This is a genomic window from Microbulbifer litoralis (genome assembly GCF_023634065.1).
In the GTDB taxonomy this organism is placed as follows: Bacteria; Pseudomonadota; Gammaproteobacteria; order Pseudomonadales; family Cellvibrionaceae; genus Microbulbifer; species Microbulbifer litoralis.
The window spans coordinates 173015-230685 of sequence record NZ_JALKCV010000002.1; the positions used below are offsets into that span (position 1 = coordinate 173015).

The window sequence follows — 57671 nt, forward strand, 5'->3', positions numbered from 1 at the left end:
CCGCCTGCCTGCTGGCGGGACTCTGGCAGGCGGGCGCCGCCGCCTGGCTGCTGGCCAAGGCCGAGCTGGCCCAGTACCTGATCGCCGATGCCTGGGAGGAGCAGTTGTCGGTGGGGAAAGCGGTCAAGCCCTGGCCCTGGGCGGATACCTGGCCGGTGGCGAAACTGCAGCTCGCCGACCGCGCGCCGCTGATGGTGTTGGCGGGCGGCAGCGGCCAGGCGCTGGCCTTTGGGCCCGGCATGCTTGCGGTGTCCGGCCAGCCGGGCGATGCGCGCACCACGGTGATCGCCGCCCACCGGGACACCCATTTCACCGGTCTCGACCAGCTGCGGCGCGGTGCGCCGGTCATGCTGCAGGATCACCGTGGTCGCTGGCACCGTTTTCGCGTTACCGAGACGCGGGTGGTGGATAGCGATCGGGAGCAACTGCCGGTGTTCGCCGAGCCGGGTCTGCTGCTGGTCACCTGTTATCCCTTCGGGGTCATCGATCCCGGTGGCCCGCTGCGCTACCTGGTCTATGCCGAATACCTGGGCGCCGGCGAGACGGTGCAGCTCTGAATATCCCGCTGGGCATGGGGTTCACCGGGTACTAAGACCGAGTACTACAGATGCCAGGCTATTCGCGCTCCCCAGAGGTCCAGCTCCTGTTCGTCCAGGAACAGGCGCCGGTACTGCAGGCCCAGCTCGATGTTTTCAGACAGCGGTCGGGCGGCTTCCAGGCCGATCAGCGGGTCGGTGCCGCTGCTGCTGTCCGGGTCGATCGAGCGGTTGCCGGTAGTGGGATCGTCGCGCCAGGAATAGAGCCCGGCACTGACGGACGCGCGCCACTGGCCGAGGGGAAGATCGAAGCGGTTGGCGAGCGTCCAGCCGCTGCCGCTGAAAGGCAGGCTGTTTTCCAGGGCGCTGGTCAGGGCGGCGTCGCCGGCTTCGGTATCGAAATCGAAACGCACTTCGCCCAAATCCAGGTAGCCGAATTCAACAGCCATTCGCGGGTGGTAGCGGTAGCCCAGCGCCAATTGCCAGGCCGGGCGCCGCACATCGTAGTCCGATATGTCGACGTCCACGCCGTTGCGTTCCATGGCACTGGTGAAATCCCGCGCGGTCCGGCTGCCAATGGCCTGCTGTACATCCAGGGCGAGATACAGCGCCGGCCGCGCTGTTTGCACCGTGGTGGCCCGTTCGTCTTGTGCGACCGGCTGCTGTACGGGCGGCTCTTCCTTGACCTCCGGTGCTGCCGCTGCCACCGGTTTTTTGTGGGGTGCGGGATCTGCGGGCACCAGCTCCGGCGGCAGCGTGACACGGATTGTTGCCCGCCGCGCCGGGGCCAGGCAGGTAACCCTGTCCTCGCGGGGCAGTGTCGCCGGGCACGGTTGGCCGTCGGCTTTCGATGCGACTTCCGCAGTGTGGGAAATGGCTGCCTTCGCGACGCCCCGTCGGCTCAACCAGTCGCGCAGTGACTGCGCCCGGCGCGCGGCGAGTTCGCGGTTGCTCTCGAGACTGCCCATCGGGTCTGCGCGACCCTCCACCTGAAACCGCAATTGCCCGAGCTGTTCCGCTGGCAGTTGCGACCAGAATTCCTCCAGTATCTGTCTCTCTTCCGGGCCCAGGCGGTAGCGGGCGGAGTCGAACTGCAGGGTAATGCTCGTCGCGGCACTGGCGGCGCTTGCCAGCAGCGGGGCGAGGGCGGCGAAGATGGTTAAACACTTTGACATGAGTTGTTCCTTGTTCACTCGGGAGATACAAGGCGGACCGCTCGCCGACGGTTGCGCCACAGTACCAGCAGCAACAGGGCCAGCAGTGTCGGCAGCTCCAGGGCACCGCCCCCTTTGTTCCTGCCGTTGACCGACCCGGAGCCGGCATGTTGGCCGCCACTGCTGCTGGAGCTGCTGCTTCCGGAACTACTGGAGCTGGAACTGCTGCCGCCGGAGCTGCTCGCGCTGGAGCTGGAACCGCCACTACTCGAGCTGCTGCCAGCGGCTACGGCCAGGCCTCCCGGGTCCAGGAGGCTGCCGTTTGCGAGGCTGTCGCTGTCGTTGGGGCCGCCGTCCTCCAGCGTGAGCTGCAGGCAGTGGTAGCCTTCCACCAGCCCCGGCTGCCAGGCGGCATCGCCCGGCGGTGGGCAGAAGCCGACGTCGCCGGCGCTGGAGTGCAGGGCATTGTTGTTGTCCTCGACAAACGGGAACCACAGTTGGCCGTCGAACTTGCGGTAGACGGCGCCGGCCGGAATCGCCTCGGCCAGGGGGATGGCCACGCGCACCGTCCGGCCCGGGATGGGCAGGCCGTGCACTTCAAAGTCGAACAGGCCTCCGGCGTGGTTGAAGCCCGGGTCCGCCGGCAGTGCGTCTTCCCGGATCGCAGCGCCGCCGTCGGCCCCGGCGAGGGCGTAGCGGCCGCGCCGGCAGAGCAGGCCGGGCTCGCACTCGATCAGGAAGGCATCGGTCACGCCGGCGGCCAGGGGAAGGACATTGCCGGCGGCGATATTGTCCAGATAATCCGGAATGCCATCGCCGTCCGAATCGCCGAAGCCTTCGCTCAGGTCGTCCAGGTCGTCGCCGTCGCTGTCGGTGAGGCCGTCGAGCAGCGGTGCCGCCGTCGCCAATCGGAAACTCAGTTCGGCGGTGTCGGAGGCGCCGTTGCTGTCGATGACGAACGCCCGCAGGGTGTAAACCCCGGGGGCGAGGGTGGCCGGATCGAAGACAAAGCCATCGTCGGCCGGATCGCCGTCGGTGTCGGTCAAGTTCGGCGAGGTGCCCGCCCAGTTGTAGTTGTGGGTGTCGGCGGTATTGGGATCGGACACATTGGCGGTGACCGTCACATTGCCACCACCGCCGGTCACCAGTGCGGTATCGATGGCGTTTTGCTGCAGTTCCAGCGATACCACCGGCGGTACATTGCCCTCGGTGATGGTGACGGTATGCCGCGTGTTGGCGCCGCTATTGAGCGCGCCACCATCTAGGTCGACCACCAGCGTTTCATTCCCCTCGATGGCATCGCCACCGGTGAGATTGACGGGCAGGCTCAACTGGAGCTGGCCGCTGCCGAACGTCGCATTCCCGTCCACCAGGTCGTGATCCGCAGTGTCCGCCGTGCCGGACGTGGCGATGCTGTAGGGCGCGTCCAGCGGATAGCTGGGGGCCGGGCCGTTGAGATAGACGCGCAGACTTACCGGGCCGCCCTCAACGCCGATCTGGTCCCTGCCCAGCGATACCAGGGGCCGGATCTCAAGCGTCTGGACATCGGTACCGGTATTGCCCTTGCGGTCTTCTCCCTGCCAGTCGACGGTATGGGTTCCGGGCGCCAGCCACAGGGTGTTGTCGCTGTCGATGGACCGCGGGTTGCCGCTGTTGCTGGCGATGCTGGCAGCGCGGGTGTCGCAGCAGTCGGCGCCGTCGATGGCGTCGCTCGCCAGTGCATCCCGGGCCTGCTGGACCTGCTCCTCGGTGGCATTCGCCGGCAGTTGCAGCAATTGTCGCAAGGTCACCGGGGTGAACAGGCCGGTGGCGTCGAACAACAGGTCCGCGGGCGCGGTGACCACCGGTGGCGTGTTATCGAGATAGTCGTCCGCATCATTGGGATCGGTGCCATCGATGCCTTCCTGCACGTCGCTGACGCCGTCGCCGTCGCTGTCGAGGCCGTCGTCGACCAGGACACCGGTCAGGCTGCCGACGGCATTGAGGCCGATGTTGGCGTCGTTGCCGGTGGTGTCCCGCAGGGTGCCGCCATTGGTATCCAGGGTCGCGCTGAGTTCCACGCCGTCGCCGTCGCGATCGCCGCTTAGTACGGTGTAGTGGAACTGCAGGGCATTACTGCCGGAACCTGCAACATAGGTTGCGTAGCGTGTGCTTGAGCCGACGGTCAGTTGGAGACGCGGTGTACCGCTGACAGCGATGACCTCGTCGTAGTTGACGGTGAAATCCAGGGTTTCGCCGGGCTGGTAGATGTTGTCGGCCGGCGGGGTCACCGAGGTGACCGACGCCGCCTGGGTATCGACCAGCACCGCCGCCAGGCTGTCGATGGGGGCCAGGTTGTTGTCTGCGCCGTTGCCGACGGAGTCCCGCAGGGTACCGCCGTTGGCATCCAGCAGGGTATTGAGCGCAATGCCGTCGCTGTCGTTATCGCCGTTCTGCACGTTGTAGCGGAACAGCAGCGTTTGGGTCCCGGAACCGCTGATATAGTCTGCGTAGCGCGCGCTGGCGCCAATGGTCAGCGCCAGTCGCGGTATCCCGCCGCCGACGGTCACGGCTTCGTCGAAGTTGACGCTGAAGTCCAGGCTCTGGCCGGTGCCGTAGGTGGCGTCTGCCGGCAGGGTGACGGAAGCCGCCGCGGGCCCCACCGTATCCATAATCGCCGTGTCGGTAACGGCGCCGGCGCTGTTGCCGGCGCTGTCGGTCAGGGTTGTGGACAGGGTCAGGGTGCCGTCGGGCAGGCCGCTGACGTCGATGCCGGCGATCTGTTCGCCGGCACTGGCCACGGTGCCCGAACCGGTTACCGGCATGCCGCCGCCGCTGCTGCTGATACTGTAATTGAAGTTTGCACCCGCTTCGGCGGCGGCGAAGGTGAAGCTGACCGATACCGCCTCCGTGCCGTTGAGCGCGTCGTCGTCGAAGTTGACACTGTGACCGGCGGGCGCAACCGCATCCACAAGGACTCCGGCAGTGGAACCGATATTGTTCAGGCTCGCGCCGAGATCGTTGCTGGCCGCATCGTCGATGGTGCCGCCGTTGAAATCGATGGCGCCACCCGCGGCTATGCCATCGCTATCGGAGTCCTCCGCCTGTATTGCATAGCGGAAGGTCAGGACCGAGGTGCCCGAGCCGCTGACATAGTCCGCGTACACGGCTGCACTGCCGATGGTGACCGGAATCCGCGGTGTGCCGGTGACGGCCACGTTTTCACTGGTATTGACGGTGAAATCCAGGTTCTGGCCAACAGTGTAGGTGCCGGCCGTGGGTACACTGACACTCTCTACAAGGGGAGCGATATCGTCGACAACGGTGATGGTAAAGGCTTCCGCATAGGTACCACCGGCGCTGTCCTGTGTCTGGACGCGCACGCTGTAAGTTCCGGCCGCCAGTGCGCTGGCGTCGTTGGCCCGCAACTGGTTGCCACTGATATTGAAGCTGCCGTTATCCGTATCGCCGGTACCCGCTACCAGGCTGTAACTGTGGGAGTCCGCCGCGTCGGCATCGGTGCTGCTCAATGTGCCCACCTGGGTATTGGTGCCACCGCTCTGGTTGACGTCGAGTGAATTCAACGCGATATCGGTGGGAGGCTGGTTGGCGATGGCCGTGAGCAGGTTGCTGTCGGCATTGGCCAGGGCGCCGGACGTCGCCCTCAAGGTAAAAGTTTCGTTGGTACTGCCAGAAGTCGTGTAGTTGATAGCCAGGCCCGCAAAGCTGGAGACTCCGCCGCCGGGTGTGAAGGTTACCGTATTCGCTGCGCCGTCGGTATCGCCGGTGGCGGTGATAACCGCACTGCCGGGGCCGTTGGCCTGCAGGGTAATGTCGGATGCGTAACCGGTATCGAGCGTGTCGTCGGCGTCGACCGCGCGCACCACCGGGTCGCTGGTAAAGTCGGTCAACATACCGCTGGCGACGCTGGTCGGTGCCGGTTGTGTGGTGAATAACAGTTTTGTGGCGACCACATCCGCGGTGAGCGCGCCGGCGCTGACGGAGGCCAGGTTACTGCCGACCCCGTCCTCGTCGTTAGCGGTGAGTGTAAAGGTCTCCTGGTCCGCGGTGGCGGTATATTCCAGTGCGGTAAAGCTCGCCACGCCGCCGACCGCGACCAGCGCATTGCCGGTGAGGCTGCCGGCACCGTCCTGGGTCAGGGTAATCGTCTCGCTGAAATCAGTGTCGGTGTTGCCGAAGGCGTCCCGGGCCGCGATCACGGGCTGGGTGGCCAGCGCGTTGCCTGAAACCGAATCGGCGGGCTGGGTGGCGAAGGCCAGCTGTGTGGCCTCGACGTCGATGGTGGTGCCGGTGCCGTTATTGACGGCGGCATTGCTGCCCGACATGCCGGTGCCGCTGCCGTCGATGGCCAGGTCGGTGTCGCCGTCGACGCTGAGCACGATGGTATGGCCGTCGGTGAGACCGGTATTGTCGTTATAAAAGGCATTGATGGTGTAGGTTTCGCTGCCGCCGTCAGCGATGGACAGGCTCAGGGCAGAGAAGGTGATGGTGTCCGTGGCCGCATTGTAAGTGCCCACGACATCGGCCGAATCCGGTCCGCTCAGGCGCCAGGTAATCTTGCCGCGTTCGCTATCGGTCGAGGTGCCGGAGGCATGCACGGTGATGGCGGAAGCCAGCAAGGGATTGCCGTCGCCACCGCCGCCGTCTTTGAGGGTAAAATCGAATACGCCCTCCGCTTCGGCGGCTGTATCGACAGTGGTGCCGAGCGCAACGGGCTCGGTAACATCGCCTGCCGGCGTTAGCTCGCCGTCACTGTCCAGAGAGGTAAAATCGACCGATACCAGGCAGAAATCACGCTCGTCATTGGGCGCAACGCTGCTGGTGGCAGCTATCCTGAAACGAACGATACCGGCAAAGGAGCCGGTAATGCCTGCAGTCAGGTCGATGGCCGTTCCCGTGGGAGTGTCCGCACCGAGAGTAACGGGGCCTTTTGTTCCCACTATTGTGTCACTGGCGTTGTACCCGGTTATGGTGATTGTGTCAGCCCCATACTCTGCGGAGCCCGTACGGATATTTAATCCGCTAATGCCGAACAACTCACCGGAGGGATCCGAGCGGAGGGAGAAGCGGGAACCGGCATGAAACATGCTCACATACAGGCCATCACCGGGGCCGTCGTCACAGGTTGTATTTACCCCACTGCTGAGAATTTCGCTATTGGTGGCTTCCGAATTGATATAGGTAGTGAACTCGTCCCAGTCTATTGAAGGATCATCTTGATAATATTGTGCACCCACCCCTTCAAATATTTGGGTACCGGATGGCCGCAACACAGCGGAAAAGTCTGTCAGCGCCCTGTCGCTGAAGGGGCGTCCGGTTTCGATGGTTCCCGCCGTGATTTCCAGGGTCCAGTCGCCCCCCAGTTCGGCCGCGCCGGTGAGGTTGTCGGAGGCGGCCACATCCAGGTGCGAGTTGTTGTGGATCACTTCCAATAGCCCGCTATCCTCGCCGGCCAGGTCGCAGCCGTACAGCAGCAGGTCGGCGCCGGCGCGGGTGGCATGGTCGAGTGCGGACAGGAATTGCGGCTGTCTCTCCAGAGTGTCTTTATCAATACGCTGACCGCCGAGCAGCAGTGTGCCCGCCTGGCCGTGGGAAACCAGGTGTACGGCCTCCAGGTTGTGGTAATTTTTCAGCAGCGCCGTGGTCTGCGCCAGCGCATCCGTGCCCGATTGCAGTACCAGGGTTTCGACTCCCGGTCGGGTGGCGCTCTGCAGCAGAATCTTGTCCGGCACCGCGGCATCGATGATCACCAGCTCCCTGACCGGGGAACCGGCGGTGATAGCCAGGTCGGCATCGCTGCCAGTGAATTGTTTGCTATCCGGCGGAGTCTCTTTGAGCCGCGGTGGGGGCAACTGGCGATCCACAGTAGCGGCGTTGCGTCTGGCCTGATAGGCCCCATAACTACTCGGCGCCGCATAGGCTGCAAACGGTATCAACAGGCTGGTCAGCCCGCCGAGAATTTCCCTACGCATTGTCTTTTTCCCTGATTTTATTCTGTTGCTTGGCGATTATGTTGGCGGCGGTACCGGTATTGTCCCGCCAGAAATCCATGTCCTGATATTTGGCGAACAAGTCCGGCGGAAGTATGGTGCGACGGGGCCTGAACTCCACCTTTTTGCGCACGCTGTGCAGCCCTTTGACGCCGAGCTTGTAATCGAACTCACCGTCTTCATAGTCGATGTCATCGAAATTGTGGGTAAACGCCGCTTCGCCGAGAAAGCGGTAAATCAATTCCAGGGTTTTTCCTGGATGTTGTGTCAGCAGGTCGTAGTCCACCAATAACAGTTTGTCGGAGTACTCGCCGTAGTAGGCTTCCTTCAATGCCATCCAGGCGCTGCCGACGGTGCTGCCACCCATCAGCGCTTCGCAGCGGCTGTAGACCGTCTGGCGGCTGCCGGCATTGAACATGCGGCTGTAGTCGAACGGGTTCTTGCGGTAGATGACCTCGAAGCTGTCCATGATCCAGGCCGGATTGCGCACGCAGCAGATCACCTTGAAGTCGTCGAACAGTTCCACCAGTTGGTGCAGGCGCGCGGTCCACAGGCGGTTGGTGTCGAAAATGACGTTTGGAACGGCTTCTTCTGTAGCAGCGGTATCCGAGTAGTAGGCATCGAAGAGCGCGCGGCAGATTCGCTTGCGCCGCTCGTCATCGAAAAAAGTATAAAACTCGCTGCCGGCTCCCATCTGCTCCAGCGCGCCATTGATCAGGCCCGCCACCGGGCTGCTCATGGCCGCGTGAAAGCGGGGGTTCTGGCGCAGGATGCCGGCCAGCAGGGTCGATCCGGAGCGGGGCAGGCCGGAGATAAAATGTAGCTTTCTTGACATGCTTTATCGTGGTTTTTCAGAACGGAAAAAGCCGCCGACGCCGATCGCCGGCGGCCTGCTGATAAGCGCCTAACCTCTGGGCGGGAAGATGCCGGTCAGTGCGATACAGTATTTTACGGCCAGAAACGGTTGCCGGTTTTCGTGTGGCCGGCTTTCGCCACTGAGCGTCAGTGCCTCGGGCGTCAAGGTGGCATCGGGAGGGGTTTCCGTCCGGGCCAGGAAATTGACGTTTCCCTGGCCGCCTCGAGCACTGTCCTGGCCCAGGTAGGCGTTTTCTGAGGGTTGGTCAGTATCTCCACTGATATCCAGCCCGCGGAGGCTGTGGTGGTGCTGTGGCATTTCCGCCGCGGTGAGCGTGACCGAATCTGTACCGTCTTCCGCACCGAGATCCCAGCTCTGCAGCCCCGGTCCGCGGCCGGCACCGGGGGCGACGCGCCCCTTCAGGTTGGGGAGTGCGAAGGTCGTTGTGCCATTGCCACCATAGGTTGTACCGATGAGTGAAAAAAGTGCAGTGTTCTGGCTGATGGGCAGCAGCTGGCCGTCACACAATGCCCAGCCTCTCGGTACCAAAGTGTAGGGCAGCAGCCGAATCTCGCCGATAAAAGGCTCCATGATGTCTCTCCTTTAGTTGCGCGAGGGATAGATTCCCCACAGGCTGATGATGTAGTGCACCGCCAGGCTGGGCATGATGTTGTCATGCGGCTGGCTGCCGCCGGTAACGGTGACGCTGGTCGGGTTCATGGTTCTGGGTTGTGGATTGTCAGGCGCCGACACATAGATGGTATCCCCCGGAGGGCTCGCCAGCATGGCGCCCGATGGGCTGTTACTGTCAGCCGCCGCGCTGGTGGCGACAAATTCGTGGCGGTGTGCGGGTAGCTGTTGTTGCATCAGGGTGACGTTGTCCTGGCCGAACTTCTGGCCCAGAATGCGCAGTGTCAGCCCGGTCCCCTGGCCTTCACCCACCGGCAGGCGCCCGCGCAGGTCGGGCAGCGCAAAGGTGGTGCGACCGTCGCCACCGTAAGTTGTACCGAGCAAGCTGAACAGCACATCGTGATCGCTGATTGCCAGCAATTGGCCGTTGCAGAAAGACCAGCCCTGCGGCGCGTAGGTGCCGGCGAAAATGCGGATCTCTCCCACAAAAGGTTCGCTCATTTTTATGCTCCTTGTGATATTCCCGCTTGGGTATCAATCGGGACTCGGGAAAATGCCCTGGACAGCGATGCAGTAATTGCCGACCAGTGACGGTTGGCAATTGGGGTGGGGCTGTGAGCCGCCGGCAGTCGACACAGTGGCTGCACTCAGTGGCTGCATGGAGCCCGATGCGGCATACAGTTTGGCATCGGATCCGGAGGCGGCCGCGAAAAGGCTATTGTCATATTCCTTGAGCGTGCCGGTGGTCGTGTGAGCCGTGACACTGTGGTTGTGTTGGGGAATCTGGTTCTCGGTCAGGGTGACGTCCTCCTCGCCCGCCTTTGTACCCTGTGGCGTGCTTTCATCTGGGTGCATGGCTGCGCGGCCGCGCAGATCGGGCAACGCAAAGGTTGAAACGCCGTCGCCGCCAAACTGGGTTCCGAGCAGGGAATACAACGCCTGGTACTGCATGATCGACAACAGTCTGCCGTCGCATGGCATCCAGTTCTTGGGGGTGAACTTGTAGGGGTAAAAGTTGATTTCCCCGAGGAAGGGTTCGGCCATTTGTCTGCTCCCTGGTTGTTGTTTTATAAAAGCGGCCGCCTGGGGCGGCTATTGGCTAAATGCTGGCAAATGAAAGTTGCCAGTGATCGCTGCAGTGGTCGGCTGCCATTGCATGGATTCATGGGTTCCGGAATTCCCGTTCACGCGAAAACCAAGGGCGAGGTAGAGTTTCCTGGCTCTCGGGTTTTGCCGGTCCACCGACAGGCTGATCGGCAAGCCGTGTTTTTCGGCTTGCGCCTGCAGTGCACGCAGTATCGATGTCCCCAGTCCCCTTCCACGCACGCTGGTCTCGAAGGCGATATCGATGAGATGCAGGCCCGTTTCCCCTTCATCGAGCGTGACGCTGCCGATGGCTTTGCCTGCGTGTTCAATGATCCGGGTGTCCGCATCCGGCCATTGCAGGGTGTAATGGGAATGCTGGAGCCGGTATTGTTGTTCCAGTAACTGGTCGACTTGCTGCTGTGGCAGCGGCAGGCTCAGCAGGTGCTTTCGCGTAGAGGCGAATAATTCCTGCATAAACCCCCGATCCGCATCCGTCACCGGGCGCAGTGTGAGTTCATTGGGCAGTGGGAGAGCATTCAACATGCGCGATTTCTGCGAGCGGGGCGGGTACCGGGCTTCGGTTCCTGCGCTTTCAGGTTTGGGGCGTCGGAGGGGAGATTGCCGTCGTTGATCGCGTACCAGGTAATCGATGCATTGGTCGGGCGACATTCCAGTGTCCGCATGGCGATAATCCGTATTCGGTCGGTGTCGATGTGAAACGCGTCACATGCAAGGTTGCCACAGGTGGACCGGCTGGCGTTATTCCCTAATCAGGGAATGGCCCGCCCCGGATCACGTCGGCCGACCGAGCCAGGTCGCCATCAGGGCGGCACGGCTGTTGATATTGAATTTGCGGTAGATGTTGCAGATATGTTTATGGGTCGTGTCGGCTTTCTGCTCCAGCTTTTCGGCGATCTGCTTCTCGGCGAGTTCCGTCAACAGGTAGTGCATCACTTTCCGTTCCGTAGCAGTCAGCGGTTTGCAGGCAATCAACAGGCCGTGCCCCAGCAGTACCTTCCTGTGAAACCAGCCCAGGCTGCGAATGGTGTCAGCGGCGATATCCAGATCGGCTTTCCCGAAGGGTTCGCTGCTGCCGATGCGGTTGAAACAGAAGTAGACTTCCGTATCCGCGTTGACGGGCGCTACCACAAAGAGCGTGTCGGTGATGCCGCGGGCCAGATAGTGTTCCCGGTAGTGTGCGCTCTGGAAAAATTCGGGGGGGACGTGGTCCCGCATCAGGGTGGCGCGAAATCTTCCCGCCTGGCGTAGATGGTTGCTGGTGCTTTCATCCAGAGCGTACTTGCCTGTCTCCGTTTCCCTCACCTTGCTTCTGTATAGCGCTTTATCGCCAGGCAGCTCTCCGTAATGAAACACTGGTCCCAGCCTCCAGCCGCGCATGGGATCTGTCTCTGCATTCAGGTGGCGCATCCGGAGTCCACTGAGCCAGTAACCGTGTTGGGCATCAATCAGCCCGCTGATGGAGTGAAGCAGGAACTGCATGCCCCGGGTGCTCAGTTGTGGTTCCGGGAATTCGGCCAGTCGATCCCATATGGCGTGAATTTCGTCAGGAATTGATCGGGGCATAGTGGAATTTTTTTATCTTTATGTGTGGTCAGGCTAGTGGCTATTGTACCTTGTCTTGTGATTCTGTCAGGGGCGGCCTGTTTTTCTTCTCCATTTACTGTAGTGATACGGTAAACAGTGATTGCCGGCGTGGTTTTACCGGTCGATACTGGCGCAGTATTCTTTGTCGCCCGACTGGCTCCAGTCGGGCACAATGGCAGAAATGTCGAACCTCAATTTTCCCCCGCGCGGTGCCGGAGGCCCCCTGCTACTGATCTTGGCCTGTGCCCTGTTGCAGTTGTGCCACCTCGCCTGGCTCGAATTCGATCGCGAGGCCCTGGCGACGGGGCAGCTCTGGCGACTGCTATCCGGCCACCTGGTTCATACCAACGGCACCCACCTGGTGATGAATGTGGGTGCCGTGGCGATGCTATGGCTGTTGCATGGCCAACACTACCGGGCGCCGGTTTATCTCGGTCTGGTGGTGGCGTTGTCGCTGCTGATAAGCCCGGGTCTCTGGTATTGGTTTCCGGGTCTGGAGCTGTATCGCGGCCTCTCGGGTGTTCTGCACGGGCTTTTCTGCTGGGGCTGCTGCCGGGACCTGGCCGGGCGCCGGTTGTCCGGCGCACTGCTGCTGGCGGGTTGCTACGGCAAGGTGGCCTGGGAGCTGATCGTCGGGCCCAATGCCGCCACCGCGGAACTGATCCGGGCAGAGGTGGCGGTTTCCAGCCACTTGCTGGGGGCTCTGGCGGGTACCGCCATTGGCCTTGCGGGGGTGTGGCGTGTGTGGGTCGATTGGGGAAAGCCATTGTACGGCGGGCGGAAATCCCGGATTCCGCTGCGCTCCATCCGGGCTACGCCTGTCGATCCGCAATCTCGAACTTCGAAACTTGAGTGAATGATCTTTCCGGTGGTTGTCTCTGCCGATGCGTTTTGCCCCGCATGGGGAGCGCTGTGAACGGACTGACTGGTGAGTCACGATTTTTCTCCGCGGAAGTGCCGATACAGCGGGTGCCTGTCTTCTGGTGCTGCGACCGGTATTGATAGAGGGCGCGCTGTTGCCCGATGCCCCTCGCGTTTCCAGCTGTTGTCGGTCGAATGCCCTGGCGGGGGGCGCGTCACCCCGCTGGAGGTGTGACCGGGGGGCGCCACCGGGACTCGATTTTGTAATTAAATTTCCGTCTTTTGCCGCAATTTCTTCCGCCGATCCCGAGGTGAGGAATATATTTGTTTTGGAAAATGGTTTTATTTGTTACTAATCGTGCTATCTGGAAAATTTCTTGTAGTAATACTACAATCGCCTCCGCCCGCGGATCCGGGGCCCTCTGGGCCGGGGTTCCGCGTCCGGAGAATCATAAAAGCGCGGTAGCAGACAGATGCCGGCTCCTTCCTGTTTCGCCAGCGCAGATGTGAGCGCCCGCACACTCTGCATTTCCGCCAACGAGGGCGGTGAATTGGCGGATACGCTGAGAAAAAGGAAGCAATTTTCTGCCCGCGCTGTACTTTGCCCGATTGCCAGAAACTGAGTCTGAATAGAAAGAAGACGCACCGACTCGACGTCGCACAATTCGCCGAGGAGCATTGTTTGATGCAAGACGAAACCGATATCCAGGAAACGCAGGAGTGGCTGGACGCCCTGCAGGCGGTGATCCGCTACAGCGGCAAGGAGCGTGCCGCGTTTCTGCTCAAGCAGCTGTCCGACCGCGCCACCGACATAGGTGTGAAGCTGCCGGCCGCCATCACCACCCCCTATCGCAATACCATTCCGCCCAATGCGGAAAAGCGTATGCCCGGCGACCTGTTCATGGAGCGCCGCATCCGTTCGCTGATCCGCTGGAATGCGCTGGCCATGGTGGTGCGGGCCAACCAGAGTGCCGACAACCTGGGCGGCCATATCGCCAGTTTCTCCTCTGCCGCCACCCTCTATGATGTCGGCTTCAACTATTTCTTCCGCGGCAACGAAGGCGAAGAGCTGGGCGACCTGATCTTCTTCCAGGGCCACAGTTCCCCGGGCATCTACGCCCGCTCCTACCTCGAGGGCCGCTTCGACGAGGAGCAGCTGGACAACTTCCGCCGCGAGGTGAACGGCAAGGGCCTGTCCTCCTACCCGCATCCCTGGCTGATGCCGGACTACTGGCAGTTCCCGACCGTCTCCATGGGCCTGGGCCCGATCCAGGCCATCTACCAGGCGCATATCATGCGCTACATGTCCGCGCGCGGCATGTCGCCCCGCGGCGATCGCAAGGTCTGGGCCTTCCTCGGCGACGGCGAGTGCGACGAGCCGGAAACCCTGGGCGCCATCTCCCTGGCCGGCCGCGAAAACCTCGAGAACCTGGTCTTCGTGGTCAACTGCAACCTGCAGCGCCTGGACGGCCCGGTGCGCGGCAATGGCAAGATCATCCAGGAGCTGGAAGGTATCTTCCGCGGTGCCGGCTGGAATGTGATCAAGGTCCTCTGGGGGCGCCTGTGGGACCCGCTGCTGGAGAAGGACGACAAAGGCCTGCTGCAGAAAGTCATGGACGAAACCGTCGACGGCGAGATGCAGAACTTCAAGGCCAACGGCGGCGCCTATACCCGCGAGCATTTCTTCGGCAAGTACCCGGAGCTCGAGGAGATGGTCAAGGATCTCTCCGACGACGAGATCATGAAGCTGAACCGCGGTGGCCACGATCCGTACAAGGTCTACGCGGCCTACGCCGAAGCCATGGCCAGCAAGGGCAAGCCCACGGTGATCCTGGCGCAGACCGTCAAGGGTTACGGCCTGGGTGCCGCCGGTGAAGCGGCCATGGATACCCACAACGTCAAGAAGATGGACGTGGACGCCCTGAAGCGCTTCCGCGACCGCTTTGCCATCCCGATTACCGACAAGGAAATCGAGGACATCCCCTACTATCGCCCGGCCCCGGACAGCCCGGAAATGAAATATATGGCCGAGCGCCGCAAGGCGCTGGGCGGCCCGGTGCCGCAGCGCCTGCACGATTGCCCGAAACTGGAGGTGCCCGGCCTGGATATCTTCAGCGCCCTGACCAAGGGCTCCGGCGATCGCGAGATCTCTACCACCATGGCCTTCGTGCGCGCCCTTTCTGCGCTGGTCAAGGACAAGAACATGGGGCAGAACGTGGCCCCCATCGTGCCGGACGAGGCGCGTACCTTCGGTATGGAGGGCCTGTTCCGCCAGCTGGGTATCTATTCCTCCCAGGGGCAGAAATACACCCCGGTCGACCACGGCCAGATCATGTATTACAAGGAAGACAAGAAGGGCCAGGTGCTGGAAGAGGGCATCAACGAGGCCGGCTCCATGTCCGCCTGGATCGCCCTGGCCACGGCCTACAGCAACCACGGCGTGCCGATGGTGCCCTTCTACATCTACTACTCGATGTTCGGCTTCCAGCGCATCGGCGACCTGGCCTGGGCCGCCGGCGACATGCAGGCGCGCGGCTTCCTGATCGGTGGCACCGCCGGCCGCACTACGCTGAACGGGGAAGGCCTGCAGCACCAGGACGGCCACAGCCACGTGCTGTCCGCCACCATCCCCAACTGCAAGAGCTACGACCCGGCCTACGGCTACGAGCTGGCGGTGGTCCTGCAGCGCGGCCTGGTGGAAATGTATGAAGAGCAGCAGAATGTCTTCTACTACGTCACCATCGAGAACGAGAACTACCTGCAGCCGGAAATGCCGCAGGGATGTGAAGAGGGCATCGTTCGCGGACTCTACAAGCTGAAGTCGAACGCCAAGAAGGGTGCCCGCGGCAAGGCGGCCAAGAAGCATGTACAGCTGATTGGTGCCGGCTGCATCCTCAACGAGGTGCTGGCGGCGGCAGAGCTGCTGGCGGACGAATTCGGCGTGACCTCCGATGTCTGGAGCCTGACCTCCGCCACACAAGCGGCGCGCGAGGCACAGGACGTGGAGCGCTGGAACATGCTGCACCCGGAGAAGAAACCGCGCAAAGCCTGGATCACCGAGCAGTTCGAGGACAACGAATCCCCGGTGATCGCCTCCACCGATTACATCCGCGCCTACGTCGAGCCGCTGCGCAACTATATCGACGGCGACCTGACGGTACTGGGTACCGACGGCTTCGGCCGCAGCGACAGCCGCGAACAGCTGCGCCGCTTCTTCGAAGTGGACCGCAACTATGTCGCCATCGCCGCGCTGAACAGCCTGGCGGAGCAGGGTGTGATCGAGGCCAAAGAGGTCAGTGAAGCGATCAAGAAACTCAACGTCGACCCGGAAAAAGCGAATCCGCGTCTCGTGTAAGGCACCAGGTAAGGAAGGCAGACAATATGGCAAAACAAGTCATCAAAGTGCCTGATCTCGGCGGTGCCGATCAGGTAGACGTAATCGAAATTTCCGTCGCCGAGGGCGATACCGTCGCGGAGGAGGATGCGCTGATCGTCGTCGAGGGCGACAAGGCCTCCATGGACGTGCCGTCCCCTTACGCCGGCAAGATCGTCAAGATTTCCGTTTCCGAAGGCGACCAGGTCTCCGAGGGCGATGTGATTGGCGAGATCGAAACCGATGCCGATGGTGGCGAGGAGGCATCCTCCGAGCCCGAGGAAAAGGAAGAGGCGGAAGAATCATCAGAAGAGAAAGCCGCAGAAGCATCCGCGGATGAATCTGAAGATGCCGACGCCGGTGAAGCGGCCTCTGGAGAGTCGAAAGAGGAAACCGTCAAGGTGCCCGATCTCGGCGGCGCCGACGCTGTCGACGTGATCGAAATCAGTGTCCAGGCCGGCGACGAAGTGGAAGAGGGCGATGCCCTGATCGTGGTCGAGGGCGACAAGGCCTCCATGGACGTACCGGCGCCTTTTGCCGGCACCGTGGTTTCCATCGCGGTCAAGGAGGGCGACAAGGTCTCCACCGGCGATGCGCTGGGGGTCATGAAGATCGTGTCCGGCGGCGCGGCCGCTCCGGCCGCGAAAGCCGACAGGAAAGAGGAAAAGCCTGCCGCACCCGAACAGAAAGCGGAACCGGCAGCGCCGGCAGAGCCCCCGGCTCCCCAAAAGGACCGCTACCTGGAGCGCGACCTGACCGTTTCCGCCGAAGTCTACGCCGGCCCGGCCGTGCGCAAGCTGGCCCGCGAGCTGGGGGTGACCCTCAACAAGGTCAAGCCCACCGGCCCGCGCAACCGCGTTACCAAAGACGACCTGCACGCCTATATCAAGGAGCAGGTGAAGAAGGCCGAGAGCGGTGCCGTGGGTGTCGGTGCCGGCGTGGCACCCATGCCGGAGATCGATTTCAGCCAGTTCGGCCCGGTGGAAACCGAGCCCATGAGCAAGATCCACAAGCTCACCGCCGCGAATATGGCGCGCAACTGGCTCAATGTGCCCCACGTAACCCAGTTCGACGATGCCGACATCACCGAACTGGAGGACTTCCGCAAGTCCATGAAGGCGGAAGCGGAGAAGCGTGGGGTGAAGCTCACGCCGGTGCCCTTCCTGCTGAAAGCCGCCGCCGCCGCGCTGCGCGCCGAGCCCAGCTTCAATGTGTCGCTGCACAACGACGGCGAGCACATCGTGCGCAAGGATTACGTGCATATCGGCATGGCCGTGGACACGCCCCGGGGCCTGATGGTACCGGTGATCCGCGATGTGGATAAAAAGGGCCTGTACGAGTTGGCGGAAGAAGCCACCGCAATGGCGATCGCTGCCCGCGACGGCAAGCTGAAGCCAAAGGATATGCAGGGTGCCTGCTTCACCATTTCCAGCCTCGGCGCCATCGGTGGCACCGGTTTTACGCCGATCGTCAATGCGCCGGAAGTGGGTATTCTCGGTGTCTCCAAACTGGCGGTGAAACCGGTCTGGAATGGCAGCGAATTCGTGCCGCGCAAGATGCTGCCGGTGGGCCTGTCCTACGACCACCGGGCCGTCAACGGCAGCGACGCCGGTCGCTTCCTGACTTACCTGGTCAGCGTTCTCGGCGACGTGCGCCGGCTGCTGCTGTAAGGCGTATGTGCCCCCGATCGCCGGCTGGCTGCGTAAAACTACGCGCCGCCAGCCGGTGATCGTTTTCCCCTCCCTGCCTCTGGTCGAATTCCGCGCATAAATTCCCCCGCCACCGGCGAGTCAAAACACCCGCCCACTACACTGAAAAAGATCACTGTAAACGCGCAACTCTGAAATCGAGAGGTATTCGGAAATGAAGCGCATAGGGATATTCGCTCTGCCGGCACTGGTGCTGCTGGCGCTGCAAGGTTGTGTTTTTCTGCCCGTGGAAAGCGGTGACAGAAACGATCCATTTTTCTTCAATCCGGACGATGTCGGCCACAGTGCCGATTTTGTCGAGGTCGGTCACTACCAGCCCAACTCCCAGCTGCCGCCCTCCAGCAGCCGTCGCTGTTCGGTGGAATCGGAAATGACAAAGGTGGGATCCGCCTGCTGGTTCTTCCCGATCATGCGGGTCTATTGATTTCGGGGCTCGCGCGGTGCCCACAGCAGTGGCTTTGGTCGCCATCATCTGAAAGGCTGGCCCGTCTCCGTATTTGCCCGAGAGGGACCGGAGAGGGGAAATGAGGAGACAGCAGTCATGACAAGGTTCGCATTCATCCTTCCCGCCATTGCCGTCATTGCCGCGACGCTACTGGGCGGCTGTGGTACGACCGACCCTCGCGATGAAGTCGTCTATCCCTACAGCAGGCCGATCCCCAAGGCGGAGTACCGGGAACAGCGGGCCCCGGCACCGGCGCCGGCGAGCAGTAAACGCAATTACGACGCCTGCCCGGGCGATGCCGAGGAGCTGGCACCGGGATCTATCTGCCCGGCGTCGGCGCAATGTTACGAAATTTCCGGAGGCAAACGCTGTATTGTCTATGAAAAGTAAACTCGCAATTGTCCCGATACTCGTTGGGCTGCTCGGCGGCTGCGCCGGCTGGGATGGCTTCTGGGGTGATCTCAAGGGCACACCCGACGGCTACACCCGGCGAGACGTGCCGCTGTCGGAGCTGCAGGCTTTTCCCCGCCACTGCCTGGCCGGTGATACCGAGGTGATGGCGCTGGCGGATTGCCCCATGGGCTATGCCGCCTGTTACCAGCTGGACACCGGCAACTGGTGCAGTGACAGCCGCGCCGAAATCTGCCCACTGTCGGCGGAGCCACTGGTGGTGGATTCGGATTGTCCCTGGAAGGGGGACTGCCGGGTTTACTATACCAACCTGCGCTGCCGCTCCACCGCTGATATCCGGGGTTGAGCAACTGCGCCGACGCGCGGGGCGCGACTCCTGAGCCATCGCCCCGGTGTCTGCTGACTCTGTGAACGAGCGGCATTTTCCGGGGTGAAGGGGAATGATCGGTGAGCTGGATAGGCGGCGTACTGGTAGCCATCGACCAACTGGGCAATGCGCTTGCCGGCGGCAACCCGGATGCGACCATTTCCGCGCGCACAGGTTACTTCTCCCATGTGGAGGAGACTCCCCTCCGTCCCTACTGGCTGGCCATGGAAAGGGTCATCAATTTCACCTTTCTGCCCATAGACGGGCCGGATCACTGCTACAACGCCTACCTTGCCGACAGGGACGAAATGAATGAAGAGGGCAGCGACCTGATGCGCGCGTTGCTCGGCCTTCTCATCATCCTGGTCTGTATCCCGCTGTCGCTGGTCACGCGGCTGTATGTCCTGGTCTTCCCATCGGCCCGCTACCGCGGCTGAGCCCTTCCCTGATTTCCTCCGTTCGATCGTAAGGAAATGCTTGACCTCAACTTTGGTGGAGGTTGTAACTTCTGTCCCGGGCGTATTTGACGCCTCCATGTCCATCGATCCGGTTGCCTATTCCTGTTCGGCTGGGTTGATGGAAATTATTCCGGCATTGGCCGGACAGTGGGGCTGGGGCGTGGGTGGACAGGGGGTCACATTCTGTCAATCCGAGAATGCCAGTAAATACGGGGGCTTGGCAGTATTTGTCAGTATTGCATATTGCTGCATGCTTATTGCCCAATTCTGCAAAAGTCTAAGCGGCTTGCCTAAATCTCCGTATACTGGCCCTTCCAGTCGTCAAATAGATCGGTTCGCATTGGCGCGGCGCCCATCCGGCCGCGCCTGAGGGCCGCTTCTGCAGATCCGGGAAGCCGGGGGGAGAGAAGTTGTGAGTGAGAGTCTGGACAGAGGGGAAAACGTATCGATGGAAGTGGAACGGCAGCGCCTGGCGCAGTTGGTACAGCGCCGGATGCCCGGCGAGGGGATGCAGGAATCGGGACTGGCCGGTCTCGCATTCGGCCGGGCCAATGACACCAGCAGCTGTGTCTCCAGTGTCTACGAGCCCTCCCTGGGATTTATCGTGCAGGGCTCCAAATCCCTGCAGTTGGGGGACAGAACCCTGGTCTACAAACCGTTGAGTTACCTGGCTTCCTCGGTTCACCTGCCGGTGTTGGGCCAGGTGATCGGGGCCTCCGCGGAGGAGCCCTACCTGGCCATCAAGGTATCGGTGGACCCGCAGGAAGTCACGGACTTGGTCATCGAAATGGGTGACCAGGCACCCACCTTCGAGACCGATGCCGCCTGCAGCGAAGTTTCCTGTGGTCTGTGTGTGGCACAGATGGACCTGGAAATGCTGGATGCGATTACGCGGCTGGTGGAGTTGCTGGACAGGCCGGCGGACGCGCCGATACTGGCACCGCTGATCCGCCGGGAAATTCTCTATCGCGCGCTGATGGGGGAAATGGGGCCGCGCATGCGCAAGTTTGCGCTGGCGGATAGCCAGGCCAACCGGGTCTCCCGGGTTATTGCAGTACTGAAAAACCGGTTTACCGAGCCGCTGCGTGTCGGTGACCTGGCGGACCTGGCCAATATGAGTGAGTCGTCCCTGTACCACAGCTTCAAACAGGTGACCCGCATGTCGCCACTGCAGTTCCAGAAAAAACTGCGCCTGCACGAGGCGCGGCGCCTGATGCTGACCGAGGGGCTGGAGGCCGCCTCGGCCAGCTACCGCGTAGGCTACGAGAGTCCGTCGCACTTCAGCCGCGAGTACAGCCGCATGTTCGGCGCGCCGCCGCGCGCGGATGTCAACAAGCTGCGCGGGGAGCAGCGCGAGTCCGCCTGATGTATCCCGGCCCGGCGTACAGGGATTGTGCCGTCGGGCCGGCTCAGGACGCTTTCTTCACGAACAGGCTGCACCAGCCGTTGGGGCTGATTTTGCCCTCCACCACCTGACACGCATCCGGCGAGGTAAAGAACTGGCAGTCGCCACATTTCTGTCCGTTTTTGGGGGATTCCTGGTACTGCACCGCCTCCTTGCTGGCCTTGCCCTGGGCCGCCGCGCGGTCGGTGGCGATCAGTGCCAGCGGCAGTAACACCGCGACGCCGCCGCCCAGCTTCAGGAATTTCCGCCGTGAAATATTCCGTCTGTTTTGGCTCATGGTCATTCACCTCACTGAATAAAATCTGCGGTAACCGCTTTTCTATCAGGTTAGATCACGATCGACGTATGCAGCTTGCATGAAATTGCGAATGCATTGCGTTTAGATTTTCCGGTGCGGGGTGCCGTTATCAGGATTGTTGGGTCCACGGCAACCACAGGCTGATCTGCAGGCCGCCGCCGTCGCGATTGTGCAGTTGGATATTGCCGCCGTGGGCATCGACGATCTCACGGCACAGTGCCAGGCCCAGCCCCATGCCCTGTGACTTGGTGGAGTAGAAGGGCAACAGGGCCTGCTGCAATACCTTCTCCCCCATACCGCAGCCGCGGTCGCTGACCACCAGTTGCTGGCCCTGGCGGTCGACGCGGATCTGCAATTCCGTATCGTCGCTGCCGGCCTCGTGTGCATTCTTGAACAGGTTCAGCAGCGCCTGTTCTATCTGCACCGGGTCGAAATATCCGGGCCTTTCCGGCAGCTCACCCTTCAGGGTGAAGGGCTGTAGCGGTGCCAGTCGATCAATCAGTTGTTGCCACTGTACTGCTTCACAGCTTGGGGCCGGCAATTTGGCAAAGCGGGCGTAACCCTGGGTAAACTCTGTCAGGTGTCGGCAGCGCTCGGCAATGGTGTCGAATACCCTGTCCAGGGCGGCGGGTTTGTGACTCGTGGTATTCGGAGCCGACGCGGAGGATTTATCCAGCTGCTGTGCCAACATCTTGCCACTGTGGGCCATAGAGGAAATCGGTGCGAGGGAGTTGTTCAGTTCATGGCTGATCAGGCGGATGACTTTTTTCCATACCTGCACTTCCGCGCGGGTCAGTTCGCGGGTCATCTCGCGAATCACGACCAGCCTATGGCGGTGTGCATTGAGGACAAAATAGCTGTTGCCGATATGCTGGGTTACGGCGCCGTCGGCGCCACTGTAACTGAACAGGCCGTCCTCACGCCGGGCGATGGCATCCGCCAGTTCCGGAGAGCACTGTGACACTACCTGCTCGAGTCGCAGTCCCTGCAGTGGTTTGCCGTTGTTCAGCAGGTGGCGGGCACTGGTATTGGCATAGATGATGCGCTCATCCTGGTCCAGCAGCAGCAGGGTTTGCGGCGAGCTCTGGATGACGGTATCCAGCAACAATTCGCGCTGGTAAATATGCGCGCGCTCGCGCCGCAGTATTTCTGCCACTTCATTGTAGCGCCGGCCGATATGGCCCAGTTCGTCACGGCGCCGTATGACCAGGGAGTTGGAGAAGTTGCCGTCGCGGAAATTCAACAGGCCACTTTCCAGTGCATCCAGGGCCCGGTTGAGCGACGCTGTCAGCGGCCGCAGCAGTGCCAGTGCTACCGCGACAGCCAGCAGCAGGCCGCCGGCCCAGGCGAGATAAATATCAATATCGAAATACAGCAGGGCAAACGGGATACTGGTACCGACGGCGACCGCCAGCAGGGTTACGCCAAAGATACGGCCTTCAAGGCTGGTCTGCATTCGCCTCCAACTCCCTCAATAGGTACGATTCGGGCGCGCCGGCCGGGCAGGGAGCCGCTGTGCGCACCGGCGGAAAGTGCTCCCTGTGTTTCCGCCACCCCTGGCGGTCGTGAACTCGCGGTTGCACATCAGTAGGGAATACCGTATTTATCCAACCGGCGGTACAGGGCCTGCCGGCTGAGGCCGAGTTCGCGCGCCGCCTGGGCAATAATGCCATTGCAGCTGGCGAGCGTCTGCTCGAGCAGTTCGCGGCTGGGCTCAAAACTGAGTTCGGCCCTGGCGCCGGTATCCTGCTGCGGCAGTGCCAGGGTTTCCGCTTCGATGGTATCGCCACTGGTCAGTACGGCGGCCCGCTGCATGCTGTTCTGCAGTTCGCGCACGTTGCCGGGCCAGTGGTAGCGCACCAACGCCGACTGCGCCTGCGGTGACAACTGTTTTGTCTGGCCGATACCGTGATGCAGGAAGGCGAGGGCCAGCGGCAGTATGTCTTCGGCGCGATCGCGCAACGCGGGCACTTTCAGTTCAATCACATTCAGGCGGTAGAACAGGTCCTGGCGAAAATGACCGGCGGCAATCTGCTGTGGCAGGTCACTGTTGGTGGCGCTGAGGACGCGCACGTTCACCCGACGCGTCTGGCTGCTGCCGAGCCGCTGGAATTCACCGGTCTGCAGTACCCGCAACAATTTGACCTGGCCGCTGGCGGAGAGTTCGCCGATCTCGTCCAAGAACAGGGTGCCGCCGTCGGCGGCCTCGAAACGGCCCTGGCGCGCGCGATTGCCAGCGCCGGTGTAGGCGCCCGCCTCGGCACCGAACAGCTCCGCCTCCATCAGTTCTTCCGGCAGTGCGCCCACGTTCACTTTCAGGTAGGGGCCGTCGCGCAGTGTCGAGTTGGCCTGCACGATATCGGCGATCTTTTCCTTGCCGGCGCCGTTGGGGCCGGTGATCAGCACCGGCACCTCCGAGCGTGCCACCTGGGTGGCCATTTCCAGCAGTTTCTGCATGGCACTGCTGCGGTAGACGATCTCCTGCAGGTCGAACTGCTGGCGCAGTTGCTGCCGCGCCTGCATGGCCTCCTGGCGGGAGTGGCGCTGCTGCGCCTGCAGCTCGCTCAGCTCCAGCAGGTTTTTGACCGTGGCCACCAGTTTGTGATCGTCCCAGGGCTTGCCGATATAGTCGGCGGCACCGGCCTTGACCAGTTCCACCGCCATTTCCAGTTGCGTCCAGGCCGTGAGCAGGATCACCGGCAGGTCCGGCTCTATCTCGCGGATGGCGAAAAACAGTTCGCGGCCCTCCTCGCCGGAGGTGGTATCTGCGGTGAAGTTCATGTCCTGGATCACCAGGCCGATATCCCCGTGCTCCCGCAGCAGCTGCAGCCCCGCTTGTGGTGTGACGGCACTGACGCAGTTCAGGTTATGCAGGGACAGCAACAGCTCCAGGGCGGAAATGATGCCGGAGTTGTCGTCGATGATCAGAATTTTATCCATAGGCGTGTTAAGTATTCCCGTGTTTCCATTGATGGGCACGCTGCGCGGGCGCCTTCGGCGTCCAAATCGGCAATCCTGCCGATTTGTGCCCATCCTACGGAACCCTGCATGTAGGAGCCTGCCCTGCAGGCGAATGGCAACGGGATCCGTTTTTTCGCCTGCAGGGCAGGCTCCTACAGCACAATCCTTTGAGTCCCGAGTCCCGAGTCCCGAGTCCCGAATCTACACGCTGCGCGTGGCCGTCGCTGGCGAGATATTCGCCGCGCGCAGGGCCGGTACCAGCGCCGCCGCCAGGCTGACACCGAGCAGTATTAAGGCACAGGTGAGCGTCGTCGACAACGGCAGGGCCGGCTGGTCGAACTCGCTGGCGAGGAAGTGGTTGAAGATCTGTGCCGCCGCCACGCCGATCGCAATCCCACTTGCGGCGATCAGCAGGTTCTCCAGCAGGAAATAGCGGCTGATGGCGGTGCGTGTGGCACCGAGGGCGCGGCGCACGCCTATCTGCTTCTGCCGCTGGGTGATCCAGAAAACCGTAAGGCCGACAATGCCGAGGGCGACGATAAAGGTGAGCAGGCCCACCACGCCGCTCAATACGGTGATCATGGTATTGTCACCGGCATAGGAGCGATTCAACTGCTCCTCCAGGGTTTTGACGTCGACTACGCGCCGAGGGTCGCGTTCGGCCAGTTTTTCCTGCAGCAGTTTCGCCACCGCGTCCCGCTGCCCCGGTTCGGCACGGATGATATAGTCGAACCACTGGGTGTCCATGATCATCGGCAAAAAAATCGAGTTGCCGGCAATGGGGGAATTCGGCCAGGGGCCGAGATTGCGTTCCACTATGCCGACGATCTCCATGGGATGGTCGCCACCTCCGTAGTAGATGGATTTGCCCAGTGCCTCGCCACCGGCAAAGAGTTTGTCGGCCAGTTGTTGCGTGATTACGGTTGTGTCCGGCTGCCAGGTAGATTCGCGGCCGATTTCGCGGATTTCGTTGGCGGTAAAGTTGCGGCCGGCAACCAGTCGCATGCCGAGGGCGTCGATAAAGTGTTCATCCACGCGGAAGGTGGCGGAGTTGGTTGCACCTATCTCCTGATTGGGTTTGGTGTGAAAGCCGGCGGAGGAGCCGCCGCCGGCCAGCGGTGCGCGGCTTACGGTGGCGGCCACCACGCCGGGAAGCTGTCGCATCATGTCCAGGTCCAGGCGGAAGGCCTCCATTCTGTCATAGTCCTTGGGAATGGGCATAAAGTTGGCTGTGACGATATCCTCCACGGCCACTCCGGTGGGGCGTGCAATGGTATCCATCCGCTCCTGTATCACTACCGTGGCGTTGCCGACGATGGCCAGGGTCAGGCCCAGCTGCACGGCGATCAGCAGCGCGGAAATCTTGTGGCGCCAGAGCGCCGATAAAATGGGTCTCAGTTCCAGCATGGCATTTCTCCTTTGTCCTCGCGGGCCTTATTGGGTTTTCAGGTAAATGGAGGGGTTGGTGCGGCTGATGCGCCACGCAGGGTAGAGGCCGGCCAGCAGGCTGGACAGAATCGCCAGGCCGATGGCGGACAGCATCATCAGCCAGTCCATGGAGGCCACGCGGTCCATATAGCCCATCGCCAAGTGGCGGATCAGCGTCAGCCCGGCCATGGTGAGCAGTATGCCGGCCAGGCCACCGGCGAGACCGATACAGCCGCTCTCCACCAAGTGCTGGCTGAATACCGCCTTGCGGCTTGCGCCCAGGGCGCGGCGCACACCCGCCTCCGGTGCCTTGCGCAGGAATTTGGCCAGCAACAGTGCAACGGCGTTGACCAGGCAGACCAGCAGGAAGGACAGGGAAAGCCAGTTGAGCATGCGGGCATCATCGTCCACGACTTCGTTAAGCACCAGCCACTCGGAAGGTTTGCTGAGACCGAATTTCAGTGGGCGCGGAAAGCGGCCCTGTTGCTTTTGCTCGCGGATGAAACCAGTCAGGTAGTCCCGGTAGCGTTCCAGCTGTTCCTTGCTGTCCAGTTGCACCCAGTATTGAACCCACACGTACTCGCTGCCCAGATAGCCCTCGTAGCTGTCGATATCTTCCGTCAGCCAGCCGTTGGTATTACCCCAGGGGTAAATCTCCAGGGAGCGGTGCAGGCCAAAGGGTATGAAGACTTCAGCGGATTCCAGGAAATCCCCGTTGTTGAGGTCATGCACCTTGGGGCTGGGTTGCCAGTGTTCGATAACGCCCACGACCCTGAAAGGTGTGCCGTTGAAATTCACCGTGCGACCCACACTGTTTTCGCCGTTGAACAACTTCTCGTTGGTTTCCTGTGACAGTACTATCTGGTAGACGGGATTGTTGTCCGCTTCGCTGGACCAGGTGCCACCGTAGGTGAAGGGGACATCGAAGAGGGTAAAGAAATCCCGGCTGGTGACCCGGGCCTCGGCGGTATAGGGGCGCATTTCCGAGTCGTCCCGGTTTACCGGACCGCCCCAGCGGTGCATGGCCACCTGGTGAGTGGGGATATCGGAACGCAGCAGGCTGGTCGCATCCTTGTAAGTGATCTGCCAGGGCATTTCACTGGGATTGTTCCTGGCTTCGTGCGGATCCCAGCTATCCAGCTGCAGCGCGTAGAGCACATCGTCTTTGTCCGCCAGTGCATTGCGCGACATCATATAGTTGAGCGTCAGTGTGGTCATGGACGCGCCCACACCCACGGCAATGGCGGCCACCATCAGCGCGCTCAGGATCGGCGTGCCGCGCAGGCTGCGCAGGGCCAGGGAAATATAGTATCCGAACATGGTGGGGTCTCCTTACGCGGTCGCAGTCTGGGCGCGCTCGGCGGCGCCCTGCTGCAGGTCGGCGACCTGTCCGTCGACAATCTGGATGTTGCGGTGGGCGCGCCTGGCCAGGTCGGGGTCGTGTGTGACCATGATGATCGTTGTTCCCCACTCGTTGATAAATTCCAGCAACTCCATCACCTGGCGCGCCATCAGGGAATCCAGGTTACCGGTAGGTTCGTCCGCGAGCAGGAAGCGGGGCTCACCGGCCAGCGCGCGGGCGATGGCCACGCGCTGCTGCTGGCCGCCGGAAAGCTGGGCCGGCAGGTGCTTGGCACGGGCGGCGAGACCCACCTGCTCCAGGGCCTTCTCGATGCGTTTTTTCCGCTCTTTACCGTTGAAGCCGCGGTAGCGCAGCGGCACGTCGACATTGTCGAACAGGTTCAGGTCCGGGATCAGGTTGAAGCCCTGGAAGATAAAACCGATTTTTTCATTGCGCAGCCGCGAGCGGTCGCGGTCGTTGAGGTTGCCGATATCCTCGTTGTCGAGCAGGTACTGGCCGCCGGTCGGTGTTTCCAGCAGGCCGGCGATATTCAGGAAGGTGGTTTTTCCGGAACCGCTGGGGCCGGTAACGGAAACGAACTCCCCTTCGTTCACTTCCAGGCTGAAATCCCGCAGCGCGTGGGTTTCGATGGTGTCGGTGCGGTAGCTTTTGCGGATGTTCTGCATTTTCAGCATGATGGTTTTCCTATTGTTGTCGGGACTCGGGACTCGGGACTCGGGACTCGGGACTCGGGACTCGTGTAGGGTGCGCCGTGCGCACCGTTGGTATTTGCGGTACGCACGGCGCACCCTATTGTTTCAACGCAACCACTTGCGCTTTTTCCAGTTGTTCGGCTGAGGAGATAATGATCTGGTCGCCTTCGCTGAGGCCGGAGACGATTTCCACCCGGTTCATGCCCAGCGCGCCTATCTGGATCGGCACCCGCTCGGCCTGTTGTTCGCCGTTGAGGCGAAAGGCGTAGCGGCCGCCGCTCTGATCGAGAAAGGCACCGCGCTTGACCAGCATGACGTCCTCGCGGTTTTCCAGCAGAATGCGGGCGGTCAGGCGCAGGTTCTGGCGCAGGTTTTGCGGTTGTTCTTCAGTAAAGCGCACCCGCGCCTGTACCTGGTTGTCGATCACTTCCGGGGAGATGGCGGTGATCTCGCCGGGTAGCCTGCGGCCGCCCAGGTTGATCTCCACAGCCATGGCCAGGCCCAGGTCGTCGGCGTAGTTTTCCGGCACGGCGGCTTCCAGTTCGAAGCTGGTCAGGTCGACCACTGTGATCAATGGGGCGTTGGCGGCCACGGCACTGCGCTGCACGACGGCCAGGCTGCCGATGGTGCCGTCCACCGGCGACAGGATTTCCAGGTCGCGCACCTTGCGTTCCAGTTCCTCCACCTGCAGCTTCTGTTGCGAGACCTGCAGTTCCAGTGTCCGGGTTTCGAAAACCAGGGCTTCCTTCTCCAGTTCGGCATTCTGCACCGCCTGTTGGTATTCCAGTTCGGCGCGGGCCAGGTCATCGCCGGCCTTTTCGAAATCCAGCCGCGGAATGATCTGTTTTTCCAGCGACAGCTCGGCCCGCTTCAGTTCGCGGCGGGCCGCGGTGAGTTCGACTTTGGCCAGGTCCGCTTTCTGCCGATTCTCCAGTTGCTTGCGCTTGGCCTGGATTTTCTGGCGCTGCAATTCCACCGTCAGCTTGGTGAACAGGGCCCGCTCCTGGGCGAGGCGGTTGGAAAGTTCGGGACTGTCGACTTCCGCCAGCAACTGGCCCTGCTCGACACTGTCACCGGCTTTGACCGAAAACTTGACGATGCCCTGGGCGGGGCTGAACAGGGTGGGGCTGTTGGCTGCCACCATGCGGCCCTGGACCACCAGGTCGCGAACCAGGTCGCCGCGCTCCACCTGGGCGACATTGATGCGGGACAGTGACAGGGTGCCGTCCACCGAGCCGGTGGCCCACCAGGCCTTGATCCCCCAACTGAGGAAAACGAGGGTAAAGAGGCCAGCAGTGGCGGCCTTGAGGAATCCGGGTCTTTTCCACAGGGGAGCGCTGTCGATACGGGTGTCCTGGCCGGAGGTGTCTCTGATCATTGCGGTTGTCCGTCTCTCTTCTGTTCTTGTGCCGGCGCGCTGTATGGAAGTCTGACGCGCCGGCGTTGAAGCCTGGATGCACGGGGCGTGTCGCCCCGCTTGAAGGCCATACAGCAAGGGCCGTGCCAGTTTTTTAACTATCGTTAAGTGTCTGAAATTAAAGGTAATTTCCAGTTTTCTCGGAGGAGGGACTGGAGGCCAGGTGTCCGCTGGATGTGTCCGCTGTCCGGCGCCCGCAGTCCGGACACCTGCGGCGGTTTGTGGTAGAGTGCGCGGCCTTTTTTGACCAGATCGTTCGCTCGTCCCTATGCTGCTCTCTTCTTCCAAGGCCGACTGGTTCGGCAATATCCGTCGCGACGTACTCGCTGGCCTGGTCGTCGCACTGGCGCTGATTCCCGAAGCCATTTCCTTTTCCATCATCGCCGAGGTGGACCCGCGGGTCGGCCTCTACGCGTCCTTCTGTATCGCGGTGGTGATTGCCTTTGTCGGTGGCCGGCCCGGCATGATTTCGGCGGCCACCGGCGCCATGGCGTTGCTGATGGTGACGCTGGTAAAGGAGCACGGGCTGCAGTACCTGTTGGCGGCGACGGTGCTGACCGGGGTGCTGCAGATCGCGGCCGGCTACCTGAAGCTGGACAACTTGATGAGCTTTGTCTCGCGGGCGGTGGTGACCGGATTCGTCAATGCGCTGGCGATACTGATTTTCGTGGCGCAGCTGCCGGAGCTCACGGACGTTACCTGGCATGTCTATGCGATGACGGCTGCCGGTCTGGGGATCATTTACCTGTTCCCGACTATTCCGGTGATCGGCAAAATCATACCGTCGCCGCTGGTCTGTATCCTGCTGCTGACTGCGGTGGCGGTGATCCTGGGGCTGGATATCCGCACCGTCGACGACAAGGGTGAACTGCCGGACACGCTGCCGGTTTTCCTGTGGCCGGATGTGCCGCTGAATTTTGAGACGCTACAGATCATTTTCCCCTATTCCGCGGCGCTGGCAGTGGTGGGCCTGCTGGAATCCCTGATGACGGCCACGATCGTCGATGACCTGACCGACACCCCGAGCGACAAGAACCGGGAGTGCAAGGGCCAGGGCATCGCCAATATTGCTACCGGCATGATGGGGGGGATGGCGGGCTGCGCGATGATCGGCCAGTCGGTAATCAATGTGAAATCCGGCGGCCGCGGCCGTCTGTCGACGCTGGTGGCCGGTATCGGCCTGCTGTTGCTGGTGGTCTTTCTCAGCGACTGGGTGGCGGTGATCCCGATGGCGGCCCTGGTGGCGGTGATGATCATGGTATCCATCGGCACCTTCAACTGGGATTCCATCCGCAACCTGAAGGAGCACCCGCTGTCCACCAACCTGGTGATGCTGGCTACGGTGATTGTGGTAGTGTGGACCCACAATCTGGCCTATGGTGTATTGGTTGGTGTTCTGCTGGCCTCCCTGTTCTTTGCCAACAAGGTGGGCCATTTCATGTACATCAGTTCCGAACTGGACGAAGAACAGGGTATTCGCACCTACAAGGTAGCGGGGCAGGTATTCTTCAACTCCGCCGACAAGTTTGTCGCCGCTTTCGATTTCAAGGAGGTGGTGGACAAGGTTGTGATCGACCTGGAGCGCGCCCACTTCTGGGATATCTCTGCGGTCCACGCATTGGACAAGTCGGTGGTGAAATTCCGTCGCGAGGGAGCCGAGGTGGAGCTGGTCGGGTTGAACGAGGCCAGCGAGACCATCGTCGACCGCTTCGGTGTACACGACAAGCCTGAAGAAATCGAACGGGTCCTCGGAGGACATTGATGAGCGTCAGTGACAATACCAACAATAAAGAATTGAACGGTCACAGCAATCCCGAAAACGGACAGCCACTGGTGCTGTCCTGCATCGACGGCTCCCGCTATACCGGGGCTGTCTGTGACTACGCCGCCTGGATCGCCGGCCGCACCGGCGCGCCGCTGAAGCTGCTGCACAATATCGAGCGCGGCAATGTGCCGGCGGTGGCGGATCTCACCGGCAGTATTGGCCTGGGAAGCCAGGAAGAGTTGCTCGACGAACTCACCTCGCTGGAGCAGCAGCGCGCGCGCCTGATGGTGCAGCAGGGGAAATTGATGCTTCAGGCGGCGCGCGAGCGCGCCGAGATGGCGGGTGTAAAGCAGGTGATCTCCTGCCAGCGCCACGATTCCCTGAGCGAATCCCTGGTCGAGCTGGAGGACAGTATTCGCGTACTGGTGCTTGGTATACGCGGCGAGGAGCATGGCGACTCGGAAGTGGGGCTCGGCACCCACCTGGAAACCGTGGTGCGCGCGCTGCACAGGCCGATCCTGGTGGTGAACCAGGATTTCGCCGAACCCCGGAGAATCATGCTGGCCTTCGACGGCAGCGAGGCGGCGCGCAAGGCATTGGATATGGTGGCCTCCAGCCCCGTATTCCGCGATGTCACCTGTCACCTGGTTTTTGTCGGTGGTCCGGAAAAGGCCGAGGCACTGCTGGCGGAAGGCAGCGCCGAACTGGACAGGGCCGGCATCGCAGTAACTGCCAACTGCCTGCAGGGCAAAACCGTGGAGGCACTGGTCGCCTACCAGCGCGAGCACGATATCGACCTCACGGTAATGGGGGCTTTCAGCCACAACCGCCTGCGGGACCTGCTGATGGGCAGCATTACCGCCAGGATGCTGCTCAGCACCCAGCGGCCGCTGTTGCTGTTGCGTTGACTCCCGCGGCGCGCTATCGAAATCGGCGGGGCGGGAAGAGTCCGGGGGAGTGTCGGAATCTGGGTGCCCCCCTCCCGCGAATGGGAGAGGGGCGGAGGGTTAACTGGCCAACCGCTGCTCGCGCATTTCGCGCTCCTGCTCGGTTGCCAGCCGGGCCTCCTCCAGCGTCATGCCGGCCTTGTTGTGGGGGGTCGGTTTGCCGTCGGCATCCAGCGCCACGAACACGATGCGCTCCACCTGGATGATCAGCTCGCGGCTCTGTTTCTTGCGTGCCTCGCAGCGCACCGTGAGTGAACTGCGGCCGATATCCACCACTTCGAAGCCGAACTCCACCACGTCGCCGCAGAAGGCCGAGCTCACGAAGTCGATCTCCGACATCAGTTTGGTGACCACCATCGGTGTTCCCATCTGGCAGCCGGCGAAAATCGCCGCCTCCTCATCTATCCACGCCAGTAACTGGCCGCCGAACAGCCGTTGAGCCGGGTTGAGATCGCCGGGTTTTACGAAGTGACGTGAGTAGTATTTCATGATTACCTCTTTCATTTGAGCTGAAGGCTTCTTGCCCGGAAAGGCGCTTGCCTGGGGTGTAGTGCCACTGTCCGTAGTGGGCCCGTCGGGAGTGGGGTGCCGGCGCCGCCGGTAGATGCTCCCACAAGGATAGGTGCACTAAGCGTGCCAAAAAGAGATTACATAAAATGCATCGATCTCCGTGAAATCGGCGCCATAGCGGGGGACGCTGCGACTCGGGCCGGCACCGGCAGTGGGCGGCTGCCCCGTTTTGGGAGCGGGCGCTTTGGCCGGCCACGGGGATATTCTGGACAGCGGTTTGCCCGGCGTGCGAACCCGGCTATGGACTGGCCGGGAATCCTCCTTAGAATGGGCGGCCAAAATGACCGATTGACCACGCCTGCCGCTGCCCCAACGCAGCGGGGGCGGTTCCCAGACGCGAAGGGAGAGAACCGAGGCATGATCATCAAGCCGAAAGTGCGGGGCTTTATCTGTACCAACGCCCACCCGCAGGGCTGTGCCGCCAACGTGCGCGAGCAGATCGAATACATCCAGTCCCAGCCGGCGGTCGAAGGCGGCCCCAGGAATGTGCTGGTGGTGGGCGCTTCCACGGGCTACGGCCTGGCATCGCGTATCACCGCGGCATTCGGCTGTGGCGCCAGCACCCTGGGGGTGTTCTTCGAAAAACCGCCGACGGAAAAGCGCACCGCGTCCGCCGGCTATTACAACGCCGCGGCGTTTGAAGAGGAGGCCCACAAAGCCGGTCTCTACGCAAAGAGCATCAACGGCGACGCCTTCTCGGATGAGGTTAAGGCCCAGGCGATCGAGATGATCAAGCGCGATATGGGCAAGGTGGACCTGGTGGTTTACAGCCTGGCCTCACCGCGGCGCAAGGATCCCAAGACCGGCGAGCTGCACAGTTCGGTACTGAAGCCGGTGGGCAAGTCCTATACCTCCAAGAGCCTGAATACCGACAAGCTGGAAATTTCCGAACTGACCCTGGAGCCGGCCACCGACGAGGAAATCGAGTCGACCGTTAAGGTCATGGGCGGCGAGGACTGGGAGCTGTGGATGGATGCGCTCAGTGACGCCGGCGTACTGGCGGACGGCTGCCAGACGGTTGCCTACACCTATATCGGCGAAAAGCTTACCTGGCCCATCTACGGTCGGGCCACCATCGGCAAGGCCAAGGAAGACCTGGACCGCGCCGCCCGGGCGATCACAGGCGGCGGCCAGGCCGATGCCCATGTGGCGGTGTTGAAGGCCATCGTCACCCAGTCCAGTGCCGCAATTCCGGTGATGCCGCTGTACATCTCCCTGGTTTACAAGGTGATGAAGGAAGAGGGCACACACGAGGGTTGTATCGAGCAGCTCTACCGCCTCTACACCGAGGGCCTCTACACCGACAGCCCGCGCCTGGACGACGCCGACCGTTTCCGCATGGACGAAAAAGAACTGCGTCCGGAGACCCAGGCCAAGATCGAGAAACTGTGGCCGCAGGTAACCGAGGAAAACCTGTTCGAGTTGACCGACTACAAGGGCCATCACGAAGACTTCCTGAAGCTGTTTGGCTTCGGCGTCGACGGTGTCGACTACGATGCCGATATCAGCCCGCTGGTGGAAGCCGATTTCCAGTAAGTCCCCCGCCGACTACCACGACGATGAGGAGCGGCCGTCGGCCGCTCCTACAACTCCCGGTCCCGAACCTGCATAATTCCGTTTTTGTTTTCGAGGAGTCCCTCCATGGAATACCGCCAACTCGGCAAAACGGATCTGAAAGTCAGCCTGATCTGTCTCGGCACCATGACCTACGGCGAGCAGAACACCGAGGCGGAGGCTTTCGAGCAGTTGGACTACGCGCTGGACCGGGGAGTGAATTTCATCGACTGTGCCGAAATGTACCCGGTGCCACCGCGGCCCGAAACCTTCGGTCGCACCGAGGCGTACATCGGCAACTGGCTGGCGGCGCGCGGCAACCGCGACAAGGTGGTGCTGGCCACCAAGGTGACCGGCCGCGGCGCCGCCAACTCCGGAGTGGCGCATATCCGCAGCGGCCCCCGGCTGGATCGGGCGCAGATTCTCAAGGCCTGCGACGACTCGCTGGCGCGCCTGCAAACCGACTATATCGATCTCTATCAACTGCACTGGCCCGAGCGACAGGCGAATTTCTTCGGCCGCCTCGGTTACCGGCACAGCGATGACGACGGCATCGCCATCGCCGAGACCCTGGATGCCCTGGATGAGTTGGTGAAAGCCGGCAAGGTGCGCCATATCGGTCTCTCCAACGAGACGCCCTGGGGCATGCACCGTTACCTGCGCCTGGCCGCACACGGCAACAAACCGCGAATCGCCTCCATCCAGAATCCCTACAGCCTGCTGAACCGCACGTTCGAGGTGGGCTGTGCGGAAATGGCAATCCGCGAGCAGTGCGGCCTGCTGGCTTATTCTCCCCTGGGCTTCGGTGTGCTGTCCGGCAAGTACCTCGGTGGTGAAAAGCCGCAGGGGGCGCGCCTGACCCTGTACGAGCGTTTCCAGCGCTACACCGGCGAGCGCGCACAGGCCGCCACCGCGGCCTATGTCGAGCTGGCGCGGGAGTTCGACCTGGAGCCGGCGCAGATGGCGCTGGCGTTCGTGAACCGGCAACCGTTTGTGACCGCGAATATCATCGGCGCCACCACCATGGATCAGCTGCGCAGCAATATTGCCAGCGCCGATATTGCGCTCGATGATGACCAGTTGGCCGCAATCGAGTCAGTTCACGCCGGCAACCCGAACCCGGCGCCCTGAGCGCTATACTTGCGACAACGGTTTCCCGCCGGCTTCTCGGCGGCGGGCGCATCTGCGGGGAGCGACAGACAATGGAAATCAGCGGCTTTCACTCACTGAACGATCTCTTCGCCCAACTGGGCCTGGACTCCGACGACCCGGCGATCGAGGAATTTCTCGAGCGCCACCACCTGAGCGGCCAGCAGCACCTGTCCGAGGCGCCCTTCTGGTCCGACGGCCAGCGCCGCTTCCTCGAGGAGGCGATACTGGACGATTCCGACTGGTGCGAGGCGGTGGACGAGCTGGATACGCTGTTGCGCCACTGACTGACAGTCACTTTCCCGATGGGCGAACGCGAGGTTCGCCCCTGCGGCTCCCCGCCGCTATAATGCGCCGCTTTCCCCGGCGGCAGATAACAAGTTTCGATGGAAAAACCCCGCTTCCGCGCCGAGCTCCTGCATCCGCGCTACTGGCCCACCTGGCTGTTGTTCGCTCTCTGGTTCCTGGTCGCCCAGTTGCCCTACCGTTGGCAGTTGGGGCTGGGGCGGCTGCTCGGCCGCCTGATGATGCGCCTGGCATCCAGCCGGCGCACCATTGCCGAGCGCAACCTGGCGCTCTGTTTTCCCGCCATGACGGAGGCCGAGCGGCAAAAGCTGCTGCGCCGCAATTTCGAATCCAGCGGTATCGCGGTGGTGGAGACTGGCATGGCCTGGTTCCGCTCCAGCGACTGGCTGCGCAAGCGCCTGACGGTGGAGGGGCTGGAACACCTGCGGGCGCCCCAGGCCCGGGGGCAGGGCGTTGTGCTGATGGCGATGCACTTCACTACGCTGGAGATCGGCGCCGGCTTCATGGCCATGAACCACAAGGTAGATGGCATGTACCGGCCGCACAAGAACCCGGTCTACGACTATATGCAGCGCAAGGGGCGCGAGCGCCACGGCGAGGATTCCGAGGTCTACCAGCGCAAGGATGTGCGCGGCATGCTGCGCGCGCTGCAACGCGGCCGCGCCGTCTGGTATGCACCGGACCAGGATTACGGTATCAAGCAGGGCGTGTTCGCGCCGCTGTTCGGCGTGCCGGCGGCAACGGTAACCGGCACCTCGCGCTTCGCCCGCGTGGGCCGCGCGCTGGTGGTGCCCTACACCGTCATCCGCCTGGATGGGGATGCCGGCTATCACATGAAGATCTATCCGCCGATCGAAGAAATTCCATCCGGCGACGAACTGCGGGACGCGATACTGGTCAATCAGTTTGTCGAGGCGCGTATGCGGGATAATCCCACACAATATATGTGGGTTCATCGTCGCTTCAAGACGCGCCCGCAGGGCGAGCCGGATATCTATGAGGGTGTGCGCAAGAGAAAGCGGAAGAAGCGCAGGAAGAAGACCCGCTAATCGCCTCTGGCATAGATCCGGCGCGCTCAGTAACATACCGGTCTCATTTTCGGTGGCAGAGACGGTGCGAAAGTAAGGAGTTAGGATGTTTTCCGGCAGTATGGTGGCGCTGGCTACCCCAATGTACACAGACGGCGGCCTGGACTGGGACAGTCTGCACAACCTGGTTGAATGGCATATCGAGCAGGGCACACGGGCCCTGGTGGCCGTGGGCACCACCGGTGAATCCGCCACCCTCGACGTCAACGAGCACCTGGAGGTCATCCGCCGCGTCGTGGACCAGGTGGCCGGGCGTATCCCGGTGATCGCCGGTACCGGCGCCAACTCCACCACCGAGGCCATCGAGCTGACCGAGACCGCCGCCAAGTGCGGTGCCGACGCCTGCCTGCTGGTGACCCCCTACTACAACAAGCCCACCCAGGAGGGGCTGTTCCAGCACTACAAAACCGTGGCCAAGGCCGTCGCCATTCCGCAGATCCTCTACAATGTGCCCGGTCGCACTGCCGTCGACATGCTGCCGGAGACGGTCCGGCGCCTGGCCGCGATCGGCAATATTGTCGGCATCAAGGAAGCCACCGGCGATATGGAGCGCGCCCGCGTACTGCTGGACACGCTGCCGGAAGATTTCGCCCTCTACTCCGGCGACGATGCCACCGCACTGGAGCTGATGCTGATGGGCGGTCACGGCAGTATCAGTGTGACTGCGAATGTGGCACCGGCCGCCGTGGCGCAGATGTGCGAAGCGGCCCTGAACGGCGATGCGGAAACCGCCCGCGCCATCGACCAGCGCATCGAGATACTGCACAAAATGCTGTTTGTAGAGGCCAACCCCATCCCGGTGAAATGGGCGCTGCGGGAAATGGGCCGTATCGACGGCGGTATCCGGCTGCCGCTGACCACTCTCTCCGCGGAGCACCACGCCTCGGTGCGCGAGGCTCTGCGCAGCGCGGGTGTTCTCTGAGCCCGCGAATCGGGAATCAACCAGGATAGTAATAATGACAAGATTGATCGCTGGAGCCGCAGCCTGTATCGCCGCTATGGCGCTGACTGGTTGTGGCATGTTCGGCAACGAAGGCTATTTCCGCGACCGCAGCGACGATTACCAGCTGGCCTCCAGCCTGCCGCCGTTGCAGATGCCGGAAGGCGTCACCGAGAAACACCAGGAAGAGCTCTACGAGATTCCGCAGGTCGGTGCCGGCGAGCTCGAGAGAGGTGAGTTCGAGGTGCCGCGGCCCCAGGCGTTGTCGGTCAATATCGGCGCCGACCGGGTCAAGATCCAGAAGCTGGGCAACCGCCGCTGGGTGCTGGTTTCCCAGCCGCCGGAAGAGGTCTGGCCGCAGCTGCATTACTTCCTGCGGACCTCCGGCCTGCAGCTGGCCTCATCCGATGCCAGCGCCGGGATCATGGAGACCACCTGGCTGCAGTTCAAGGAGAGCCCGGAGACCAAGGACAGATATCGGCTGCGGGTTGAGTCCGGCGTACAGCCGGATACCACCGAAATCCATGTGCGCCACCTGTCGGTGTCGGCCGAGACTCCGGCGGACGCTGGTGTCGACTGGCCGCAGCGCTCCACCAGTCCCGAGCGCGAGGGCTGGATGATCGACGAAATGTCCACGGCCCTGGCGGCTGAATCCACCGGCGCCGCGGCCTCGCTGCAGGCCCAGGCCATCGGTGGCGGCTCGGTGAAAGTGCAACTGCAGGAGCCGGCGGGCAAAGAACCCTTTATCGCCATGGACCTGACCATGGATCGCGCCTGGGCCACGGTGGCACACGCGCTGAATGTCGGCGCCTACCGCCTGCACCGCGAGGACGACCAGATCGGTCTCTTCTACGTCACCTACGACGAGGATCGCGAGCTGACCGAAGAGGATGATGGCGGCTGGTTCTCCTGGGGCGATGACCAGGGCGAAGACGAGCTGGCCGCGGAAGCGGAGAAAGTCACATTGCAGCAGGTGCTGGCCAATATCGAGATGGACAGCGATGCCCAGCCGGCGCTGTTTACCGGTGTCCAGGGCCTGGGTGGCGGCGCACCGGACGCGAAAATTCCCGGCTACCTGGTGGTGGTACGCGGAGCCAATGACACCATCGAGGTGCGTGTGCGCGACATCCACGGGCAGCCGCTGTCTCGCGCCAAGGCCTCGAAACTGTTGATGTCCATCCGCCAGAACCTGATCTGAGGGCGCCGTTTCAATGGCGCTCAGATTCGCTTCGCTGGGAAGCGGCAGCAAGGGTAACGGCACCCTGGTTGCCAGCGGCGACCATTGCCTGCTGGTGGATTGTGGTTTTACCATCAAGGAGACCGAGCGGCGCATGGCGCGGCTCGGCCTGTCGCCCGCCGATCTGAGTGCCATCCTCGTCACCCACGAACACAGTGATCACCTCTCCGGTGTCGCGCCGCTGGCGCGAAAGTACAAGTTACCCGTCTACCTGACGCCCGGCACGCTGCGCGCGCGAGATATCGGCAAGTTGCCGACGGTACATCTGATCGAGGGCCACCGGCCATTTGCGGTGGCCGATATCCAGGTTACGCCGGTGGCGGTCCCCCACGATGCCCGCGAGGCCGCGCAGTTCGTCTTTCGCCACTGCGGTGCGAGCCTCGGCCTGCTCACCGATCTGGGAACCGTGACCCCGCACGTGGAGGAGCAGTTCGGCGGCTGCGATGCCCTGGTATTGGAAGCCAATCACGATCCGCGCATGCTGGCCCAGGGGCCCTATCCGCCGTCACTGAAGCGCCGCGTCGGCGGGGCCTACGGCCATCTCAGCAACCAGCAGGCCGCCGGTTTCCTGCAGCGGGTCGGCTGCGAGGGGCTGCAGCACCTGGTGGTGGCTCATATCAGCGAGAAAAACAATACCGTCGAGCTGGCCCGGGAGGCGCTGGCCAGCGCCGCCGAACAGGTGGCCAGCTGTATCTTCGCCTGTCAGCAGCAGGGCTTCGGCTGGTTGGATATCGAAAAGAAAAGCTGACGTCGATGTGCTGTCTTCAATCGAACACTCTGCCAATCGGCCTGCCGGCACAGAGCCCGCGCCCCTGTCCGGGGACGCCGGGGCTGCACGGCGAGGTCAGTCGGGGCCTGTAGGCGCGAGCTCTCTGTTCGCCCGCCCCACAGGTGGCAGTGGAACTGTGGGGGAATTAAGGAATGGAAACGCTACTGATCTACCTGGCGGTCGGCGCCGCCGCCGGCACCATTGCCGGCCTGTTTGGTGTCGGCGGGGGATTGATCATCGTGCCCGCGCTGGTACTGGTCTTCACCGCGCTCGGTATTGCCCCGGAAATCCTCACCCATATGGCCGTGGCGACCTCCCTGGCCACCATCGTCATCACCTCCCTCAGTTCCATCCGCACCCACCACCTGAAAGGGGCCGTGGACTGGTCGATTTTCCTGTCCATGACGCCGGGAATCCTGCTCGGCTCCTGGCTGGGCGGAGTGACCGCCCACTGGCTCCCGGGTACCTGGCTGCAGTTGCTCATCGGTATCTTCGCGCTGGTGATCGCGATGCGAATGTGGCTGGCGGGCAGGCGCCACGCACAACTGGCGGAGAACGGCGAGCGGCTGCCGGGGGGAGCCGTGCTGGCTGGTGCCGGCGCTGTGATCGGTTGGGGCTCGGCCATTTTCGGTATCGGCGGCGGTTCCCTGACGGTGCCCTTTCTGTCGCACTGCCGCGTACAGATGCAGCGCGCAGTGGCCACCTCGGCCGCCTGTGGTCTGCCCATTGCCGTGGCCGGAGCCATCAGCTTTGCGGTACAGGGCTGGGGCGAACCGCTGTTGCCCGCCTGGAGCAGCGGTTACATCTATTGGCCGGCCTTCGCGGGAATCGTACTGGCCAGTGCCATCTTTGCCCGCTTCGGTGCCCAGCTCGCGCACCGGATGTCACCGCAACTGCTGAAGAACTGCTTTGCCGGTCTGCTGTGTGTGATCGGGGTACGCTTTATCTGGCTGAATGCGGGACTGCTGGCTATCTGATACCGGAGTAGCCCGGATGGGCCGAAGCGGAATCCGGGAGACCATCGCGACAATAAAAAAAGGCCACCGGGCTACCCCGGTGGCCTTGGTGACCGCAATTGCGGTCCGGCGTGGGCCCTTAAACGGCCCGGGCTTCCGCCTCGCCTTCACCGATTTCCTTTTTTCCTTCCGCGAGCCCTTCCCATTTCTTGGACTTCAGGCTGATCAGCGCGATCACGGCGCCGATGCCGATACTGAATACGGCGATCTGCAGGTACAGGTTCGGCAGTTCGGATACATTCTCCGGATCGAAGTTGCCCGCCAGCAGGCCGGCGATGATATTGCCGATGGAGTAGGTGAGTACAAACACACCCATCATCTGGCCGGCAAAGCGGCGCGGCGCCAGTTTACTCACGGCACTCAGGGCCACCGGGCTCAGGCAGAGCTCGCCCACCGTGTGGAGGAAGTAGGTGGCCACCAGCCAGTAGGGCGCCACTTTCAGGCCGGCGGCGGCGTACTGTGCGGCAAAAAACATCACGATAAAGCCGCTGGCCATGATGATCAGGCCCACGGCGCACTTCATGCTGTAGGACGGGGTGATCATGCGCTTGCCCAGGCTGATCCACAGTGCCGCGAAGAAGGGCGACAGCAAAATAATGAACAGGGCGTTGGCGCTTTGGAACCAGGAGGCGGGCATTTCGAAATCGCCCAGCAGCCGGTCGGTGTAGTCACGACCGAACAGGTTCAGGGAGGAGCCCGCCTGTTCAAAACCGGACCAGAAGCAGGCAGAGGCGAGACACACCAGGAACAGCGCCCACATCTTCTTCTTTTCACCTTCGTTCAGTTTGCCGGCGAAATAGATGAAGCCGAAATAAACGAAAAAAGTCAGGGTGAAGGCGATAGCGACATACTGCGCTACCATCACCGGGTTGATGGAGATGATTCCGGCCAGTGTCAGGCCGGTGATCAGCGCTGCGGCTGCGACGGTAGCGCCGATGATGCGCCAGGCGTTCTTCTCGCCTGCCGGTGTCATCGGGCTCACCGGCTTCAGGCTGGCATCGCCCAGGTTGCCGATGGTGTGGCGGTACTGGATCAGGCCGATAGCCATACCCACCGCGGCGGCGCCGAAGCCCCAGTGCCAGCCGACGCTCTCGCCAAAGTAGCCACAGATGAAGTAGCCAAGTATGGAGCCCAAATTGATGCCCATATAGTAAAGGGCGTAGCCGCTGTCCCGGCGCACGTCGTCTTCACTGTAGAGCTGGCCGACCAGCGCGCTGATATTCGGCTTCAGCAGGCCGGTGCCGGAGGCCACCAGGATCAGGCCGATAAAGAAAGTGCTGTCGTGCGGAATGGCCAGTACGATATGGCCGCACATGATAACGATGCCGCCGTACCAGATGGTGCGCTGGCCGCCCAGCAGCCGGTCTGCGATCCAGCCGCCCGGCAGGCCGAGGAAGTAGACGGCACCGGTATAGAGGCCGTAGATGGCAGCGGCCGTGGCCACGGTGAAGGTCAGGCCCTCTTCCTGCAGGCTCGCGGTCATGAAGAGCACGAGCAGGGCACGCATGCCGTAGTAACTCATGCGCTCCCACATTTCGGTGAAGAACAGGGTCGAGAGACCTTTCGGGTGGCCGAAGAAACCGGCGCTATTCTGATGCGTAGTCGACGACATAAGCTGATGTTCCCGTTGTTATAGCTTTAATCTGAAGTCACGGATTCAGGATTAACCGGGCATTCCTTCTCTTTTGGAAAGTGCTCCCGGGTTTCAGTGCCAGCATAGAACGAATCAACTCCACGCGCGCACCGAGAGAGCACAGAGGTTCCCTGCCCTGTGCTTTGGAAGCGTCTCCGCTCGTCTCGCCGGGCCGCGCGGGCCCTGTAGTGGCGTCGGAAACCTCCCAATGGATCTGTCCGAGTGTAACAGTTGTATGATAATCAGGCGACTAGTTACAGGTGAAACCGTGTGATTTACCCCGAGGGTATTCACAGGGAGGCCGTTTAGTGATAAATCCTGCAACAACATTTCCAAGTAGGGGATAATAATGATGAAGACCCCGTCAGTTCTCGCTGTATGCCTGCTGGTTTCCGCCTGTGTCAGTGTACCGGTACCAGAACAGTCGCCCGATACCGCCGGCGCCTTGAGTGGCGATGCGATCCTCGGCGAGCCGTTTCGGCCCGATCAACTGCCGGAAGACCGGCCGCTGTCCCTGCCGCCGGAAATGCGCAGCTATCTGGCCTCCATTGCCCCCGACCAGCGCCCGCAGCAACGGCTCGCGGCGCTGATTCGCGCCTTCGAAAAGCGGGAATTTACCGTCGAATACGATGCGGGCAGTACCCTGACGGCCTCGGAGACTTACGACCAGCAGCGGGGCAACTGTATGGCCTTTACGCTGATGATGGTGGCCATGGCGCGGACGCTCGGTGCAGAAGCCTACTTCAACCAGGTGGAGGTGCCGCCGGTATGGAGTCTCGATGACGAGACTGAGACCTTCGTCACCTACCGGCATATCAACATGGTGTCGGAGAGCAGTCGCGGTCGCCGCGTGGTGGATTTCGACCTGGCCGCCTACGACCCGGTCTACGACCAGCGCAAGCTGTCCGACACCGAGGCATTTTCCCAGTACTACAGCAACCGCGGTATGGAGCTGATGCAGCAGGGCAGACCCGAGCGCGCGTTCCTGTACCTGCGCAGGGCGCTGCAGCTGAATCCGGCTGACAGCGATCTCTGGTCCAACCTGGGGGCGCTGTACAGCCGCTTCGGCCACGGGCGTGAAGCGGAGCAGAGCTACCTGTATGCCCTGCAACTAGAGGGAAGCCACCTGCTGGCGATCAGCAACCTTGAACGGCTGTACCGGAACGACGGTCGCATCGAACTCGCCGACGCCTACGCCCGCAAAGCCCGCTACCACCGCGAGCGCAACCCCTACTATCTCTACTACCGGGCCAGGAATGCCTATGAGCGGGGCGAATATGGGCAGGCGCGGCAACAGTTGCGGCGGGCACTGTGGCGCTACGAGGACGATCACCGTTTCCATTTCCTGATGGGGTTGGCCAATTATCGATTGGGGGAGATGGAGAAATCCCACGAGAGTTTTCTGGAGGCCTTCTCGTTGGCGGGGAATGCGGCTACCCGGAATGCTTATATGCGGAAGTTGGATTATCTGAAGCGTGAGGTGGAATAGGTCGCTCGGTAGGCCTGTCCTGTCAGGGAAATAATCATTACAGGACATCTGTCTGCGGAATAGCCGCCAAAACAGAAAGGGGCGCCGAGGCGCCCCTTCCAGATTACGACCGATAACGTCGTTGCGTGGAACTAGAACTGGTAGCTGACACCGGCCCAGGCGTAACGACCACGGAAGTCGTACGAGCTGTTCCAATCGCTGTAGCCGGAACCGTCAGTGGGCTCGCGGTCATTCAGGTTGTCGATACCACCGCTTACGCGGACGTTCTCGTTCACATCCCAGCCTGCACGAAGGTCAAGGTAGGTGTGGGAGGGCATGTCGCGGTCGGGGCTCTCGCCGTTACCCAGGTAACGAACATCCAGGCCCAGGTTCCAGTCGTTGTTTGCATACCAGGTCACGCCGGTCAAGCCGCGCCATTTCACGTACATACCACCGGTATTGCTGATATAGCCCAGCCAATCACTGGTCTGTTCAGTCTGCTCGTTGTACTCATCGTACTCCAGTAGACGGGTGGCCTGCAGACGCAATGCCAGTTGACCTGCGTTGAAGTGGTAGTTGTTGGTGATATCCAAGTCGATACCGCGAGTGCTGATCTCGCCGATATTCATCTTGGCGCCTTCCAGGTTGACGATCTGGCCACTGTCCCCGCGGTTGATGGAAGCACAAGCAGTGGCAATACCTTCGCGGAAGCAATCATCCAGCATCAGCTGCAGATCCGGAGAGGTGATCGCGTTTTCAACCTGGATATCGTAGTAGTCCAGAGTGATGGAGAGGTCGTCGACAAATGCCGGAGTCCAGACCATACCGAGAGTGTAGGACTCGGCTTCTTCCGGCCCCAGTTCCTGGTTGCCGCCGATATTGGTTGGGATCTGGCTGCCAGCCTGTTCGAAGCCCGGTCCCACTTCCATTCCCGGCAGTGCGGCGTTGCCACAGTAGGCACCCTGGCCTTTCTCATTGGCGTCGCTGGTATCGCAGGGGTCGGTAAGAGTCTCGTAGCTCTGTGCGGTGCCGCTGTACAGCTCGTAGATACCCGGTGCACGGAAGGAGGTTGAGGCACTTGCACGGAAGCGCAAGTCTTCAACCGGTGCGTATACCAGGCCCACTTTGCCGGTGGTTTCACCGCCGAAAGTGTCGAAGTCTGAGTAGCGCACGGCAATATCGGTGCTCAGCTCTTCTGCATAGGCAGCTCCGGACAGGATTGGCAGATTGAATTCCGCGAACACCTCGGTAACGGAGTAATCACCCTCGGTTGCATCCTGCTGGTTACCGAATGTGGAGCCGTCCTGGGTCTGCTGGCTGGGATTGAACTCGCCGGACTCCTTGCGGTATTCGACGCCGGTTGCAAATCCGAGCGCACCGCCCTGGAATTGAATGGCCTCGATATCACCGGTCAGGGAGAGGCCGTAGTTTTCCAGTTCATACTCGTTGTCTTCGCGGTCGGTGTAGCGCATGTAGTCGATGACGTCAGAGCTCATGCCCCCGGCGAATACCGGCTCAATTCCCGCTTCGCCATTCAGGATTTCTTCCAGCTTGGATTTGCTGTAGGAGTTGGCGATAACATTTTCACCTTCGTTCTTGCCGTAGCTGGCGAAGGCATCCCAGCTCCAGCCATTGGCCAGATCGCCACGAAGCCCAACCAGGCCGCGGAAAGTTTCGGTTTCCTGCTCATAGTCGCGGGGACCACCGGCTACCGGGCGGGAATAGAGGCTGCTGAAACCTGCGACGCCGTCTTCACTGAGGGGGTGAGACCAAGTGTCGCCCGGGTAGGGGTTTTCCTCGTCATCCATATCGCTACCGGCAGCGACCCATGCGTCGTAGGCTTCCTGCCATTTCGCCTGCAGCTCGGCCTTGATATCGTCTGGCAGATGCTGTTCCGGGTCGATCTCAAAACCGTTGGCAGCGTACATCGGCTGCGCAGCCAATTGCTGGTTGGTGGTTTTGGTGGTGTAGCTCGCTTCACCGTAGAGCTCGACTCTGTCGGTAATCGAGAAATCGCCAGCAAAGTTAGCGCTGGTGCGTTCCATAGCGCCAGACAGCCACATGAACTGACCGATATCGTAAGAGGTGGTACCTTCGTTGAGGGAACCGTCTTCACCTACCGAGAAATTGCCGTAGTTAGTATAGATATTCCCGGTTGGGGTCAGGGAGCTGTTCAGGCTTGCCCAGTCCCGGTCATTGTAGGTGATCTCATCGCGCTGGCTGTGGGTAACATTACCAATGAAGCTACCGCGAGCGCCTTCTTTACCGAAAGTGATGGACAGTTCACCATTCTCGCCGCCACCTTCAGTGGTAGCACCGCCACGGGCACTGATCTTCACGCCGTCAAACGACTTTTTCATCACTACGTTGACGACACCGGCAACGGCATCAGAGCCGTATACGGCAGAGGCACCGTCGGTCAGAACTTCGACACGATCGATCATATCAACCGGGATGTTGTTCATATCGACTGCAGAGCTAACGCCAGAGCTCGATGAAACGAAGCGTCGGCCGTTAACCAGGACCAGGGTACGTGCAGACTCCAGGTTGCGCAGGTCAACAAACGCCAGGCCCATGCCACCGTTGTTGTCATTGGAGTTGATGCCCTGAGTTCCCATTGAAGGAAGTTCTCTCAGTAGCTCGTCAATGGTGCCAACACCGGAACGGCTGATTGCTTCGGAGTCAACAATAGTAATAGGGCCAGTGCTGGACAGCGGATCGCGGGCAATACGCGAACCGGTAACGATTACCTCTTCAACGGCCGGGCCCGGAACCGCGTTCTGAGCAGCTACATCTGCGGCAGCGATGGTGCCCAGGGCAGCGATAGCAACGCTCAATTTGGTCTTGATCATAGTGCATCCTTTTATGTACTTAGGGTACTTATAATGCGTTTATTAGCATGTAGCATTTAATGCGCGGGCTGACTTTAATGCATTGAATAGAATTATGGAACTATCGTGACAAGGAGGTATCACGTTACACCAAGGTGAGGTAGGTTAAATATTGCTCTTGCTGTGTGATTTTTGAACCACAAGAAAGCTATATATCCGTTTTAATCCCTTTAAAAGATTAAATAAAATTATAAATTAATGGTTTGTTAGTATGCATGTTTCAATTGTTGAGTCATCAAGTCGCCAGTCGAATTGTTTAAAAATCAACCTTTTCCGGCTGGGTGATCGGAGAGGAAGATATTTGACTGTAACAGGGGATGAAATTGGCTAAAAAATGAGCATTCTGTGGGCCGCTCATCAACAAGAAGAATGGAGGGTTAGCCGAGGCTCTGTTTTACGCCGTCGAGGAACAGTTGCACGGACAGCATCACCAGCACCATCCCCATCAAACGCTCGACAGCGATCAGGCCGCGATTGCCGAGCAGGCGGGCCAGAGGAGCGGAGGATAGCAGGATCACCGCTGAAACCGCCCAGGCTCCGAGCAGTGCCAGTGTCCAGTCCATCAATTGCTCCCCTCCACTGTTTGTCATCAGCATCAGGATCGCCATGGTAGAAGGACCCGCCACCAAAGGCACCGCCAATGGAACGAAGAAGGGTTCCCCTTCCAGCCGCTCTCCCATAATGCCGCCCTCGCTGGGGAAGACCATGCGTATTGAAATCAGGAACAGGATGATTGCACCGGCGATGCGTATGGCCTCCTGGGACAACCCGAGCCATGCCAGTACGAACCGCCCGCCGTAGAGGAAGGCCAACAACACGATCAGGGCGAAGATCAGCTCGCGCATGATGACGTAGAGCTGGCGGCGCTGGGGAACGGTTTTGAGGGCTGCCAGGAAAACTGGGATGTTGCCCAAGGGGTCCATGACAAACAGCAACGTCAGGAATGCAGTCAATGTGTCCATTTGTTATCCATGTTACGGTAAGGTTATCGTTGACTTGCTGCGCAAATAGGTGGCACTAATTCTATAGTGTTGTAGCTGCTGTGGGGAAGCTCCTTGAGGTCTATATGCTTCAGGAGGTTGTGTTGACGACTGAAGCTTGGCTGCACTTGTCACGGTATGGTTCTCCTCTCAAGTTGACGAATTTTAGATGTACTTCGAGATCGGAACTAAATTGATAAACCTAGTGGGCCGCTCGCAAAGTTAGGTAACAGTTCACTTCGCCAAATCGCCCAGCTCTGCGCTGAGGAAGCTTGAAATAACGCTGCTATTCCATCGCTTTCTCGCCGTCATCTAAACGATTTGGCTGTACTCCTTTGTTACCGAACTTTACAGACAGCCCGCTAGAGGCGAGAAGTGCCACGCCCAGTAAAGAGGTAGTCTTATTCTTGTAGGCCAGCGATATTGCCTGCTGGTCTTGCCTGGGAATAAATTAGGATTATAAATCCTTGCTAAATTTGATACAGATAAACTGTCTGTTTAATATTAATGACGGTAGTGGAGTGAAACGGGGAGATGCCTCACGACGAAGTGTGGGTTATATCAAGAAGGCCACGGCTGTCACCGGGGTGTGCGAGAACGTTCAAGAGCGGGATCTGTAATTGTTTGGTGATTGACACCAAGAGTCGCTAGTAAGTCTTTTAGTTCTAGAAATTCTGGTAATTTTCTAATTGAACGATAGAGGTCTAGCACTGTAAAATATGGCTGCACTGTCTTTTAGGCATAATAAAAGGTTTTGAAAAGTATAAGGGTATTGATATGAAAGTTAATTTATTTTTGTTTGCCGTTCTCGGTTTTAGTTTTCTTGTGGGCTGTGCTTCCGGCGTGGGAGATAATCAGATTGCTGCGACATCATCTTCGGGACAGAAGAGTGAGTCTTCTAACAGTTCGGCCCAAGAAAAAGAAAAGAAAATTTGTAAAGTTCGTCCTATCACTGGTTCGCGCTTCAAACAAAAGACTTGTATGACCGCTGAAGAGTGGGAGAATATGCGAGTTGAAACCAAGAAAATGCTTGATGATGATACTCGTAGTAAGCCGACTAATTATTAATTGACAAGTTCGAAAGATTAGTGGCAATTTTCTATTGACGCCAGTTGCCACTTTTCTGTATCAGATTAATTTCTTCGGTTCTAATTTAATCGTTTTATTATAGTAAATGATTGCGTTTCCATATATATAATTGTGCTTGAGATTGGTCTTCTGCAGTCATAGATTGAGGATAATAGTCCGTATGGCAACGTTTATCACGTTTGTAAACATTTTTTATTGGTAAGGCATCGTTGATGTTGGTGTGAAGTTATGTATTTCCTGATGTGATTTATGAGTTTTTCTTCTGCATTCATACGTCGCCTTAATGAAGCGAGAACCCTTGTAGCTCAAAATCGTTTTTCTGAAGCGGAGCGGTTGTATCAGGAGCTGCTTTCTGTCAAAGAGGGAAGTGAGGGGCTACTAAGGGAGCAGTTTCACTTATATATGCAGTGGAAGCGGCCAGTTGAGGCACTGCGTTGCCTCAAAAGTCTTGCTCAAGCTGTTCCGGATAGGCCTGAATACTGGTTGCATTTGGCAGAGTTGGCGAAGTCCTTTGATAAGCTTGAAATTGCAATCAACGCTTACTACAAATTTCTGCGAGTGATTCCTGATCGGCCCAACACTATTTTTAATCTCGCCCATTTGCTTAAGCAAGCAGGTTATCTGGAAGAGGCTCTTGAAAAATATTGTGAAGCTCTTGAAAAGAATATTTCCGGTCAGGAAGAGGTGTATACCAATATCGGTGTTATTTACTCCGAGTTGCGAAGCGAGGAAAAGGCTAGAGAGTATTTTGAGAAAGCAATCGAAATTAATTGTGAATACGTGCCCTCCCTCGTCAATCTTGCGGGGATTCTTGAGGAAGAGGGAGAGCGGAATGCTGCATCCAATTATTACAAGAAAGTATTAGAGATTGACGATAGCTGCTATTTGGCTCTGTGTCGTTTGGCATACTTGAAAAAAGCGAAAAGTGAGAGTGACCCACTGGTAAAAAGAATATCTTCCTTGGTGGTTAGAAAAGATTTGTCTTCAGGCGATTTGGAAGAGCTGAATTTTGCACTCGGTAAACTTTTGGATGATTGTGGTAGTTATGATAAGGCTTTTTCGAGATTCAGGCACGCCAATGAGATGGGTGCACGAAGGTTTATATCTTATGATAAATTTCTTCATGAAAAGCTTGTTGATGAGTTAATAGGGACATTTTCACAAGAATGGTTTTTTAGTGCACTCAGTAAGCTACCCACTGCCCCAGTATTCATTTGTGGAATGTTTCGATCAGGATCTACTCTGTTGGAGCAAATTTTGAGTGCTCATCCAAGAGTTGTAGCAGGAGGTGAATTGGAGTTTTTCCCCGACTTGGTTGATAGTCTGAGAGATAGGTATCCGCAGGGGCTTGCAAAAGAAGGGCAGAAATATTTTGAGAGGATTGGTAGGAAGTATTTAGCTTATCTCGAGAAAAGGTTTTCGTCTAAAAGCTTGGTTACTGACAAGCGGCCGGATAATTTTCTCCACGTGGGGTTGATAAAAAGCGTGTTGCCAAAATCCAGGATAATCTGGACTAGGCGCAGTTTGCTGAATAATTGTCTCTCGGTTTATTTTCAGCAGATGGGCGGCGGCATGAATTACTCGGTGGACTTAGACAGTATTGGACACTATTACGTCGAACAAGTCCGGCTTATGGAGCACTGGAAAACTCTATTTCCGGACAGCATTTTCGAAATCGAGTACGAAAAGCTGGTGGCGGATCCGGAGCCGGAGATTCGGCGTCTATTGAATTTTCTGCGGTTGCCGTGGGATCCAGCCTGCCTCAATTTCAGTACACAAAAAACTTACGTCAAGACCGCGAGCATCTGGCAGGTGCGTGAATCCATTCATCAAAGATCGACAGACAGGCACAAGAACTATGGGGCTTATTTAAAGGTTTTGGAAAAGTATCTCCTCCGCTAATCTGGGTCGAAAAGTTTTAAAAATAAAAAAGGCGCGGTGGTTTGCCCACCGCGCCTTTTTCTTGAGCTTGCTAATTTCGGAGAATTAGAAGTCCAAAGAGGCTCCAAGGAAGGCATAGCGACCCAGAGCGTCATAAATGCCCGGGAAGGTGTTGCCGTTACCGTAAATGCCAGCACCCGCGTCAGCAGTTAACGGCGGCTCCTTATCCAAGATGTTGTTGATACCGCTGCGGATGGTAACGCTATCGGAAGCAGCCCAAGACGCAGATAGGTCGAAGTAGTCAATAGCATCGAAATCTGCACCATTGGTCCCCAGGTCGGTTACGTCACCGATGTGGCGCCAAGTTCCGGTCACGTCAACATTCCACGGTGTAGCCCAAGTTGTGCGAACGGTGCTGACGAACTCAGGAGTTGGTTCTCCACAAGAGCTATTCCAGACACCGACACAGTCCTCAACTGGCTGGCCAACGAACTCCTGCTGATCCCACTTGGTGAGATAAGTGGCAATCCAGTTCATGTCGACGGAGCCGTAGGCACCGACGTCAAAACCGTAATTGGTGTTGATATCGACACCTTCCGTTTCGAAGAAGCCGATGTTTACGTCGGTAGCAACGATGCCAGCTTGACCAACCCAGAGGTTGCCGTTGCCGCCGCGGCTGATGGCGTCACAGAAGAGTGCATCGCCGGTTTCCGCACACTTTCTCAGGATTGTTTCTGGCTGGATGCCCGCAATAGCTTCTTCAACCTGGATGTTGAAGTAGTCCATGCTGACAGTCAGGCCTTCAACAAATGAGGGAGAGTAAACGAAACCGAAGGAAACCGTCTCGGACTCTTCAGGAGAGAGTTCCGGGTTACCGCCGCCGATGTAGTTGTACTGACCTGCCGGGGAATCGAACTCGTTACCGTAGGAGGCTGAAGTGGTACCGGTCCTTGCGCACTGCTCTTCACTATAGTCCGGACCGATTACCTCGCCATCATCGTTAGTACGAGAACCGCAGGGATCGTAAGTCATGTCGAACAGGCCGATAGCCTGAGCGCGATACAGCTCGCGGATGTTGGCATGACGTACGGCAGACTGGAAGCTGGCGCGGACTTTCAGGTCAGCGGTCGGTTGCCAGTCGGCTGCCACCTTATAGGTATTGGTCTCTTCGTCAGTGGAATAGTCGGAATAGCGGTAAGCCATTTCCAGACCCAGATACTCCATACCCGGCTTGCCGCTTACCAGCGGCACACTCAGCTCCGCGAAGGCTTCCTTCACGCTCAGTTTGCCGTCTACGCCTAGAGTTGGACCGCCCTGACCTGCACCTTCGCCATTTTGGAAGCCGGAGTCAGGAGAGTAGTTCAGAGTTTCGCGACGGCTTTCCAGACCCATTACAACGGCTACACCGCTATCGGCGGTCGGTATTTTCACGCCGTAGTCGGTCAGGTCGCCGGTCACGTAACCGGAGATAATCTCTTGATCGGTGGTACCGCGGGCGTATAGCGGTAGTACCAGATAGTCGATTGCTTCCTGGGTTACGCCGCCTTCCTGGAATACATTCCAGGGCACACAGTTGGGATCGCTGCCGTCCAGTACGGACTGGCAAACAGGGTTGCCATATGTCTCAGAGTTGACGGGATCGCCATTAGTGTCTACACGCTCATCCACTCGTACGTCCAGAGCGTTTTTGATGCGGCTTACAGACATGTCGTTAAGATAGGTCTGTTCCAGGCTGACCTCAGAGTACTGACCGTAAACATCGTAGGACCAGTTTTCATCGATATCGCCTCGTACGCCGAACACACCGCGGAAAGTGGTGTGGCGCATATCGTCCTGACGAGGGCCGCCTTCAACGTTACGACGGCCGATGTAAAGGGCCCCTGGGTTGGTTGTCACTTCGCCTGTATCTGGGTCTGTATTGGTCACAACCAGGTCGCTGAGGTAGTCGTTTTCTGTCAGGCCGTAAACGCCACAGATAGCGTCGAACTGCTCATCGGACAGGAAGGGGTTGCCGCAGTACAGATCGTCGGTTACGAAGAAGGCACCGGAGGGCGCGATCTGGGCAACTGTGCGGTCATCCGCATATGATATCTGGGTATAGGCCTCGGCGTGCTCGTTGATTTCGTAGTGGCCAAATGCGCCCATGGTCCAGCGCTCGTCCGGTCGCTGGAAGTAGTTCAGCGGACCATAGTTGTACAGGCGACCGAACTCGGTGAAACCGTCACCGTCGACGCTGTAGTCGAAACCTTCGGTGTCGTCGCCTTCGTTCAGGCCGAAGTCGGTGAAGCGGCCCCAAGGTACAGTGGAGGAACCACCACAGTCGAAGCTGCCGGGGCCGCCAGCCAGAGCACAGCCGCTGTAGTCGCGGTCGGACTGCAGAACTGCGTCGATCTTGCGGTAGTTGGCGTAGGCAGTGACATTGCCGCGGCCATTATCCAGGTTGGCACCCATGATCAGTGAGAAATCATTGGTCTCGCCATCGGTTACGCTGCCATCAGCTACATCGAAGCCATTGGAGCTAACCAAGTCCTGCATTGCATTGTTGTCGTTATCATGCTGATAGACGCTGGTTTGGGTTTCGAAGCGTACACCTTCGAAATCATCCATCATGATGAAGTTCACAACGCCTGCAATTGCGTCAGAACCGTAGGTGGCGGAGGAGCCGCCGGTCAGAACTTCAACGCGTTCTACTAGAGCGCCCGGGATCTGGTTAAGGTCAGCACCGGAGCCTCCAGCGAGTGGTGACCCAGCAGGCATGCGACGGCCATCAATAAGTACCAGGGTTCGCTGAGAGCCGAGGCCGCGAAGGGAGACAGTTGCTGTGCCGGTGGAGCCGTTGGCTTGACCTGCAGTCTGAGTGGCGGCTACCTGTGGAAGATCATTGATCAGGTCTTCAACGCGTACAACGCCGGTGGCTTTCATATCTTCTGCGCTAACAGAGGTAACCGGGCTCACGCTCACATCGTTGGCGCGTTCGATCCGGGAGCCGGTAACAATCACTTCTTCTACCAGAGTTGCATCTTGCTGAGCAAATGCCGGCATGGCAGGAACCATTACTGCGGCTGCGGTGAAGCCAATGGCCCCTTTCACAGCTACGGACAGGAGGTTCTTTTTCATTGTAAATCCTCTCTTGATCGTTGGATTTATAGTCTTTTGCCTTGAATGGCGATACGTGGAAGCGGCTACCCCCAAGTGGCCGCTTCCCTCCCAACACTGTTCATAACGGTTGGCACGAGAGTTACCTCAATAGAATTCGCACTTTTTTTCCATAACTTCCTAATGGCAGGTTAGGGATGTCTGAATTGGTTAAAAAACGACCAGAATGAAAGCGGAGAAAGGGGAGGGAAAGGCTGAGGAGATTGCTCCACCCCGAGAGGGGTGGAGCGGAAGGAACTTAGAACTGGAAGGTCACAGAACCGTAGACGAAGCGGCCCACGGTGTCGTAGTTCAGCGGCAGGGTGTTCATGTCGTCGTAGTTGGTGACATAGGGGGGCTGCTGATTCCACACGTTGCGGATACCGCCGGATATTGTGATGTCCTCCCAGCAGAAGTAGCTGGCGCGGATGTCCTGGTACCAGGTGTTGTCCACGAAGGTGGCCAGGTCCGACGCGGTGGGAGAGATATCTTCAACCTCGCCCTCCATGCGGACAGTGGTACCAATGCTCCAGTTTTCCAGTTCGTAGTCGCCGGTCAGGAAGATTTTCCACTCCGGGAAGGCGGCGATGCGGGTGGTGACCGGGTCTGCGCCGAATTTGCCCGCCAGGTCGATTTCCGGGTCGAATTCGCTCGCCTGGAACTTGTAGTCGTGGAGGTAGGTGGCGATCCCCTGGAATTTTGCCAGGCCCGGGCCGGCGTCGATGCTGAAGTTGGCGCCGAAGTCCACACCTGAGGTCTCGAAGGTGGAGATGTTCTGGGTGGTCAGTGCCTGCCCGGCGATGGTGCCGTCACCGGCGCGGCGGGGGCCGCTGTTGCCGGGGAACTGCCCCACAGCCTCCGGACCGAGAATCAGGTCACAGGAAGGGTCGGAGAAGTTCGGGCTGGAGTAGCAGTTGTCCACGATCTGGTCGGTGGTGAAGGTGCCGATAGCGTCGTCGACCTCGATCGTGAAGTAGTCCACCGTGAAGCTGAGGTCCTCCACGAACGTGGGGGTCCAGACGATACCGATAGTCCAGCTCTCGGAGGTTTCCTTGTCCAGGTCGGTGTTGCCGGCGAAGAAGCCCGTGGCCTGTGGAGAGGCCAGGTTTTCGTTGTTGGGATCCACGCCGTCCGCGGCACAGTTGGCCTGGACATTGGCATTGGTTCCCGCCGTGTCGTACTCAAAACAGGGGTCGGAGTAGGTCTCGGCCGAGAGTACCGCCGGGCTGAACAGGTCGTCGATGCCCGGGGCGCGGAAGCCCTCGGAATAGCTGCCCCGGAAGCGCAGTTGCTCCAGCGGTGCGTATTCAACAACAGCGCCGAAAGTGGTGTCGCTGCCGATGGTGTCGTAGTCGGAATAGCGGGCGGAGAACTCCAGCGCCAGTATGTCGGCCCAGGGCCTGGCCTCCAGCAGCGGGGCGCGCACCTCCATGTAGGCTTCGTCAACGCTGTAGCTGCCGGTCCAGTCCGTCCCCTGGACGAAGTAGATCTGGCCGATCTGCGCGGCGCCGTCGGCGGTGACTTCGACACTCTCGGAGCGGTGCTCATAACCGACAGCCCACTGCCAGGGCTCGCTGGTGAGGGCGAAGTCGCCGAAGTCGCCAGTCAGGTTTGTCTGCAGGCTGCGCAGTGTTTCCTTTTCCACCGGCGAGTTGGTGACCAGGCCGTAGGCCTGCATCGCCGGAGTCAGGGTGCCGCTCTGGAAGGGATTCCAGAGTCCGGGACAGTCCGCATCGTCCGCGCAGGGAGTCGATACCGGATCGCCGTTCGGGTCGACAGAGCCCAGCAGGGTATCCATGCGCGGCTGGTTGGCGCGACCGCGGTCGATCTGTGAATCGACCCAGCGGGCGTAGTTATAGGAAACATCCCACAGCCACTCGTTACACCACTCGCCATTGAAGCCGATTACACCGCGCCAGGTACTCAGGTCCTGGTTGAACGAACGGCCGCCGGTCTCGGCAAGGCGGCGCAGCAATACCACGTCCTCGCCAATGGGGTTGAACGGGTTGTCGGCGGGAATGGTGGGTTGCCAGAAGGTGCCCTCAGCTGCCAGCAACTGGTCGGACTGGCGGTTGGCATAGAGGAGTTCGGTAAAGGCATTGACCGTGGTGAGGTCTTTGAAGTCCCACAGTTCCTGCTCGCCGTAGCCGTAGATGCTGAATACTTCCTGGGGCGTGACCAGGTAGCTGAACTCGGCGAAATTGAAAGCATCGGTGCTGGCGCTATAGTCCCGCACCTCACCGGTGTTCGGGTCCACGATCAGGCTGTCGTTGTCGTCGGTGAAGAAGTGGCCCGGTGTGGTGGTACCACTGCCGCCACAGAGGACCTGGTCGCCGGATTCAAACAGGGCGCAATCGGAAAACCGTCGATCACCCTGGAAAATATCGTCCCGCTTGGAGTACTCCATGTTCAGCATCACATGGCCATCGCCCTCGTCATTCTCGGCGCCGAAGGTCATGGCGGCGAGCCACTCCTCGCCATCGCTTTCGTCGGAGATACCATAGTCCGCGCGAAGTTGTGCGCCGGTGAAATCTTTCTTGGTAATGATGTTGACGACGCCGGCGATCGCATCCGAGCCGTAAATCGAGGAGGCGCCGCTTTTGAGGATCTCCACGCGTTCAATAATGGATACGGGAATGGTATTCAGGTCCACGGTGCCGGTGAGCGGGCCCGCAGACGGCATCCGCCGGCCATTCAGCAGCACCAGGCTGCGGGAGGCGCCGAGACCGCGCAGGGAAACGGTGGCCAGGCCCGGGTTGCCGTTGTTGACCGAGGAGCCCAACTGGCCACCGGTCATGGATGGCAGTTCCTGCAGGAAATCTTCGAGTGTGGTCTGGCCGGAATTTTCCAGCGCTGCGGCGTCAAACACACTGACAGGAACGGCGCTGTTGGCGTCCGTTGTACGCTGGATGCGCGTACCGGTGACGACAACTTCCTCCACTTCCTGAGCAAACGACAAAGTGGCAAAACTGGTGGATACGGCCGTGGCGGCGATTGCGCCCTTAATTGCCCGGGATAGACGGGATCTGTCCATGGTATACCTCTCCTGATACCGGTTCTAAACGCCGAATATGGCAGTGCCCTCCTTGACAACTGCAAACTACTATCAACAGAGGCTTGCTTAGAACACTAGAACATTTTTTCTGCGAGGGAAGGATTCGTCGAACATTCGGGCGCCTTTGACGCTTGTTGCCGACTATTTATATGTCAGCCCCGTGTGCGCGGATGGGTTGTGGGCGCGCGCGGCCGGAGCGGGTGGGGATTCAGAGATTGTAGGCGAGAGTCGTGTACCAGTAGCGACCACTGAGGTCGTAGGTGCGGCCGTCGTAATTGTCGTTGAATGCGGTGGCGGCAAAGGGCGGCGCCTTGTCGAGCAGGTTGTCGATACCCACGGCAAAGCGCAGGCCCAGGGGCAGGGCGTAGGCCAGTTGCAGATCGTGACTGGTCCAGCTGCCGATCTCGCGGGTGATGCGGATTTCGTCGCGGGTAAACGATTCCTCCAGGGCGCTGACAAAATGTACCGTATAGCCACCTTCCCAGCGTCCCCTTTGCCAGTAGAGGCCGGTGTTGGCTTTCCACTGGGGCAGTGAGCCGGCACCGCCGCTGGCGGGGTCGACAAAAGTGCCGGCGAGATCCTCGGTGGGGGAGCCGGGTGCGGCCTGGTTGAGGTACTGCTGCATATGACTGGCGTTGACTGACCAGCGCAGCTGGCCAAGTGCCTCGGAAGTGTGTTCGTAGCGCAGCGCCAGGTCGATACCGCGGACTTCGCGCGCGCCGATATTCAGCCGCGTGGCGAGAATCTTCGTGATGTCGCCGCGGGCGTCGCGCAGGACGCGATCGGTGAAAAGAGCGGCGTTGGCATTCTTATCGATCAGGTACTGGGGGCTGGTGTCGATCACGTCGTTCTGGCGGATATCGAACAGGTCCAGTGAGGCGCTGAAGCCGCGCAGTTTTTTCGGCGTCCACACCATTCCCAGGGAGCGGTTGTCCGAGGTTTCCGGTTGCAATTCCGGGTTGCCGCCGAACTCGGTCAGGTACTGGATGCGCGCATCGTCGGCCTGGCCGCGACAGCCGGGCAGGTTGTCGGCGTCGCTGCCGGTGCAGGGGTCGAAAAGGTACTCCTGGCTCTGGTAGCCGGTCTGGTTCATGTCCACCAATGTCGGCGCCTTGAAGCCGGTGGCGTAACTGGCGCGTACCATCAGTGAAGG

44 protein-coding genes (2 of these 44 running past the window's edge) are annotated in these 57671 nt (G+C 60.2%); 21 read left to right on the top strand and 23 right to left on the bottom strand.

Annotated elements, in window-relative coordinates:
• Window positions 1–557, top strand: the 3' portion of a protein-coding gene (locus MWN76_RS04140) for a class GN sortase (RefSeq protein ID WP_250459546.1). 22 nt of this gene lie to the left of the window's left edge; 557 of the gene's 579 nt are visible here — the last part of the coding sequence; its start codon lies beyond the left edge, outside the window; the stop codon is at window positions 555–557.
• A 44-nt stretch (window positions 558–601) separates the two neighbouring features.
• Here the strand turns inward: MWN76_RS04140 and MWN76_RS04145 are convergent, their stop codons facing one another.
• The 8 genes from MWN76_RS04145 to MWN76_RS04180 form a co-directional block, all read right to left on the bottom strand.
• Window positions 602–1711, bottom strand: coding sequence for an OmpA family protein (locus tag MWN76_RS04145; protein WP_250459548.1), 1110 nt, complete (start codon window positions 1709–1711; stop codon window positions 602–604).
• Window positions 1712–1725: 14 nt separating this feature from the next.
• On the bottom strand, window positions 1726–7662 hold the full coding sequence (locus MWN76_RS04150) for a DUF4347 domain-containing protein (protein ID WP_250459550.1): 5937 nt from the start codon (window positions 7660–7662) through the stop codon (window positions 1726–1728).
• A complete protein-coding gene (locus MWN76_RS04155) occupies window positions 7655–8515 on the bottom strand; it encodes a sulfotransferase family protein (RefSeq protein ID WP_250459552.1) in 861 nt (286 codons plus the stop codon). Before MWN76_RS04155 ends, MWN76_RS04150 begins: the two co-directional genes overlap by 8 nt.
• Window positions 8516–8584: 69 nt before the next feature.
• Window positions 8585–9127 (bottom strand): phage tail protein, encoded by a 543-nt coding sequence (locus MWN76_RS04160; protein WP_250459554.1) that lies wholly within the window; start codon window positions 9125–9127, stop codon window positions 8585–8587.
• A 12-nt stretch (window positions 9128–9139) separates the two neighbouring features.
• Window positions 9140–9667 (bottom strand): phage tail protein, encoded by a 528-nt coding sequence (locus MWN76_RS04165; RefSeq protein ID WP_250459556.1) that lies wholly within the window; start codon window positions 9665–9667, stop codon window positions 9140–9142.
• Window positions 9668–9700: 33 nt separating this feature from the next.
• Window positions 9701–10210: a phage tail protein gene (locus MWN76_RS04170; protein ID WP_250459559.1), complete on the bottom strand. Its 510-nt coding sequence runs from the start codon at window positions 10208–10210 to the stop codon at window positions 9701–9703.
• A 48-nt stretch (window positions 10211–10258) separates the two neighbouring features.
• On the bottom strand, window positions 10259–10795 hold the full coding sequence (locus MWN76_RS04175) for a GNAT family N-acetyltransferase (RefSeq protein ID WP_250459561.1): 537 nt from the start codon (window positions 10793–10795) through the stop codon (window positions 10259–10261).
• A gap of 249 nt (window positions 10796–11044) precedes the next feature.
• Window positions 11045–11575 (bottom strand): helix-turn-helix transcriptional regulator, encoded by a 531-nt coding sequence (locus MWN76_RS04180; RefSeq protein WP_250459563.1) that lies wholly within the window; start codon window positions 11573–11575, stop codon window positions 11045–11047.
• A 463-nt stretch (window positions 11576–12038) separates the two neighbouring features.
• Here MWN76_RS04180 and rrtA point away from each other — a divergent pair, with 463 nt between their 5' ends.
• The 3 genes from rrtA to aceF all read left to right on the top strand — a co-directional run bounded on the left by rrtA (window position 12039) and on the right by aceF (window position 17761).
• Window positions 12039–12713, top strand: a complete 675-nt coding sequence (rrtA, locus tag MWN76_RS04185) for a rhombosortase (protein ID WP_250459565.1) — start codon at window positions 12039–12041, stop codon at window positions 12711–12713.
• A 690-nt stretch (window positions 12714–13403) separates the two neighbouring features.
• Window positions 13404–16073 carry a pyruvate dehydrogenase (acetyl-transferring), homodimeric type gene (aceE, locus tag MWN76_RS04190; RefSeq protein WP_250459567.1) on the top strand — a complete coding sequence of 890 codons (2670 nt, stop codon included), beginning with the start codon at window positions 13404–13406 and terminating at the stop codon, window positions 16071–16073.
• A gap of 26 nt (window positions 16074–16099) precedes the next feature.
• Complete coding sequence (aceF, locus tag MWN76_RS04195) at window positions 16100–17761, top strand: dihydrolipoyllysine-residue acetyltransferase (protein WP_250459569.1); 1662 nt, start codon at window positions 16100–16102, stop codon at window positions 17759–17761.
• A gap of 151 nt (window positions 17762–17912) precedes the next feature.
• On the opposite strand, the gene MWN76_RS04200 is transcribed toward aceF, so the two are convergent.
• Window positions 17913–18110 carry a hypothetical protein gene (locus tag MWN76_RS04200; RefSeq protein ID WP_250459571.1) on the bottom strand — a complete coding sequence of 66 codons (198 nt, stop codon included), beginning with the start codon at window positions 18108–18110 and terminating at the stop codon, window positions 17913–17915.
• 231 nt (window positions 18111–18341) lie between these two features.
• Between MWN76_RS04200 and MWN76_RS04205 the strand changes: the two genes are divergently transcribed.
• From MWN76_RS04205 to MWN76_RS04220, 4 genes are all read left to right on the top strand, one after another.
• Window positions 18342–18635 (top strand): hypothetical protein, encoded by a 294-nt coding sequence (locus tag MWN76_RS04205; RefSeq protein ID WP_250459573.1) that lies wholly within the window; start codon window positions 18342–18344, stop codon window positions 18633–18635.
• Complete coding sequence (locus MWN76_RS04210; RefSeq protein WP_250459575.1) at window positions 18625–19002, top strand: hypothetical protein; 378 nt, start codon at window positions 18625–18627, stop codon at window positions 19000–19002. Before MWN76_RS04205 ends, MWN76_RS04210 begins: the two co-directional genes overlap by 11 nt.
• Before the next feature lie 101 nt (window positions 19003–19103).
• On the top strand, window positions 19104–19460 hold the full coding sequence (locus MWN76_RS04215) for a hypothetical protein (RefSeq protein WP_250459577.1): 357 nt from the start codon (window positions 19104–19106) through the stop codon (window positions 19458–19460).
• A 433-nt stretch (window positions 19461–19893) separates the two neighbouring features.
• Complete coding sequence (locus MWN76_RS04220) at window positions 19894–20847, top strand: AraC family transcriptional regulator (protein ID WP_250459579.1); 954 nt, start codon at window positions 19894–19896, stop codon at window positions 20845–20847.
• A gap of 43 nt (window positions 20848–20890) precedes the next feature.
• On the opposite strand, the gene MWN76_RS04225 is transcribed toward MWN76_RS04220, so the two are convergent.
• The 7 genes from MWN76_RS04225 to MWN76_RS04255 form a co-directional block, all read right to left on the bottom strand.
• Complete coding sequence (locus MWN76_RS04225) at window positions 20891–21163, bottom strand: high-potential iron-sulfur protein (protein ID WP_250459581.1); 273 nt, start codon at window positions 21161–21163, stop codon at window positions 20891–20893.
• A 130-nt stretch (window positions 21164–21293) separates the two neighbouring features.
• On the bottom strand, window positions 21294–22640 hold the full coding sequence (locus tag MWN76_RS04230) for a sensor histidine kinase (RefSeq protein ID WP_250459583.1): 1347 nt from the start codon (window positions 22638–22640) through the stop codon (window positions 21294–21296).
• Window positions 22641–22768: 128 nt separating this feature from the next.
• A complete protein-coding gene (locus MWN76_RS04235) occupies window positions 22769–24124 on the bottom strand; it encodes a sigma-54-dependent transcriptional regulator (protein ID WP_250459585.1) in 1356 nt (451 codons plus the stop codon).
• 222 nt (window positions 24125–24346) lie between these two features.
• A complete protein-coding gene (locus MWN76_RS04240) occupies window positions 24347–25552 on the bottom strand; it encodes an ABC transporter permease (RefSeq protein WP_250459587.1) in 1206 nt (401 codons plus the stop codon).
• 27 nt (window positions 25553–25579) lie between these two features.
• The gene (locus tag MWN76_RS04245; protein ID WP_250459589.1) at window positions 25580–26893 is read right to left on the bottom strand and encodes an ABC transporter permease; all 1314 of its coding nucleotides are present in this window, start codon (window positions 26891–26893) and stop codon (window positions 25580–25582) included.
• Between the two features lie 12 nt (window positions 26894–26905).
• Window positions 26906–27610: an ABC transporter ATP-binding protein gene (locus MWN76_RS04250; protein ID WP_250459591.1), complete on the bottom strand. Its 705-nt coding sequence runs from the start codon at window positions 27608–27610 to the stop codon at window positions 26906–26908.
• 115 nt (window positions 27611–27725) lie between these two features.
• The gene (locus MWN76_RS04255) at window positions 27726–29006 is read right to left on the bottom strand and encodes an efflux RND transporter periplasmic adaptor subunit (RefSeq protein ID WP_250459593.1); all 1281 of its coding nucleotides are present in this window, start codon (window positions 29004–29006) and stop codon (window positions 27726–27728) included.
• A gap of 307 nt (window positions 29007–29313) precedes the next feature.
• Between MWN76_RS04255 and MWN76_RS04260 the strand changes: the two genes are divergently transcribed.
• Entirely contained in the window at window positions 29314–30807 is a 1494-nt protein-coding gene (locus MWN76_RS04260) for a SulP family inorganic anion transporter (RefSeq protein WP_425606590.1), read from the top strand.
• A complete protein-coding gene (locus MWN76_RS04265; RefSeq protein ID WP_250459595.1) occupies window positions 30807–31718 on the top strand; it encodes a universal stress protein in 912 nt (303 codons plus the stop codon). Before MWN76_RS04260 ends, MWN76_RS04265 begins: the two co-directional genes overlap by 1 nt.
• Before the next feature lie 99 nt (window positions 31719–31817).
• On the opposite strand, the gene MWN76_RS04270 is transcribed toward MWN76_RS04265, so the two are convergent.
• Window positions 31818–32246, bottom strand: coding sequence for an acyl-CoA thioesterase (locus MWN76_RS04270; protein ID WP_250459597.1), 429 nt, complete (start codon window positions 32244–32246; stop codon window positions 31818–31820).
• Between the two features lie 438 nt (window positions 32247–32684).
• Between MWN76_RS04270 and fabV the strand changes: the two genes are divergently transcribed.
• From fabV to MWN76_RS04310, 8 genes are all read left to right on the top strand, one after another.
• Window positions 32685–33863: an enoyl-ACP reductase FabV gene (fabV, locus tag MWN76_RS04275; RefSeq protein ID WP_250459599.1), complete on the top strand. Its 1179-nt coding sequence runs from the start codon at window positions 32685–32687 to the stop codon at window positions 33861–33863.
• Between the two features lie 105 nt (window positions 33864–33968).
• Entirely contained in the window at window positions 33969–35012 is a 1044-nt protein-coding gene (locus MWN76_RS04280; RefSeq protein WP_250459600.1) for an NADP(H)-dependent aldo-keto reductase, read from the top strand.
• A gap of 71 nt (window positions 35013–35083) precedes the next feature.
• The gene (locus MWN76_RS04285; RefSeq protein WP_250459602.1) at window positions 35084–35317 is read left to right on the top strand and encodes a DUF2789 domain-containing protein; all 234 of its coding nucleotides are present in this window, start codon (window positions 35084–35086) and stop codon (window positions 35315–35317) included.
• 99 nt (window positions 35318–35416) lie between these two features.
• Window positions 35417–36385 (top strand): LpxL/LpxP family Kdo(2)-lipid IV(A) lauroyl/palmitoleoyl acyltransferase, encoded by a 969-nt coding sequence (lpxL, locus tag MWN76_RS04290; protein WP_250459604.1) that lies wholly within the window; start codon window positions 35417–35419, stop codon window positions 36383–36385.
• Window positions 36386–36470: 85 nt separating this feature from the next.
• A complete protein-coding gene (gene dapA, locus MWN76_RS04295) occupies window positions 36471–37346 on the top strand; it encodes a 4-hydroxy-tetrahydrodipicolinate synthase (RefSeq protein ID WP_250459605.1) in 876 nt (291 codons plus the stop codon).
• Window positions 37347–37380: 34 nt separating this feature from the next.
• Window positions 37381–38562: an NlpB/DapX family lipoprotein gene (gene bamC / locus MWN76_RS04300; protein ID WP_250459607.1), complete on the top strand. Its 1182-nt coding sequence runs from the start codon at window positions 37381–37383 to the stop codon at window positions 38560–38562.
• Window positions 38563–38575: 13 nt separating this feature from the next.
• Entirely contained in the window at window positions 38576–39349 is a 774-nt protein-coding gene (locus tag MWN76_RS04305) for an MBL fold metallo-hydrolase (protein ID WP_250459609.1), read from the top strand.
• A gap of 173 nt (window positions 39350–39522) precedes the next feature.
• Window positions 39523–40347, top strand: coding sequence for a sulfite exporter TauE/SafE family protein (locus MWN76_RS04310; RefSeq protein WP_250459611.1), 825 nt, complete (start codon window positions 39523–39525; stop codon window positions 40345–40347).
• Between the two features lie 118 nt (window positions 40348–40465).
• Here the strand turns inward: MWN76_RS04310 and MWN76_RS04315 are convergent, their stop codons facing one another.
• Window positions 40466–41998, bottom strand: coding sequence for a peptide MFS transporter (locus tag MWN76_RS04315; protein WP_250459613.1), 1533 nt, complete (start codon window positions 41996–41998; stop codon window positions 40466–40468).
• A 370-nt stretch (window positions 41999–42368) separates the two neighbouring features.
• Between MWN76_RS04315 and MWN76_RS04320 the strand changes: the two genes are divergently transcribed.
• Entirely contained in the window at window positions 42369–43508 is a 1140-nt protein-coding gene (locus tag MWN76_RS04320; protein WP_250459615.1) for a tetratricopeptide repeat protein, read from the top strand.
• 131 nt (window positions 43509–43639) lie between these two features.
• Here the strand turns inward: MWN76_RS04320 and MWN76_RS04325 are convergent, their stop codons facing one another.
• Entirely contained in the window at window positions 43640–46339 is a 2700-nt protein-coding gene (locus MWN76_RS04325; protein WP_250459616.1) for a TonB-dependent receptor plug domain-containing protein, read from the bottom strand.
• Between the two features lie 416 nt (window positions 46340–46755).
• A complete protein-coding gene (locus MWN76_RS04330; RefSeq protein ID WP_250459618.1) occupies window positions 46756–47340 on the bottom strand; it encodes a MarC family protein in 585 nt (194 codons plus the stop codon).
• 795 nt (window positions 47341–48135) lie between these two features.
• On the opposite strand from MWN76_RS04330, the gene MWN76_RS04335 reads away from it, so the two are divergent.
• Together MWN76_RS04335 and MWN76_RS04340 are read left to right on the top strand one after the other, a co-directional pair.
• On the top strand, window positions 48136–48426 hold the full coding sequence (locus MWN76_RS04335; RefSeq protein WP_250459620.1) for a hypothetical protein: 291 nt from the start codon (window positions 48136–48138) through the stop codon (window positions 48424–48426).
• Between the two features lie 270 nt (window positions 48427–48696).
• Window positions 48697–50349, top strand: a complete 1653-nt coding sequence (locus MWN76_RS04340) for a tetratricopeptide repeat-containing sulfotransferase family protein (protein WP_250459622.1) — start codon at window positions 48697–48699, stop codon at window positions 50347–50349.
• 84 nt (window positions 50350–50433) lie between these two features.
• Here the strand turns inward: MWN76_RS04340 and MWN76_RS04345 are convergent, their stop codons facing one another.
• The 3 genes from MWN76_RS04345 to MWN76_RS04355 all read right to left on the bottom strand — a co-directional run.
• Entirely contained in the window at window positions 50434–53445 is a 3012-nt protein-coding gene (locus MWN76_RS04345) for a TonB-dependent receptor domain-containing protein (RefSeq protein ID WP_250459624.1), read from the bottom strand.
• Window positions 53446–53722: 277 nt separating this feature from the next.
• Complete coding sequence (locus tag MWN76_RS04350) at window positions 53723–56497, bottom strand: TonB-dependent receptor plug domain-containing protein (RefSeq protein ID WP_250459626.1); 2775 nt, start codon at window positions 56495–56497, stop codon at window positions 53723–53725.
• Between the two features lie 229 nt (window positions 56498–56726).
• Window positions 56727–57671: the 3' portion of a TonB-dependent receptor gene (locus MWN76_RS04355; protein ID WP_250459628.1), read on the bottom strand. The gene runs 1959 nt beyond the window's last position; the window shows 945 of its 2904 coding nt (coding positions 1960–2904); its start codon lies off the right edge, out of view; the stop codon is at window positions 56727–56729.

Bases quoted from the DNA above. Each gene is read 5' to 3' on its own strand.
- MWN76_RS04145 (WP_250459548.1), bottom strand. From the start codon at position 1,711: ATGTCAAAGTGTTTAACCATCTTCGCCGCCCTCGCCCCGCTGCTGGCA.
- MWN76_RS04150 (WP_250459550.1), bottom strand. From the start codon at position 7,662: ATGCGTAGGGAAATTCTCGGCGGGCTGACCAGCCTGTTGATACCGTTT.
- MWN76_RS04155 (WP_250459552.1), bottom strand. From the start codon at position 8,515: ATGTCAAGAAAGCTACATTTTATCTCCGGCCTGCCCCGCTCCGGATCG.
- MWN76_RS04160 (WP_250459554.1), bottom strand. From the start codon at position 9,127: ATGGAGCCTTTTATCGGCGAGATTCGGCTGCTGCCCTACACTTTGGTA.
- MWN76_RS04165 (WP_250459556.1), bottom strand. From the start codon at position 9,667: ATGAGCGAACCTTTTGTGGGAGAGATCCGCATTTTCGCCGGCACCTAC.
- MWN76_RS04170 (WP_250459559.1), bottom strand. From the start codon at position 10,210: ATGGCCGAACCCTTCCTCGGGGAAATCAACTTTTACCCCTACAAGTTC.
- MWN76_RS04175 (WP_250459561.1), bottom strand. From the start codon at position 10,795: ATGTTGAATGCTCTCCCACTGCCCAATGAACTCACACTGCGCCCGGTG.
- rrtA (WP_250459565.1), top strand. From the start codon at position 12,039: ATGTCGAACCTCAATTTTCCCCCGCGCGGTGCCGGAGGCCCCCTGCTA.
- aceE (WP_250459567.1), top strand. From the start codon at position 13,404: ATGCAAGACGAAACCGATATCCAGGAAACGCAGGAGTGGCTGGACGCC.
- aceF (WP_250459569.1), top strand. From the start codon at position 16,100: ATGGCAAAACAAGTCATCAAAGTGCCTGATCTCGGCGGTGCCGATCAG.
- MWN76_RS04205 (WP_250459573.1), top strand. From the start codon at position 18,342: ATGACAAGGTTCGCATTCATCCTTCCCGCCATTGCCGTCATTGCCGCG.
- MWN76_RS04210 (WP_250459575.1), top strand. From the start codon at position 18,625: ATGAAAAGTAAACTCGCAATTGTCCCGATACTCGTTGGGCTGCTCGGC.
- MWN76_RS04225 (WP_250459581.1), bottom strand. From the start codon at position 21,163: ATGAGCCAAAACAGACGGAATATTTCACGGCGGAAATTCCTGAAGCTG.
- MWN76_RS04230 (WP_250459583.1), bottom strand. From the start codon at position 22,640: ATGCAGACCAGCCTTGAAGGCCGTATCTTTGGCGTAACCCTGCTGGCG.
- MWN76_RS04235 (WP_250459585.1), bottom strand. From the start codon at position 24,124: ATGGATAAAATTCTGATCATCGACGACAACTCCGGCATCATTTCCGCC.
- MWN76_RS04240 (WP_250459587.1), bottom strand. From the start codon at position 25,552: ATGCTGGAACTGAGACCCATTTTATCGGCGCTCTGGCGCCACAAGATT.
- MWN76_RS04245 (WP_250459589.1), bottom strand. From the start codon at position 26,893: ATGTTCGGATACTATATTTCCCTGGCCCTGCGCAGCCTGCGCGGCACG.
- MWN76_RS04250 (WP_250459591.1), bottom strand. From the start codon at position 27,610: ATGCTGAAAATGCAGAACATCCGCAAAAGCTACCGCACCGACACCATC.
- MWN76_RS04255 (WP_250459593.1), bottom strand. From the start codon at position 29,006: ATGATCAGAGACACCTCCGGCCAGGACACCCGTATCGACAGCGCTCCC.
- MWN76_RS04260 (WP_425606590.1), top strand. From the start codon at position 29,314: ATGCTGCTCTCTTCTTCCAAGGCCGACTGGTTCGGCAATATCCGTCGC.
- MWN76_RS04265 (WP_250459595.1), top strand. From the start codon at position 30,807: ATGAGCGTCAGTGACAATACCAACAATAAAGAATTGAACGGTCACAGC.
- MWN76_RS04270 (WP_250459597.1), bottom strand. From the start codon at position 32,246: ATGAAATACTACTCACGTCACTTCGTAAAACCCGGCGATCTCAACCCG.
- fabV (WP_250459599.1), top strand. From the start codon at position 32,685: ATGATCATCAAGCCGAAAGTGCGGGGCTTTATCTGTACCAACGCCCAC.
- MWN76_RS04280 (WP_250459600.1), top strand. From the start codon at position 33,969: ATGGAATACCGCCAACTCGGCAAAACGGATCTGAAAGTCAGCCTGATC.
- MWN76_RS04285 (WP_250459602.1), top strand. From the start codon at position 35,084: ATGGAAATCAGCGGCTTTCACTCACTGAACGATCTCTTCGCCCAACTG.
- lpxL (WP_250459604.1), top strand. From the start codon at position 35,417: ATGGAAAAACCCCGCTTCCGCGCCGAGCTCCTGCATCCGCGCTACTGG.
- dapA (WP_250459605.1), top strand. From the start codon at position 36,471: ATGTTTTCCGGCAGTATGGTGGCGCTGGCTACCCCAATGTACACAGAC.
- bamC (WP_250459607.1), top strand. From the start codon at position 37,381: ATGACAAGATTGATCGCTGGAGCCGCAGCCTGTATCGCCGCTATGGCG.
- MWN76_RS04305 (WP_250459609.1), top strand. From the start codon at position 38,576: ATGGCGCTCAGATTCGCTTCGCTGGGAAGCGGCAGCAAGGGTAACGGC.
- MWN76_RS04310 (WP_250459611.1), top strand. From the start codon at position 39,523: ATGGAAACGCTACTGATCTACCTGGCGGTCGGCGCCGCCGCCGGCACC.
- MWN76_RS04315 (WP_250459613.1), bottom strand. From the start codon at position 41,998: ATGTCGTCGACTACGCATCAGAATAGCGCCGGTTTCTTCGGCCACCCG.
- MWN76_RS04320 (WP_250459615.1), top strand. From the start codon at position 42,369: ATGATGAAGACCCCGTCAGTTCTCGCTGTATGCCTGCTGGTTTCCGCC.
- MWN76_RS04325 (WP_250459616.1), bottom strand. From the start codon at position 46,339: ATGATCAAGACCAAATTGAGCGTTGCTATCGCTGCCCTGGGCACCATC.
- MWN76_RS04330 (WP_250459618.1), bottom strand. From the start codon at position 47,340: ATGGACACATTGACTGCATTCCTGACGTTGCTGTTTGTCATGGACCCC.
- MWN76_RS04335 (WP_250459620.1), top strand. From the start codon at position 48,136: ATGAAAGTTAATTTATTTTTGTTTGCCGTTCTCGGTTTTAGTTTTCTT.
- MWN76_RS04340 (WP_250459622.1), top strand. From the start codon at position 48,697: ATGAGTTTTTCTTCTGCATTCATACGTCGCCTTAATGAAGCGAGAACC.
- MWN76_RS04345 (WP_250459624.1), bottom strand. From the start codon at position 53,445: ATGAAAAAGAACCTCCTGTCCGTAGCTGTGAAAGGGGCCATTGGCTTC.
- MWN76_RS04350 (WP_250459626.1), bottom strand. From the start codon at position 56,497: ATGGACAGATCCCGTCTATCCCGGGCAATTAAGGGCGCAATCGCCGCC.